General features: G+C 41.0%; 52 protein-coding genes and 3 pseudogenes. 22 read left to right on the top strand and 33 right to left on the bottom strand.

From position 1 onward, the window contains the following. Positions 1-578 precede the first annotated feature (578 nt). The 4 genes from V7K46_RS18990 to V7K46_RS18975 all read left to right on the top strand — a co-directional run bounded on the left by V7K46_RS18990 (position 579) and on the right by V7K46_RS18975 (position 6,361). Positions 579-2,597 carry a DICT sensory domain-containing protein gene (locus V7K46_RS18990; protein WP_335115763.1) on the top strand — a complete coding sequence of 673 codons (2,019 nt, stop codon included), beginning with the start codon at positions 579-581 and terminating at the stop codon, positions 2,595-2,597. A gap of 136 nt (positions 2,598-2,733) precedes the next feature. Next, positions 2,734-3,159, top strand: a complete 426-nt coding sequence (locus tag V7K46_RS18985) for a photosystem I reaction center subunit II PsaD (RefSeq protein ID WP_335115761.1) — start codon at positions 2,734-2,736, stop codon at positions 3,157-3,159. Positions 3,160-3,258: 99 nt separating this feature from the next. Next, positions 3,259-4,788: an anthranilate synthase component I gene (gene trpE / locus V7K46_RS18980; protein WP_335115759.1), complete on the top strand. Its 1,530-nt coding sequence runs from the start codon at positions 3,259-3,261 to the stop codon at positions 4,786-4,788. Positions 4,789-5,596: 808 nt separating this feature from the next. Continuing rightward, positions 5,597-6,361, top strand: a complete 765-nt coding sequence (locus tag V7K46_RS18975; protein WP_335115757.1) for an ABC transporter ATP-binding protein — start codon at positions 5,597-5,599, stop codon at positions 6,359-6,361. Between the two features lie 242 nt (positions 6,362-6,603). Here the strand turns inward: V7K46_RS18975 and V7K46_RS18970 are convergent, their stop codons facing one another. Further along, positions 6,604-7,134 (bottom strand): orange carotenoid protein N-terminal domain-containing protein, encoded by a 531-nt coding sequence (locus V7K46_RS18970; protein ID WP_298914922.1) that lies wholly within the window; start codon positions 7,132-7,134, stop codon positions 6,604-6,606. Positions 7,135-7,308: 174 nt separating this feature from the next. On the opposite strand from V7K46_RS18970, the gene V7K46_RS18965 reads away from it, so the two are divergent. Further along, on the top strand, positions 7,309-7,728 hold the full coding sequence (locus tag V7K46_RS18965; protein WP_335115755.1) for a hypothetical protein: 420 nt from the start codon (positions 7,309-7,311) through the stop codon (positions 7,726-7,728). 151 nt (positions 7,729-7,879) lie between these two features. Here V7K46_RS18965 and V7K46_RS18960 read toward each other — a convergent pair whose 3' ends face one another. Together V7K46_RS18960 and queG are read right to left on the bottom strand one after the other, a co-directional pair. Continuing rightward, on the bottom strand, positions 7,880-8,515 hold the full coding sequence (locus V7K46_RS18960) for an HAD-IA family hydrolase (protein WP_335115753.1): 636 nt from the start codon (positions 8,513-8,515) through the stop codon (positions 7,880-7,882). Beyond that, positions 8,490-9,464: a tRNA epoxyqueuosine(34) reductase QueG gene (gene queG / locus V7K46_RS18955; RefSeq protein ID WP_335115752.1), complete on the bottom strand. Its 975-nt coding sequence runs from the start codon at positions 9,462-9,464 to the stop codon at positions 8,490-8,492. The genes V7K46_RS18960 and queG overlap by 26 nt, the downstream gene beginning before the upstream one ends. 446 nt (positions 9,465-9,910) lie before the next feature. Here queG and V7K46_RS18950 point away from each other — a divergent pair, with 446 nt between their 5' ends. After that, positions 9,911-10,342 carry a ketosteroid isomerase family protein gene (locus tag V7K46_RS18950; protein WP_335115750.1) on the top strand — a complete coding sequence of 144 codons (432 nt, stop codon included), beginning with the start codon at positions 9,911-9,913 and terminating at the stop codon, positions 10,340-10,342. 102 nt (positions 10,343-10,444) lie between these two features. Here V7K46_RS18950 and V7K46_RS18945 read toward each other — a convergent pair whose 3' ends face one another. From V7K46_RS18945 to V7K46_RS18935, 3 genes are all read right to left on the bottom strand, one after another. Beyond that, positions 10,445-10,870, bottom strand: coding sequence for an ATP-binding protein (locus tag V7K46_RS18945; RefSeq protein WP_273763103.1), 426 nt, complete (start codon positions 10,868-10,870; stop codon positions 10,445-10,447). Between the two features lie 3 nt (positions 10,871-10,873). Beyond that, on the bottom strand, positions 10,874-12,547 hold the full coding sequence (locus tag V7K46_RS18940) for a SpoIIE family protein phosphatase (RefSeq protein ID WP_335115748.1): 1,674 nt from the start codon (positions 12,545-12,547) through the stop codon (positions 10,874-10,876). Between the two features lie 161 nt (positions 12,548-12,708). Further along, positions 12,709-13,428, bottom strand: a complete 720-nt coding sequence (locus tag V7K46_RS18935; RefSeq protein ID WP_335115746.1) for a response regulator transcription factor — start codon at positions 13,426-13,428, stop codon at positions 12,709-12,711. A 262-nt stretch (positions 13,429-13,690) separates the two neighbouring features. Between V7K46_RS18935 and V7K46_RS18930 the strand changes: the two genes are divergently transcribed. Next, positions 13,691-14,446 carry a WecB/TagA/CpsF family glycosyltransferase gene (locus V7K46_RS18930; protein WP_335115744.1) on the top strand — a complete coding sequence of 252 codons (756 nt, stop codon included), beginning with the start codon at positions 13,691-13,693 and terminating at the stop codon, positions 14,444-14,446. Between the two features lie 193 nt (positions 14,447-14,639). Further along, positions 14,640-15,386: a cell division ATP-binding protein FtsE gene (gene ftsE / locus V7K46_RS18925; RefSeq protein WP_335115742.1), complete on the top strand. Its 747-nt coding sequence runs from the start codon at positions 14,640-14,642 to the stop codon at positions 15,384-15,386. Positions 15,387-15,408: 22 nt separating this feature from the next. Here the strand turns inward: ftsE and V7K46_RS18920 are convergent, their stop codons facing one another. After that, the gene (locus tag V7K46_RS18920; RefSeq protein ID WP_335115740.1) at positions 15,409-16,206 is read right to left on the bottom strand and encodes an armadillo-type fold-containing protein; all 798 of its coding nucleotides are present in this window, start codon (positions 16,204-16,206) and stop codon (positions 15,409-15,411) included. Between the two features lie 208 nt (positions 16,207-16,414). Beyond that, a pseudogene (locus V7K46_RS18915) lies at positions 16,415-16,642 on the bottom strand (hypothetical protein); the annotation flags it as partial. 22 nt (positions 16,643-16,664) lie between these two features. Here V7K46_RS18915 and V7K46_RS18910 point away from each other — a divergent pair. Further along, positions 16,665-17,564, top strand: coding sequence for an alpha/beta fold hydrolase (locus tag V7K46_RS18910; RefSeq protein ID WP_335115738.1), 900 nt, complete (start codon positions 16,665-16,667; stop codon positions 17,562-17,564). Positions 17,565-18,312: 748 nt separating this feature from the next. Further along, positions 18,313-20,247, top strand: coding sequence for a hypothetical protein (locus V7K46_RS18905; RefSeq protein WP_335115736.1), 1,935 nt, complete (start codon positions 18,313-18,315; stop codon positions 20,245-20,247). Positions 20,248-20,249: 2 nt separating this feature from the next. Here V7K46_RS18905 and V7K46_RS18900 read toward each other — a convergent pair whose 3' ends face one another. The 3 genes from V7K46_RS18900 to V7K46_RS18890 all read right to left on the bottom strand — a co-directional run bounded on the left by V7K46_RS18900 (position 20,250) and on the right by V7K46_RS18890 (position 22,717). Next, positions 20,250-20,837: a Uma2 family endonuclease gene (locus V7K46_RS18900; RefSeq protein ID WP_335115734.1), complete on the bottom strand. Its 588-nt coding sequence runs from the start codon at positions 20,835-20,837 to the stop codon at positions 20,250-20,252. Between the two features lie 79 nt (positions 20,838-20,916). Then, positions 20,917-21,468: an ImmA/IrrE family metallo-endopeptidase gene (locus V7K46_RS18895; RefSeq protein ID WP_335115732.1), complete on the bottom strand. Its 552-nt coding sequence runs from the start codon at positions 21,466-21,468 to the stop codon at positions 20,917-20,919. Between the two features lie 163 nt (positions 21,469-21,631). Beyond that, complete coding sequence (locus V7K46_RS18890) at positions 21,632-22,717, bottom strand: helix-turn-helix domain-containing protein (RefSeq protein WP_335115730.1); 1,086 nt, start codon at positions 22,715-22,717, stop codon at positions 21,632-21,634. A 355-nt stretch (positions 22,718-23,072) separates the two neighbouring features. Here V7K46_RS18890 and V7K46_RS18885 point away from each other — a divergent pair, with 355 nt between their 5' ends. The 6 genes from V7K46_RS18885 (at position 23,073) to V7K46_RS18860 (ending at position 30,409) form a co-directional block, all read left to right on the top strand. Beyond that, positions 23,073-23,276, top strand: coding sequence for a hypothetical protein (locus V7K46_RS18885; RefSeq protein WP_335115728.1), 204 nt, complete (start codon positions 23,073-23,075; stop codon positions 23,274-23,276). A gap of 37 nt (positions 23,277-23,313) precedes the next feature. Then, positions 23,314-24,135, top strand: coding sequence for a PD-(D/E)XK nuclease family protein (locus V7K46_RS18880; RefSeq protein WP_335115726.1), 822 nt, complete (start codon positions 23,314-23,316; stop codon positions 24,133-24,135). Next, complete coding sequence (locus V7K46_RS18875; RefSeq protein WP_335115724.1) at positions 24,132-26,402, top strand: Piwi domain-containing protein; 2,271 nt, start codon at positions 24,132-24,134, stop codon at positions 26,400-26,402. The genes V7K46_RS18880 and V7K46_RS18875 overlap by 4 nt, the downstream gene beginning before the upstream one ends. A gap of 370 nt (positions 26,403-26,772) precedes the next feature. Beyond that, a complete protein-coding gene (locus tag V7K46_RS18870) occupies positions 26,773-27,066 on the top strand; it encodes a hypothetical protein (protein WP_335115722.1) in 294 nt (97 codons plus the stop codon). 558 nt (positions 27,067-27,624) lie between these two features. After that, positions 27,625-29,088 (top strand): efflux RND transporter periplasmic adaptor subunit, encoded by a 1,464-nt coding sequence (locus V7K46_RS18865; RefSeq protein ID WP_335115720.1) that lies wholly within the window; start codon positions 27,625-27,627, stop codon positions 29,086-29,088. A 103-nt stretch (positions 29,089-29,191) separates the two neighbouring features. Beyond that, positions 29,192-30,409 carry an ABC transporter permease gene (locus tag V7K46_RS18860; RefSeq protein WP_298913573.1) on the top strand — a complete coding sequence of 406 codons (1,218 nt, stop codon included), beginning with the start codon at positions 29,192-29,194 and terminating at the stop codon, positions 30,407-30,409. Between the two features lie 54 nt (positions 30,410-30,463). Here the strand turns inward: V7K46_RS18860 and V7K46_RS18855 are convergent, their stop codons facing one another. The 10 genes and pseudogenes from V7K46_RS18855 to V7K46_RS18815 form a co-directional block, all read right to left on the bottom strand. Then, a complete protein-coding gene (locus V7K46_RS18855) occupies positions 30,464-30,901 on the bottom strand; it encodes an RrF2 family transcriptional regulator (protein WP_335115717.1) in 438 nt (145 codons plus the stop codon). Between the two features lie 428 nt (positions 30,902-31,329). Continuing rightward, the gene (locus V7K46_RS32105; RefSeq protein WP_442939852.1) at positions 31,330-31,470 is read right to left on the bottom strand and encodes an NACHT C-terminal helical domain 2-containing protein; all 141 of its coding nucleotides are present in this window, start codon (positions 31,468-31,470) and stop codon (positions 31,330-31,332) included. A gap of 6 nt (positions 31,471-31,476) precedes the next feature. Then, positions 31,477-31,899 (bottom strand): hypothetical protein, encoded by a 423-nt coding sequence (locus V7K46_RS18850; RefSeq protein ID WP_335115715.1) that lies wholly within the window; start codon positions 31,897-31,899, stop codon positions 31,477-31,479. A gap of 95 nt (positions 31,900-31,994) precedes the next feature. Then, positions 31,995-32,243, bottom strand: a complete 249-nt coding sequence (locus tag V7K46_RS18845; protein WP_335115713.1) for a DUF1816 domain-containing protein — start codon at positions 32,241-32,243, stop codon at positions 31,995-31,997. 760 nt (positions 32,244-33,003) lie between these two features. Next, a pseudogene (locus V7K46_RS18840) lies at positions 33,004-33,371 on the bottom strand (fasciclin domain-containing protein). Positions 33,372-33,819: 448 nt separating this feature from the next. Then, the gene (locus tag V7K46_RS18835) at positions 33,820-33,996 is read right to left on the bottom strand and encodes a hypothetical protein (RefSeq protein WP_335115711.1); all 177 of its coding nucleotides are present in this window, start codon (positions 33,994-33,996) and stop codon (positions 33,820-33,822) included. Between the two features lie 9 nt (positions 33,997-34,005). Continuing rightward, positions 34,006-34,233 carry an acyl-CoA dehydrogenase family protein gene (locus V7K46_RS18830; protein ID WP_335115709.1) on the bottom strand — a complete coding sequence of 76 codons (228 nt, stop codon included), beginning with the start codon at positions 34,231-34,233 and terminating at the stop codon, positions 34,006-34,008. Positions 34,234-34,246: 13 nt separating this feature from the next. Next, positions 34,247-35,584, bottom strand: a complete 1,338-nt coding sequence (locus V7K46_RS18825; RefSeq protein WP_335115707.1) for an LLM class flavin-dependent oxidoreductase — start codon at positions 35,582-35,584, stop codon at positions 34,247-34,249. After that, positions 35,584-35,757, bottom strand: coding sequence for a hypothetical protein (locus V7K46_RS18820; protein ID WP_335115705.1), 174 nt, complete (start codon positions 35,755-35,757; stop codon positions 35,584-35,586). Before V7K46_RS18820 ends, V7K46_RS18825 begins: the two co-directional genes overlap by 1 nt. 252 nt (positions 35,758-36,009) lie before the next feature. Then, complete coding sequence (locus V7K46_RS18815) at positions 36,010-36,162, bottom strand: hypothetical protein (RefSeq protein ID WP_335115703.1); 153 nt, start codon at positions 36,160-36,162, stop codon at positions 36,010-36,012. An 88-nt stretch (positions 36,163-36,250) separates the two neighbouring features. Here V7K46_RS18815 and V7K46_RS18810 point away from each other — a divergent pair, with 88 nt between their 5' ends. Continuing rightward, the gene (locus V7K46_RS18810; RefSeq protein WP_335115701.1) at positions 36,251-37,309 is read left to right on the top strand and encodes a glycosyl hydrolase; all 1,059 of its coding nucleotides are present in this window, start codon (positions 36,251-36,253) and stop codon (positions 37,307-37,309) included. Positions 37,310-37,545: 236 nt separating this feature from the next. Here the strand turns inward: V7K46_RS18810 and V7K46_RS18805 are convergent, their stop codons facing one another. The 7 genes from V7K46_RS18805 to V7K46_RS18775 all read right to left on the bottom strand — a co-directional run bounded on the left by V7K46_RS18805 (position 37,546) and on the right by V7K46_RS18775 (position 43,044). Further along, a complete protein-coding gene (locus tag V7K46_RS18805; protein ID WP_335115699.1) occupies positions 37,546-38,148 on the bottom strand; it encodes a hypothetical protein in 603 nt (200 codons plus the stop codon). 45 nt (positions 38,149-38,193) lie between these two features. After that, positions 38,194-39,216, bottom strand: a complete 1,023-nt coding sequence (locus V7K46_RS18800) for a glucokinase (RefSeq protein WP_335115697.1) — start codon at positions 39,214-39,216, stop codon at positions 38,194-38,196. Between the two features lie 84 nt (positions 39,217-39,300). Further along, entirely contained in the window at positions 39,301-39,948 is a 648-nt protein-coding gene (locus V7K46_RS18795) for a histidine phosphatase family protein (protein WP_335115695.1), read from the bottom strand. A 154-nt stretch (positions 39,949-40,102) separates the two neighbouring features. Continuing rightward, positions 40,103-41,233 (bottom strand): endonuclease NucS domain-containing protein, encoded by a 1,131-nt coding sequence (locus V7K46_RS18790; RefSeq protein ID WP_335115693.1) that lies wholly within the window; start codon positions 41,231-41,233, stop codon positions 40,103-40,105. An 80-nt stretch (positions 41,234-41,313) separates the two neighbouring features. Then, positions 41,314-41,877, bottom strand: a complete 564-nt coding sequence (locus V7K46_RS18785) for a Uma2 family endonuclease (protein WP_335115691.1) — start codon at positions 41,875-41,877, stop codon at positions 41,314-41,316. Between the two features lie 33 nt (positions 41,878-41,910). Then, complete coding sequence (locus V7K46_RS18780) at positions 41,911-42,642, bottom strand: ABC transporter ATP-binding protein (protein ID WP_335115689.1); 732 nt, start codon at positions 42,640-42,642, stop codon at positions 41,911-41,913. Between the two features lie 162 nt (positions 42,643-42,804). Further along, on the bottom strand, positions 42,805-43,044 hold the full coding sequence (locus V7K46_RS18775; protein WP_335115687.1) for a hypothetical protein: 240 nt from the start codon (positions 43,042-43,044) through the stop codon (positions 42,805-42,807). Between the two features lie 105 nt (positions 43,045-43,149). Here V7K46_RS18775 and V7K46_RS18770 point away from each other — a divergent pair, with 105 nt between their 5' ends. Continuing rightward, positions 43,150-43,989, top strand: a complete 840-nt coding sequence (locus V7K46_RS18770) for a DUF4351 domain-containing protein (protein WP_335115685.1) — start codon at positions 43,150-43,152, stop codon at positions 43,987-43,989. A 307-nt stretch (positions 43,990-44,296) separates the two neighbouring features. After that, positions 44,297-44,476, top strand: coding sequence for a high light inducible protein (locus V7K46_RS18765; RefSeq protein ID WP_273763134.1), 180 nt, complete (start codon positions 44,297-44,299; stop codon positions 44,474-44,476). Positions 44,477-44,561: 85 nt separating this feature from the next. Here the strand turns inward: V7K46_RS18765 and V7K46_RS18760 are convergent, their stop codons facing one another. From V7K46_RS18760 to V7K46_RS18740, 5 genes and pseudogenes are all read right to left on the bottom strand, one after another. After that, on the bottom strand, positions 44,562-45,629 hold the full coding sequence (locus V7K46_RS18760) for a hypothetical protein (protein ID WP_335115683.1): 1,068 nt from the start codon (positions 45,627-45,629) through the stop codon (positions 44,562-44,564). A gap of 335 nt (positions 45,630-45,964) precedes the next feature. Then, positions 45,965-48,940, bottom strand: coding sequence for a molecular chaperone (locus V7K46_RS18755; RefSeq protein ID WP_335115681.1), 2,976 nt, complete (start codon positions 48,938-48,940; stop codon positions 45,965-45,967). 10 nt (positions 48,941-48,950) lie between these two features. Beyond that, positions 48,951-49,082 carry a hypothetical protein gene (locus V7K46_RS18750; protein WP_335115781.1) on the bottom strand — a complete coding sequence of 44 codons (132 nt, stop codon included), beginning with the start codon at positions 49,080-49,082 and terminating at the stop codon, positions 48,951-48,953. 22 nt (positions 49,083-49,104) lie between these two features. After that, positions 49,105-49,257, bottom strand: a pseudogene (locus V7K46_RS18745) (DUF2887 domain-containing protein); the annotation flags it as partial. Positions 49,258-49,310: 53 nt separating this feature from the next. Further along, a complete protein-coding gene (locus V7K46_RS18740; protein WP_335115679.1) occupies positions 49,311-51,863 on the bottom strand; it encodes a proteasome protein in 2,553 nt (850 codons plus the stop codon). A gap of 1,217 nt (positions 51,864-53,080) precedes the next feature. Between V7K46_RS18740 and V7K46_RS18735 the strand changes: the two genes are divergently transcribed. The 3 genes from V7K46_RS18735 (at position 53,081) to V7K46_RS18725 (ending at position 57,495) form a co-directional block, all read left to right on the top strand. Continuing rightward, positions 53,081-56,419 (top strand): PAS domain S-box protein, encoded by a 3,339-nt coding sequence (locus V7K46_RS18735; protein WP_335115677.1) that lies wholly within the window; start codon positions 53,081-53,083, stop codon positions 56,417-56,419. 176 nt (positions 56,420-56,595) lie between these two features. Next, entirely contained in the window at positions 56,596-56,748 is a 153-nt protein-coding gene (locus V7K46_RS18730) for a hypothetical protein (RefSeq protein ID WP_335115675.1), read from the top strand. 24 nt (positions 56,749-56,772) lie between these two features. Then, complete coding sequence (locus V7K46_RS18725) at positions 56,773-57,495, top strand: cyclase family protein (RefSeq protein WP_335115673.1); 723 nt, start codon at positions 56,773-56,775, stop codon at positions 57,493-57,495. Positions 57,496-57,671: the final 176 nt, after the last annotated feature.

Below are 57,671 nucleotides of genomic sequence, written 5' to 3'. Positions count from 1 at the left end.
TAAATAATTAATTGATTAGATTTAATCAATAATTATGGATTAAATTATGTGAATGTAGCAGTAATGATTTTTGGGTAAGAAAATTTCTTTAGTGAGCATAAATACAATGTAGGTAAAGTCGCATGGACCATCAATCAATGATCAGTGGTTAGTAGTAATTAATTATTTGGTACTTAGTGCTGAAAGATTTTACCTGTATAAGCATATGCAAAGCTAGTCGAGAATGTATATTGGGCGTAGTAGCCGATGATTTGAAACATCTTTTTAACCTGATCCTACTGCCTGAAGGCGTGGGATTTCAAGGTCATTGGATGATTGGACATTGGAAAAAACCATGCTCCAAGTCGAGCGGTTGATTCCACCCCTAGAAGAGATGGACTACAAGCCGACTTTCTGTAAATGAAACTGTACGCGCTCCTGCTATTTAGTAACAAAGTGTTGCGTTTACGTTGGTGAAAAGTGCTTTTTAGCGTTCTTTACATATTGCAACTAGTCTATTTAACTTGAAAGCCCCTTGTAATTTGTACAATGCAGCTGTGACGTGGATCTTGTTGAGATTGGGCGTTAAACGATAATTCATGAGCATTTCAACTTCTGTGCTGAGTGATCTGCTAAAGTCCCTACCCTACTTGCGGTCCCAGCTATATTTCAAGGCTTCACTAACGGCGCTCTCCCATGCGATGGAAGATCAAGTTTTGGCTGGGACTTTAGCCCAACCCCTTGTAATTGCTAGTTTCCAGCGAGAGCGATTCTACCGCCAAGAAGCTCATCGCTACCAGCGACTAGCTTTACGAAGTAATCAAGTATACGTATTATCTGCTCCAGAAACTGATTTTACCAATTTTATCAATAGTTCAGAACACTACGAAAGGGTAGCTTTTGAGCCAAATGATGGCTTAAGTCAAGAGTGGCATTTGATAGTGATTGCCGACAATTACGCGACTTGTCTGGTTTGCCGGGAAAGCCTTGGTTCTATTGCCAAAAATAGGCAACTACCGGAACTAAGCCCGAATCTGGATATAGACGCAGCGCGAAGATTTGAGGGAATTTGGACATCAGAAAGGGGAGTTAGCCTCAAAGCAGCCGAATTGCTCTTAGACAGGATTTTGGTTTACAGACCAGAATTAGCAAGCAAAATTGAGGAGGGATGCCAAAGGTTTGGCATCAAAGAGCCGCGAAGCTACTCTGGAGCAGAACAGATCAACGAATATGCTTGTGACATCGATACTGATCCCTTTGTGCAGCGCTTACTAACTTATTTGCAAGCTAGCCAGTACAAATTGCACAAAGCCTACCGTTCAATTGCTGCCCAAGCACGTAAAGAACGATTAGTCAATACGATTAGCACTGCCATTCGGCGATCGCTCGATCCTCACGAAGTTCTCCAGGTGGCGGCACAAGAATTAGGACAACACTTAGAAGCTTGTCGCTGTCTAATTTACCGCGCTCAAGCCACAGATAGCCAAGCCATAATGGAACACGAGTTTTTGACTCCTGGTATTTTATCTGTTCGTGGGCAAACCTGGGAGTTAGAGAAAAATTCTCTCTTTCAGGACATAGTGGAACAAGGCGAAGGTGTTTGTGTAAGCGATACGCTGATTGACCCTCGCGTTACCGATTCGCCGGGACTTTCCTTGATTGCCAAAAAGTTTGCCATTCGTTCTTGGCTGATGGAACCAGTATTTTATCAAGGGCGATTATTGGGCATCGTGGAGTTGCACTACTGCCGAATGCCACCGCACGAGTGCCAACCTGGGGAATTGGATTTGGTAAAAGCGATCGCTACCCAAGTGGGAGCAGCTCTCATCCAAGCGGAAGCTTACGCCAACCTAGAAGAACTTAACCAGCAGCTAGAAGCCCTAGACCGCACCCGCAGCAATCTCATAGCCATTACCGGGCACGAACTGCGTACCCCCCTATCCACAATTCAAGTGTGCCTGGAAAGTCTCGCTAGTGAGCCGGATATGCCCTTGGAGTTGCAGCAGGTCATGCTCAACACTGCTCTTTCTGACTCAGAGCGGATGCGAAAACTGGTACAAGATTTCCTGACACTTTCCAACTTAGAAAGCGGTCGCGTGGAATGGCATCCAGAATCCCTCAGTTTACAAGAGTGTGTGGATTTATCACTTAGCCGCAATCGCACGCGTTCCTCAACGGAAAAGCCGCCCAAAATCAAAACTCAAATTGCCCAAAACTTACCTTTGGTTAGAGCTGATGGTGATTGGCTGGTAGAGGTACTGGCAAAACTCATAGACAATGCTTGTAAATTTACACCACCCCAAGGAGAAATCACTATTAAAGCAGTTCAGAACAGCCATCAAATGGTCGAGGTGACTGTAGCTGACACTGGACGCGGCATTGAACCGAATCGTTTAAAAGTAGTTTTTGACCGCTTCTATCAAGAAGAGGGAGCGCTACGCCGCACCACTGGCGGAACTGGACTTGGTTTAGCAATTTGCCGTCAAATTGTTAATGGCTGGGGTGGGGAAATTTGGGCAGAGTCAACTGGCAAAGACCAGGGTAGTCAGTTTCACTTCACCATACCGATTGTTCAGAGTAGCCATGAGGAAAAGCGGACAAAAGTCAAGAGTAAATAATATTGGGCATTGGGCATTGGTTTTTGACTAATGACAAATGACTAAAAGACTAAAAACTGTTACAGTCTATGACGCGATCGCAATATGATCCTGGTTGCGGTGTTAGGATTCCCTAAAAACGTTGAGAGAATACTTTATGGCAGAAACACTCTCTGGACAAACCCCACTATTCGGTGGCAGCACCGGTGGCTTGCTCAGTAAAGCAGCAGTGGAAGAAAAGTACGCTATCACTTGGACTAGCCCGAAAGAGCAAGTTTTTGAATTGCCTACAGGTGGTGCTGCTATTATGCGGAAAGGTGAAAACCTGCTGTATATAGCTCGTAAAGAATATGGCATCTTTTTGGGCGGTCAACAACTCCGGAAACTCAAAATTACAGATTATAAAGTTTACCGGATTTTACCCAACGGAGAAACCACTTTACTTCACCCAGCTGATGGTGTCTTCCCCGAAAAGGTTAACCCAGGTCGTGACAAAGTGCGTTATGTAGACCGCCGTATCGGACAAAACCCCAGTCCAGCTAAAGTTAAGTTCAGCGGTGTTTATACCTACGACGCTCCGTAACTAGCTGTTAGTAGCTAATGGGTAATTAGTAATGGGTAATTGGTAAGAAAAATAATTACCCATTACCCATTACCAATTACCAATTACCTTTAAAAAATAATGATGTTTCCGGATTTCTCCCAGTTTTGCACCCTAGCGCAACAAGGCAACTTTGTCCCGGTATATCAAGAATGGGTAGCAGACCTAGATACGCCCGTATCTGCTTGGTATAAAGTATGTGCAGGTCAGCCCTATAGCTTTTTGTTGGAATCGATAGAAGGTGGAGAAAAACTAGGACGCTATAGTTTAGTGGGCTGTGATCCGGTTTGGGTTTTGGAAGCAAGGGGCGATCGCACGACACAGACAAACCGCGATGGTTCGCAGGTCGTTTTTGCAGGCGACCCTTTTACAGCTTTAGCCGAATGTTTAGCACCTTATAACCCAGTTAAGTTACCACAGCTACCGCCAGGAATTGGCGGGTTATTTGGGTTTTGGGGCTATGAATTAATTCGCTGGATTGAGCCGCGCGTGCCAATTTATCCACCAGATGAGCGAAATATCCCTGATGGGTTGTGGATGCAGGTAGACCACCTATTGATTTTTGACCAGGTAAAGCGGAAAATTTGGGCGCTTGCTTATGCTGATTTACGTGACCCCAAAGTAGATTTAAAAGCAGCATATCAACAAGCTGGCGATCGCGTCACCCAAATGCTCGAAAAGCTATCTTTACCCTTATCGCCGCAAAAAACCAGATTGGAATGGAAACCGCCTGGAAGCAGGGGAGTAGAGGAGCAGGGGAGCAGGGGAGCAGAGGAATACACCAGCAACTTCACCCGCCCAGATTTTTGTGCTAGTGTCCAAAAAGCAAAAGAACATATTAAAGCAGGCGATATCTTCCAAGTAGTAATTTCCCAGCGACTATCAACACCATACACAGGCGACCCCTTTGCCCTTTACCGCTCCCTACGTCAGATAAATCCTTCGCCTTACATGGCTTACTTTAACTTCCAAGATTGGCAAATCATCGGTTCCAGTCCCGAAGTGATGGTGAAAGCTGAAACTGATCCACATGGTGGAGTGATAGCAACGGTACGTCCGATTGCAGGGACGCGTCCACGGGGTAAAACCATCAATGAAGATGCAGCCTTCGCTAAGGATTTACTAGAAGATCCTAAAGAAATTGCCGAACATGTAATGCTTGTTGATTTAGGGCGGAATGATTTGGGGCGTGTTTGTGAAAGTGGTAGCGTCAAAGTTGACGAATTAATGGTAGTTGAGCGCTACTCCCATGTGATGCACATTGTTAGCAATGTTGTGGGTAAATTAGGACTTGATAAAACAGCATGGGATTTACTAAAAGCTTCCTTCCCAGCAGGTACGGTAAGCGGCGCACCCAAGATTAGGGCGATGGAAATTATCCACGAGTTAGAGTCTAGCCGTCGGGGTGTTTATTCCGGTGTGTATGGATATTACGATTTTGAAGGACAATTAAATACTGCGATCGCAATTCGCACAATGGTAGTGCATGATAATACGGTGAGTGTACAAGCCGGTGCAGGTTTGGTGGCTGATTCTGAGCCAGAGAAAGAATACGAAGAGACGCTGAATAAAGCTAGAGGTCTATTAGAGGCGATTCGTTGTTTGCGTTGAACTTGGGGACTTGGGACTGGGAAATTTGTTCCAAAATATGTTTGGGGTCAAAGCAAATTAGATAATTTTTCCGTTCTTTACGCAATCTCCAGTCCCTTTTACTTTCGCCTATAATTAATTGCACACTGGTTTTTGTTGGTTAATTGTAAAACCAGACTTGATATAAGTACAGTAATAGTTCTATTTGCTGTATGAGAATCCAGACTAGACTTTAAAAGTTGATATAACAATATTCTTCTATTTTGAATTACATAGGTTTTACTTTGAAGTGCAAGATGTTTGGAAACAATTTGTGCTACTTCTGGTTTTGCAGACTCAGCCCAACAATAAAGAATCTGCGATCGCTACTGCGCCGTGTAGCCGCCGTCCATCAGGTGGAAACTGCGTGACTATGGCTACTTTGTCTACAAACTCGGACACTGATTTATCCTCTTTGTCTTTCGGTCATCCCCTCAAGCATGAGCGGCCTAACTCTTATCTATGCAGATATTCTTTGTTTAAGATCCCTTCTTAGGATTTAGACTATAAAGTATTTTGACATACTCCCCTAATTAAATTGGGGGGATTGGTAGAATTGAGAGAAGTTATTGCTAACCTCCCCGTCCCATCCGAAACCGTGCGTGCGAGATGAGAGAAAAGTATCTGCATCGTCGTCAATACCTGATTCTCTCCAGCAACTTTCATGATCAATTTCTCTGGTAGGGTAGTCGTCAGAAAATGGTAAGCGTTTATATTCAGAGCGACAGTGGTTACTATAGTGACAACTGGTAAGCTACTCTCTTCCCAGTTTAAGATTACCTATTTCCTTATGACAAACACTATTTCAATTACCGATTCCCTGGTTCCTAATCCTGTACCGAAACCAGCAATCATTCGACTAGAAAACATTTTCAAGATTTATGGTAGTGGCGAAACAGAAGTACGAGCGCTGAATGATGTCAACCTAATTGTGGAACAGGGCGAATATTGTGCAATCATGGGGCCTTCAGGTTCTGGTAAATCTACAGCCATGAATATTATCGGTTGTTTAGACCGTCCCACAGGCGGACATTATTACTTAGATAACCTCGATGTAGCTCAAATGGACGATCACTCATTGGCACACATCCGTAATAAAAAACTGGGGTTTGTGTTCCAACAATTCCACCTATTGCCCCAACTAACAGCATTAGAAAATGTGATGTTGCCGATGGTGTATGCTAATATCAACCCAAAAGAAAGAAGCGATCGCGCAACAGTTGCACTGACAAGAGTCGGTTTAGCAAATCGCCTCAATAACAAACCAACTCAGCTATCTGGTGGACAACAACAACGAGTAGCGATCGCTCGGGCCATTGTCAATCGTCCTGTGGTACTCTTAGCCGATGAACCCACTGGCGCTCTTGATACGCGCACAACCGAAGAAGTATTGGATATCTTTCGCGAACTCAATGTCAGTGGAATCACCGTTGTGATGGTAACTCATGAACCAGAAGTTGCTCGTCAAACCCAGCGCATCGTTTGGTTCCGTGATGGTCAAGTGGTACACTCCAATCTCACACCTTCTGACTTGAATCAGCTTGCTGTGTCATAAATTCTTAATTTGTTGACTGCTTGTTTACAGATGATTCTATCCAATTTTACAAAAAACTTGGCTTTACCGAAAGAGAAACTTGTATGGAGCAGATAATCGGTAAATGGTTGGTGAACACATCATTAACAGATAGCTAAATAGCAAGCCTATTTGATTTTTAAGAATTTAAAACCCCAGATTCCCGACTTCTTTAATAAGTCGGGGATCTTGTTTTCACGGTTATGGATATGGATTTAGTCTAATTACAAACTTGACGTTTTGCCAGTTTCTGCTTGCGTTGCGATCGGCTTAACATCCGTGTAACCCACTTCACCAGCTATTGTCCGAAACACCGACATTTGTTCTTCAAATTCTAATCCTTCAATTTGCGAAACCAAATCATTAATTTCTTTAGCTGGCTGGTAGCTACTTGGCAAATCAACTACCGTATCCCCCATAGCTACCGCCCAAGCATACCAAACTAACAGTTGGTTGTTTTCTTTGATCGCCCCATAAGCACGAGAATATTCTGTATCTTTGCGGTTAACTATATCCCGCATGATATCTAGTTGCTGCTCATCTGATAACTCAAAATAGTCTCCTAGCAGAAGTGGTGCTAAGTCTGGTTCAGCAGCAGCAGGAGCAGCTGGGGTGATCGAGTCACCCATTTTTTTATAAACCAAATAGAACCAGGCTAATTTTGCATCGGTATCTAAGGCGTTAAACGCATCCACCAAGTTTTGGGTTTCATTGCTCTGAGCTTGAGAAATATTTTTATCGTAACTTGCAGTCATAAATTTGTTTCCAAAGAAATTTTACCCGCCAAACTAAGGCTTACCAAAGTTTGAACATCAAATTCTACTACCTATAGAAAGATTTAAAATAATTTAAAATTGCAGCTTTAATCTACCTTTTAATAGAGGTAAAAGTCTCCCGCAAGAAGCAAGAAAGCAGCAGATTACTTTGTTATGATCGCCACAGCAATAAAAAATTTACCTAAGGTTTTAATTATGCCTGATGAAGAAGTGAAGCCGAATTTAAATGAAGCTTCCACCCAGGATGCACAATTAGCTGCCGAAAGTATAGCTAGTGGTGAAGAAAAAGCGCCAACGGTGGATTTTGATAAAGATTATGCAACTGCACAACAATTCAGCGTCAGTGATGTAGATCGCACAGGTAAAGGTGCAGCAGCAGCCGAAGCAGCGACTGCACCTGAATATCAAACCTCTAAACCACAAGAGACAACAACTAAAGCGCAGTCAACTGGTAATCCTGATGATTTTCTAGAGTTAGCAAAGGAAGTTGGAAATTCTCCGACTGAGAGTGTAAGCAATGTCAGTGACGATCTAGTAAAACAAGCTTTGGAAAAGGGTGAACGGAAAAATTAAGTTTTCCTGATATCTTGCTATTTTGTTGGGTGGGCAATGTCACAAATATTAAAGTTTAAGTTTTCGGCATTGGTAGATATTGCCCTTTTTACTGTTTTGGTCAATCGCTAATAGTTAGGATTTTTACTATCGACTTTTGATTATTGATCAATTAGCGACTATTCATCACTTCGAGTAGTTCGCTAGGTCGCTGAATTAAATAATCTGGATTTTGCTTTGCTAGTATTTCCGGTGAATTAAAGCCCCAAGTCACTGCAATCACTTGGATATTTGCTTTTCTTGATGCTTCTATATCTCTGGTTTCATCTCCGACATAAATAACTTCTTCAGGTTTGAGTTGATTTTGCCTCAATACATTATTGATTATGGTTGTTTTGCCAAAAATTGTAATTCCTGAGTAAATAAAATCAAAGAGGTGATTTAAATCATTAATTGTCAGGAATTGCGTAACATTCTCTTTAGAATTAGAAGTGATAATGCCCAGTTTATATCCTTGATTTTGGAGTTCCATTAATGCTTCTTTAATTCCCGGAATGGGCTTTAATTCGGGAATTTTGTTTTTTAATTCCCCTTTAACTTTTTTAACTAGAAAAGGGATCTTAAATAGAGAAACTCCTGAATACTTAATAATTTCCCTAGATGTTAAGTTTTTAAGGAGGGCTAATTGCTCTGGACTTATGTGTCTATAACCAAAGTCTATAGCTAGACGATTAGCAATACTAACAAGGGCATCTACTGTATCAGCAATAGTGCCATCAAAGTCAAAAATAATTACTTTCGGGGTCATTCTTTCGCCTGGATGCGTCAAGATTAGCTAGGGCATTGCGTCGTAACATTTCAGGCTTAATCCGCCGCAAGGCAGATACTGGAAATCGTTTATCCCACTCCTGATCTGAGATTTGGGCTAATTCTAGCAGTTGGGGAGCAATATTCCCAGGATAAGGCTGAAAGTCTTCAATATCTGTTGTGCTGGCAAAACGTTGATTCCAAGGACAAACATCTTGACAAATATCACAACCAGCAACCCAGCCTTGCAAATGAGGTGTGAGTGTCTGTGGCAATTCCTCTGCCCGATTTTCAATTGTATGATAAGCAATGCAGCGATTAGCATCCACGACAAAAGGCTGAGTAATTGCACCCGTAGGACAAGCCTGAAGACAACGAGTACAGCTACCGCAGTGTTCTGTATGCGGACGATCGCTCTCTAATTCCAAATTTGTCAACACTTCTCCCAAAAATACCCAAGAGCCATATTCCGGTGTAATCACATTACCATTTTTGGCAATCCAACCAATTCCGGCAAGTTGAGCCAACACTTTATCTTGCACCGGGCCAGTGTCTGCATAATAACGAGATCGTACACCTTGATCAAGTGATTCTAGCCATGTAGATAGCTGCTTGAGTTTTTTATGCATCACCTTGTGATAATCCCTTCCCCAACCATAACGGGAAATTTTGGCGTATTCCTCGCCTTCGGGACGTTGATGTGGTGTATAGTAATTCAGCGCCACACACACTAGCGATCGCGCTTCTGGCATCACTAAGCGGATATCCTGACGTTTTGGATTAGCCATCCATTCCATATCGGCGTGATAACCCAGTTCAATCCATGCTTGTAACCTCTGCGTTTCTGTGGCATCTACCCTATCTACATCAGCAATTCCAACTTTGTGAAAGCCCAACTCGCTGGCTTTTTCTTTCACTACACTGCTGCTTGTTACGGAATACTGATTCATTTTTTTTATCTAGATTTTGCCTAACTAAAGGCATGTTAATTTTACGTTACGTAGTCAATATCCTTGATTAAGATTTGTTACTTACCTAGATAGAAATTTTATTTATAGCCTAGAAACTACTTCTTTAGAAGATGTTAATTCAGGTTTGTCTAATTACAGCGGATTTTAATTTAGTGAAGTATACAACCTAAGTCTCCAAGCCAGAAATCAAGGCTGTTTTACTTCTAATTCATAAATTCTGCTTTAAAACTTCCATCGTGAGGAAGATTTAGCAATATGTAGTAATCTATCTCAATAGCAGCTTTCTTTTTACCTATTTTTATATTTAAATTAATATTCAGTATGATACAGGCAATTCTATCACCGACAAAGATTCATGATACAGAGCAACTAAATTTATTTATAGGGATTATTAATTTTGAATTTTGAATTGGGAGCGAAGCGACGTGACCTCTGCTGAATTTATATCGCCAGCGCAGTTGAAAGAAGAATTCCAGATTGAGGGAATTACAGAAACAAATGTACTGCGTTATTTTGAAACCTTAAATGCAGGAGAATTTGAGGCAACTGCTGCCTTATTTGCGGTAGATGGTGTGATGCGTCCACCATTTGAATCTGATATTGTAGGGACAGATGCGATCGCAGCCTACTTAAAACAAGAAGGCCAAAACATTAAAGCTTATCCAAACGCAGGAATAGCTGAGACTTTAGAAAATGGTGATATCCAAGTTCAAATAACAGGCAAAGCACAAACCTCATGGTGTAGTGTGAATGTCTTGTGGCTATTTATCCTCAATCAACAAGGGCAAATTTTCTATACTAGAATCAAACTTTTAGCTTCTCCCCAAGAATTACTTTCTTTACGTCGTGAAAATTAAAAATAAGTATAATTACTTTAGAGAATGTGCTTATACCTAAAACAAAATCTCGGCATTGAAAATTCGTATAAATCAGATTACTTGAAAAATAGTAAGTTTTGTCTATTGGACTAATTCGGGTAAAGTAGCTTCTAACTTGAGACAGTTGGCACCATTAATCTGCAACTGATAATCTACTTTATCCATAAGACGATTCATAATTAGCCAACCATAACCACCTTCTTGTTTTTCCATAGGATTTGGAGCGTAGTAGGTAGACATATCAAAGCCTTCGCCGTAGTCCCAAATTTCTAGGGCAAGATCCCGATCTTTGACTTCCAAGCGCAATAAAATTGGTAAATTTGGTTTGTCCTTGTGGGCATGACGGACTGCATTTGAGTAGGCTTCCACCAAAGCTAGTCTCAAACGACTTGATTGCCGTGACCAATCCACAGAATCTCCTAACTGGATTTTCAAACATCCCAGCAACCAGTTTTCGACAATATTCAGAAAATTCAAGTCACTTGGTACATGAAGCTCACTTTTCATTACTTACAAAATCTCCAGCGAAAGTATAGTTTGATCGTCTTCTTGAACGTGGTTATCTGCCTGGATGCGAGCTAGTAAATGGTTAAGAGAAAGTGGTTGTTGTTCTTCTTGTAACAGTTGCCAAAGACCATCTTGATTCAGCATAGAACGATTAACTGACTCAATGCCAGACCCAGTTTCTACTGCTAAATCAAAATTATTTGATACCATTGCTTCTGTAATTCCATCGCTGGCCAGTAACAATGTGTCTCCAGCAGCGAGAACCAAGCGACCAGACTGTGCCTGCCACTTGGGCAAGATCCCTAAAGGAACGCTGCGGACTTTGAGGTAATTAGGATTGTCAGCTAAAGCGCCTTGGCGTGACCATAACAGTGGATAGATATGACCGGCATTAGTGTAGACGAGTTCCTTAGTGGTAGGGGTATAACAGGCTAACACAAGAGTGATGAAATAATTGTTGCTAATTAAATCTTCACTGAGAGCGTGGTTGAGGTTTTGCATAACCACATTCGGCTCGGCTGGTGCTTCTTGAGATAATTCCCGGCGCAAAACTGAAATAATACTAGCCATAAATAAAGCAGCTGGGACGCCCTTGCCAGAGACATCACCCACTGCTAACCACAAATCACCTTTGGGATGAACAAAAACTTCAAAAAAATCGCCTCCTACTTCTCGCGCCGGGTAACAGCAGGCTTGCACCTTCACACCTTTGATGTCAGGTAAACTTTGGCGTAGCAAGTTGTATTGAATTTGGCGAGCTACTTCCAATTCATTATGAATCTGCTGTTGCTTTTCTTGGAGACGCTGGTAGAGTTTTGCTTGAGAGAGGGCTAAGGCTGCTTGTTCGGCAACACCTGCAATCAGTTGGATGTCTTCGTCTTGCCAGAAGCGATCGCCTCCACATTGGTGGAGGGCCAGCACAGCCAACAAATGCTGCTGGTAGCTAAGTGGCACAACCAGGTGGTGACAGGGGTTGCCGTCATATATTTCTTGAGCAAGTTGATAATGACGGGTTTCCAGTACTTTTTCAATTAAAGGACTGGGATCGAAGAAGGAATCTGATACACGGGATTGAGGATCGCGGTATGAGAACTGGTCTTGTGTCAGGCGATCGCCCTCTACTGGTCTGAGCAAACAACTGGTAGCTTCAAATCTTTGTCCAATAGTTGCTACAATCTTTTGCAGCATACTGTCGTAGTCTAAAGATTCCCGAATTGCTGTTGTTACCGCATTAAACAAAGATTCTCGCCGTAGGGACCGACGCAACTCTTGCGTGCGCTTCTTAACTAGGCGATATGTATCAGCGGCTTGCTCAACTAATGCCCTGAGTTTATCTGGATTCCAGGGTTTGGTAATGTACTTGAATACCTGACCAGAGTTAATCGCATCCACCAAATCTTCGACATCAGTAAAACCAGTTAACAAAATCCGAATCGTGTCTGGAAAGCGCTCTACAGTGCGACTAAAAAATTCCGTACCACTCATTTCTGGCATTCTTTGGTCAGAAATAATCACCGCCATTTCGCCAAATTGATCCAAGACTTCCAGAGCACCAAAGGCATGATTGGCTTTATATACTTGATAATCTCGCCTAAAAGTGCGGTAGAGTAAATCTAAGTTATCTGGCTCATCATCTACCACCATGAGTTTAAGTTTTTCCAACCCGATCTCAGCCATATTTGACTTTAGTTTTCACATATTTGAATAGCGAGATAGTGTGATGTTTATCCCACCTGATAAATAATAGAAAATCAGAGAAGCCATACACTTTGAAATAACTTTCTCAAAGTCGTGAGTTTCCCTTGATCATCCTCAATTGCTCCACACCAAAATTAACTTTATCCAACTAACCCAGAACGCAAGGCGCGGACTGCTGCTTGGGTACGGTCATCGGCACATAGCTTATTCAAAATATTGCGAACGTGAGTTTTAACAGTCCCAACAGTGATGTAAAGTCTTTCCGCAATTAGTGCATTACTACAACCTTCGACAATCAACTGTAACACTTCTAACTCCCTTTCTGTCAGGCTGTAAGGTTGAATTCCTTCCAGATTCTCGACATCATCAGGGTTAGAGGCAATAGTTTTGATATCGACAAAAGCCGATTCCAACTTCTGAGGATTTTGTTGCGCTTGTTGTAATACAATCCGAGCGATCGCTGGATCGATCCAGGCGTTGCCATTGTAAGTTACTCGTATTGCTTCCAGCAAATTATCAAATTTGATATCTTTCATACAGTAAGAGTCTGCACCAGCTGCAAAAGCTGCCAACACAGCTTCTTTGTTATCCCGCAGTGTCAAAATTAACACCTTTGTGACTAGCTGCTGCCCATTAACAGTAGATTTAACCTCCCGTGTCAGCTCAATGCCATCCTTATCTGGTAAACCAATATCTACAATGGCAATATCTGGTTGTACCATTTTTAACATTCTTAATCCTTCAGCAGCATTGGCAGCTTCACCTACAACTTCAATTTCATCCTTTTGCAGTAATGCTGTCCGAATACCCACACGAGTTAGATCATGATCTTCAATCAGAGCGATACGAATTTTACTCATAGCCAACTTCAGCCCGTTACACTACCTTAACCGTAAAGTCGAGTTTCGTGACATACTCCCACACTAATTGCAAGCAGTATAGTGGGGGCTTCTGTTCCCGGAACCAGAGTTGCGAGTTGAGCGCGCCCAAGACTAATTAGTTTAATTATGCTTTCTATTGTTGCAGGGCAAGGGGGAATCTCTCCTGCCTAAGTTCTAATATAAGAAAATTTGATAAACTTAACATTCAAGGAAATCTGGTGTGATTACTCAAGAATAGGCTATGTCTAACGGCAATCAAGTATTTTCAGTATTGGGAATACCAGTTCATGTAATGGCTAACTATCCAGGCTGGTTGTTAGAATGCCTGCACGCAGGTAGAGGAACTCATGTAGTAACGCTCAATGCAGAAATGATTATGCAGGCAGAGCGAAATCATTTCTTAGCTCAGGTGATTAAAAATGCTGAATTAGTGATTCCAGATGGAGCCGGGGTTGTTCTGTATTTGCGGTGGCTGTTATGGCAAAAAGTGCAGCGTTTTCCAGGGATTGAACTAGCAGAAAAACTTTTGCAAGAACTTGGGCAACAGAAGACAGGAGCAAAGGTATTTTTCTATGGAGCAGCGCCTGGAGTGGCCTCAATTGCGGCAGATTTTTGGCAGCAGCAAATTCCAGATTTGAGTATAGTAGGCACTCACTCAGGCTACCATTCCCTAGAAGAAGAAGCACAATTGCAACAAACTCTTGCTCAATTGCAGCCACAAGTGATTTTTGTCGGTTTGGGAGTGCCACGTCAAGAGTTATGGATTGCCGAAAACCGCCATTTGTGTCCTCAAGCAATTTGGATTGGCGTTGGTGGCAGTTTTGATATTTGGTCGGGAACTAAAACTCGTGCTCCCGCCTGGTTAGGAAATAATCATTTGGAATGGTTGTATCGGCTTTATCAAGAACCTTGGCGCTGGCGGCGGATGTTGGCTTTGCCAGCATTTGCTGTGAAAGCGTTTGTTTATCGTTTGACAGCAAGGGGTGCAATTAGTTAGGAGGGGAGAGACGCGATTAATCGCGTCTGTACTGGGTGTTATTACTTAGTTAGTATTAAAGTCTTTAAAAAATTTAAAATTTTCTTTGTTGAATTTTAAATTCCCAGGCGAAACCTGGGAATCCTTATTTTGAGAGGAATGTCACATCTAAGCCGGCAAACTGTTTGGTTGTGGGTATGAGGAAAATTTAACAATGCCAGTATTAACAACTCAAGTTAAAACACACAAATCCGTTCATAGAGAAAACAGTGAAACTCAACAGCACGGTAGTAATACTACTGCAAAGGTGCAATTGCAATCTGTAACCAAGACTTATACTAACGGCACTCACGCCTTGTTGAATGCGAACCTTGAGGTAAAAAAGGGAGAATTTCTGTTTATCACTGGGCCAAGTGGTTCAGGTAAATCAACGCTCTTGAAACTGCTGTATGGCCAGGAATTACCCACACAGGGAGAAGTAATTGTTGACGAATGTAATGTAGCAGGTTTACGGGGCGATCGCTTGTCATTATTGCGGCGACGGATTGGCATTGTGTTTCAAGACTACAAATTGATTAGCCAACGAACAGTAGCGGAAAATGTAACTTTTGTGCTGCAAGCTCAAGGGTATACCCGTAAAGAAATTCAACGACGCCTAGAACCAACCTTGAAGCTGGTGGGTTTGCTGAGTAAAGCTGATTGCTTTCCAGATCAACTCTCTGGGGGAGAGCAACAGCGGGTGAGTATTGCGCGAGCGATCGTTGGTACACCACCGCTGCTGTTGGCGGATGAGCCTACTGGAAATCTCGATCCAGATAATTCCTGGCAAGTGATCCAGATTCTCCAGAAGTTAAATTCCTTTGGGGCTACAGTAATTGTTACCACCCACGATGAACAGTTGGTGCGGCGATGCAATCATCGGGTAGTGCAAGTTCGCAATGGACGGCTGTCTAGAAAATAAGCATTGGGTATGGGGCAAATAACTAATGAACGTGGTGCTTGACTTTTGCTGATACGGGTATGAAAGTTGTTGCTGTTTTGGGTGCTAGGACTTGTAGGCGATGGTCTCCGACCGACCGGAGGTCATCGCAGGCTTGTAAACTCTTAAAAGCTGCCTCTCGGATCACAACTTCCTCCTCTCGACTGAGTAGGAGTTGCAAGCATTCGACAACATCTTGCTGCACTGAAGAATCAACTCGCTTACGGCTGATGATTTTAGTTAGTTGACGTAGGGCAATCAACCGCTTCAATGGATCTTTTTCTGTTAAATTGACCAACAACTGATCGAGGTGGTCTTCTTCTCGATTTTCATAGAAGTTGACAATTTGCCATACCAATAAAATTAAAGTTAATAGGGTTCCCAGACCTTGCACAATAGCACCAGCAGCAATCCAGGGACTGTGAGAGTCAACCCAAATTGCAGCTGCCATGTAAGTGCTGACAGTAGCAAGACCACCACTGACGACTGCTAAAGCTAACCGACGATTTGAACTGTTTAAGAACTTACGGATCTTAGACCAGTGCAATTGCCAGTCCCAATCCTGCATTGAGTAAACCAATACCATTATCCCAACGCCGATTAACAGAGCCAATAGCAGTTTCCAGTTCCACAACAACATGGCAACGACAATTGTCAGAAACCCAAGAAAGCCCCCAGGCCCAGAGAAGCGCTTAAATGTTTGTTGCTTTGTAGCTCCTTTTGTCTTGAACTTTGTCAGCGACCAGTTCCATCTGGGGATCTGGTTGATCAATTGCTGCCAAGAAGACGAAGCCTGTGCCACAGTGTTTACCTACTTGATTACAAAATTACCTATTGTATAAGTTTTACTAGGGATGAAGAAAGGGTGAAGCCCCAAACCACAAGATGCCCGGTTTTCATGGACGGATAGTAGACTAGTACAGGACGGCGGAAATCAAGATAACATTTTAAATGCCTTAGAGCAAGGGCGTAAAGGCTTTTTAAATTCTGAATGCGTGAATTTTGCGAATTTAAAGACAAAAGCGAAAGTTATCAAGGGTGAATTGACCATCAAAAGCACAGAAGGTAACGCTGTAAATGTTATTCACAGTTATGGATAATCAGGTATTGGGGGAAATTGCCGAGTCTGAATTGGCAAGATTAGCGCTTGGTAGTGGAGTTTGATCGAGGAGTTGGCGATCGCGATCATCGGCAAAAAGCACTAGCCGTTGCGAACTAGTGACAGCATTAACCGAGTTAAGGGACTGACAAAAAATACTTATGTTTCAACCACTAGGATTTGAACAACGCTCCATAAATACCTCACTAGGTAGAATGGTATATTATACTGCCGCTGGGTCACCTTGGCAGGACAATGTAACTGCCAAAGATGATCGGGAAACTTTGGTGTTCCTGCACGGCTTTGGTGGTGGATCTTCTGCTTATGAGTGGTCGAAAGTTTATCCGGCTTTTGCCACTGAATATCGGATCATTGCGCCAGATTTGATCGGTTGGGGTAGGTCTGAGCATCCGGCACGGAGTTATAAAATTGAGGATTATTTGACCACAATTCGGGAGTTTTTCGAGCAGACTTGTACTGGACCAGTAACAGCGATCGCTTCTTCTTTGACCGCAGGATTTACAATTCGAGTAGCAGCAGCTCATCCGGATTTATTCAAGTCTTTAATTCTCACTACCCCCTCAGGACTTTCCGACTTTGGCGAAAACTACTCCAATAGTTTTTTTGCTCAGTTAGTCAGCGTTCCCCTTGTTGACCGTTTACTTTACAGCACTGGAATAGCCACCAGTGGGGGTATTCGCAGCTTCTTAGAGCAACGGCAATTTGCTCAGTCTAATCGAGTGTACCAAGAAATTGTAGATGCTTATTTACAATCCGCCCAACAGCCTAATGCTGAGTATGCAGCACTGTCCTTTGTCCGTGGCGATTTATGCTTTGATTTATCCCTTTATATTCAACAGTTAATCACTCCCACCGCCATTATTTGGGGACAAAGGTCGGAATTTACAGGCCCCTCAATTGGTCGCCGCCTTGCCGAAATTAATCCCCAAACGATCCGATTTTTTCAACAGTTGGAAGATGTGGGGTTAACACCGCAGTTAGAATTGCCAGCAGTGACAATTGGGTTAATTCGCAAATTTTTGCCTTTACTTAATTTGTGATTTGTTCAGAAATCAAAAGCCCATCTAACTTCCTACCTTTTAGCTTGTTTACTGATATAATCTCAGCCATAATTGTGTAGCTAGACTTTGGATTGTAGAGGCTTAATAAATTAAGGGCGTTACTGAATCATATTTTGATTTTGTACCGCCCTTAATTTAAACTTTAACTTCCTTAAAGTATACTTATGTATACTGCAAAATATCTCACTAAAAATATGAATAATTCAGTTACTATTAGTGCTAATAAACCAAGTCGTGGGTTATTAATTATCGGGTTATCCTAATTAGGCGATCGCACACAATAAAATTTTGGTTATCTACAATGCAACCGCGCCTGGAGGATAATCAAGTACTTAGTTAATCAGATATATTTTGGATTAAAAAAATACTACTTAAAAAGGCTTCTTGATTTTGTTGTTTAATTGGCCAGCTGCGATCGCTATAGCCAAGCCAGTGCGTTGGGTAGCCAACACTGAACACGAGTGCGTCTCCCTTAGAAGAAGACGGGTTTCCCTTATCTGATGACTGGCGTTCAGTGCCGACTTAAAGCAACTGGCGGATGAATTCTATTCGCCAGGGCTGGGCATATTTTTACACTCATTGAGATGCTACCAGGTCAAGTTCAAGACGAATGGTTTCATTATAGTATTCAAAATCACTATACTATCCAACCTGACTTGATAAATTGCTAATTACACAAATAAATAAAATAAGGCATAGCAAACTTATCTAGTAGGTAGATTATCTGATGACTATTCCAGAGTCAATTAAAAAATTTATCACATGGATACAAGGTTTTGACCATCGGATTTTACGAAATGAAGATGATGTAAAAGAAAAGTTAATTTTGCCAATGTTTCACTATCTCTGCTATCCAGATAAATGTCATCGTGAATACCCTTTAAAAACATCTAAGTCAAGAAAGTACGGCAAAAATCCAGAAATTGCTCATATTTATTATACAACAGATAATATTGAGCAACAAAATACAGATACCTCACTGATTTTTATTGAAGCAATAGAACCGTATAAAAGTAAATTCCATGACGTTATTGAGCAAGCTAAATTTTATAGTACTCATTTTAATCCACTATTTTTTATAGTTACTAACGGATATCAAATAAAGGTTTTTAAACGCCTACGTTACCACAAAGAAGAGTCGATACTTGATATAAATATAGATATGCTTAGAAATATTGATATTGCCTCAAAGTTTTATAATAAACTCAATTTTGATTCAGTTAAAAATATCGATAAAAATACACCCAATATTTTAACTTATACTAATTATAACTTAATAGAAAGATTTATCAGACGCTATCCAGATTTACAGGATGTTTTAGAACAATGTGATTTTGAGCCTTCCACTACGAGAGAAGGCTATCGCTTAATTGTTGTGAAAACAAAAGTAGCGATCGCATGTAATTTACCCAAAGCTTTTGGAGAAGGTAATTGTGAAATAGAGTTCAGCAGCATCATTTTAAGAGGTCTGAAAATTTACTTAAATCATCAAGATATTTTAGGTCAATTAATGACTGGATTGCACACCCAGCCAGATTGGGGATGTCGTCGGTTTTTTAAACAGTTAGATAAAAATGCTTTTGAGGTATATTTAGGTCAAACAACTCTAATTTTATCAGAGTTAGAAACAGTAGATTTGTGTTTGTGTATTGATGGAGTTTGCCAAGAATATAAAAATTTAATAATTGAATTTGAAAATACTTTAGAAACATGGAATTTTAAATTCGTAAAATTTTCCGAAAGTCGCGGGTTTATCCTTCTTTCTGTAAAACAAGAATTATGGGAGTTAATGCAGCAGTTTGCTAATGAATTTGATTATACTAAAGGCAAGTCAGAATGGCATCTATTCCATAGAGAATATATATCAATTCGAGTCAGTCGAGGAATTCGCGATCATACATTTATCTTACCTAAAATCGATAGTAATTTATATTTATTACCTGATAATCAAATCAACATAATCTATGAACTAAATGATGTTACTTTACAATCTATTGAGACAGATAAATTAACCTTATTGCAGCAAGATATTGGAGTTCGGGGAACCTGGACAGCTAGATATACCAAACAGTGGTTATTAGAGAAATATATTCCAAAAGTTATTAATTATTACTCAGGAAAATCTCAACTATCTGAAGCTGAATTGTTAGCTAAAATAACAAACTACATAAGTGACCGGGCGCTTATTAAAGAAATTGATCATCTCAGAGATTTAGTACCTTATCTTCGCGACATCCAATCTTGGCTACATATATATGTAGAAAATATTCCTGCTTCGTTCTTGAAACCATATTACCAAGCCTATACAAATTTGGTGCGTAATACTGATTCGTCTATAACAGGTATAGACTATATTATCGGAAATTTGCATAGGGTTGAGTGGAAAAATACGCAAGAAGAAATTCCTCACAATTCCCCAGACTGGAAAAACTTAACTTTTAAACATGCTATAGATTGCTTAGATCAGCAAGTAGCAAGAATAAATAATTGTAAATACGAGAATAGTTTAAAAGCAGATTTAATAACTCGGACATTTATTTGGATTATACAAAATGGGAAAATCTCTTTCTCACAAGCTCAATTAAATGCTGCTAAACAGGCTTTGCTACCACTTTGGGAACAAAGTCGCTTTGAAATGCGCCATGTATATCCTAATCGATAAAGCTACATAATCTGCTGTAAATGCAACACAAATCCAGGTAGGATATTTTCTCCTGATAAACTAGTAGGATTGTCTAATATCTCTACATCTTTACCTGGACGATAAATTTCTACTCGCTTGTTTTTCCGGTCAATTAACCAGCCTAATTGAGCGCCATTTTCGATATACTCCTGCATTTTATCCTGCAATTCTTTCAAGGAATCAGTACGAGAACGCAACTCTACTACAAAATCAGGACAAATTGGAGCAAATTTTTCTTGTTGTTCTGGGGTTAAAGTATTCCACCGCTCAATTTTTACCCAAGAAGCATCGGGAGAACGTTCTGCACCATTGGGTAAGGTGAAGCCAGTTGAAGAGTCAAAACCTTTGCCTAATTTAGTCTGTTTATTCCAAATTCCTAACTCAACAACCATATCAAAGTTACGGTTGCCAGTATCACTACCTGTAGGTGGCATAATTAATAATTCCCCTGATGCTGTACGCTCAAATCGATAATCGCGGTTTTGCTGACACATCTGGAAAAATTGATCATCAGTTAAGTCGATTTTCAATTTGAGTGTAGAAGGTAAAGTGGTTGTCGTGGCGTTCATAGGCTATTGTGAGCATCTTACTTTCTAGTTTAGTAGTGTGTGGCGTGCGATCGCATGATGAGATGATAGCGATCGCTCTTTACCTATTAAATAAATTTATCTGCCCATTCGGTGCAGCTTTACCCAGATAGATTTGCTTAGAACCCTTGGGAATAGAAATCCAGCCAAGGTCTTGTAGGCGGTTTTTTAAATTAGAAATTGTCACGCCAAGCTCATCTTTCATTGCATAAAGATGTTTCCAATTAGTTAAATTACGTCCTCTTTGTTTAGCTTCCAAAATTTCTCTAGGCATTAACAGGCAGCTAGCAAAATACTGAGCTTGCCATTCAATTTTATCCAAATTGCTTTTAATTATATTTGGATTAGTTTTAGCTCCTGTAGTGCGACACAAATAAAGCTTTGTAGCATCTTTCATTCCTAGATTTAATTCTAGTTGCTCTGTCAATCCCTCAGCTTCATTTTGATTGACATGAAGTATCCAGTGTCCAATTTCATGAGCAATTGTAGATTGCTCAAATCCTCCAGTTAGCTCTGAAATACATTCATTGAGTACAATCTTTCTTTGCAATGGCAGAATCTTAGCTACTATCGATCCCTGCTCATCAGGAGGAATTCTTTCCCAACTCACCATAATTCCCAAAGCGTCAGCAGCACAACTAGCCTCAAAAGGCCACTTTGGGGGGAAATTTTCTAACTCCATAATTTTGAAAACTTCATAAGCTTTCTGCTCTATTTCTTCTTTAGAATAGAATTTATACCTGAAAAGGTTCATTGTAACTCCTCACTTTCTTTACTCATAACCACCACCTTCTTTCCTGACATTCTGGTTCTAAGTTGCCTTGATAGATTTGCTTAGAACCTTTAGGAATATAAATCCAGCCAATATCTTGCAACCGATTGATGAGATTAGAAATTGTGACACCAAGCTCATCTTTCATTGCATAAAGATGTTTCCAATTAGTTAAATCACGCCCTTTGGTTATTTTTTGCAGTACATGACGAGGCATTAGCAGACAGCTGGCAAAATACTGTGCTTGCCATTCAATTTTATCAAGCTGACTACTGGCAGTATACTTATCAAGTGGCTCACTAGCACTACGACATAAGAATGAATGATTCGTTTCTTTAATGCCAGCATTGATATCTATTTGTTCAGATAAAACTTCACTTTTATTGTGGTTCATATGAAGTAACCAATGTCCTATTTCGTGAGCAATTGTCGATTCTGTAAAAGCTCCTAGAACTTCTGGAATATCATCATTTATCAAAATTGTACGTTCTAAAGGTAAAATCATAGCTATGATCAATCCCCGTTCATCAGGAGATATTTGTGTATAACAAACACTCAGATTCAAAAAGTCACATACTCTAGTAGTATCCATAGGTAATTTAGGGGCATATTGAAATGAAATTTGCATACGACTTAGAAGATCATTCGCTATGTTTTCAATCTCATATTTAGAATAGAAGCGATTTTGAAGCTTTGCTACCTTATCTCTGAGTTCAGCATTTTCTTTTTGTAGTCTTGCAATTTGCTCATCTCGTGCCTTTACCAATGAATCAATACCCGGACTTTCGCGCACTCGACGGAATAAAGCTGGCATTTCCTTGTAGTTCGCCTTAACCAATTCTTCAAAAGCATCCGAGTCACGTTGAGTCATACGTCCAGCTAGGTAGATCAGCTCCTCTGCATTCAAACTGAGATGTTCTGCTATGGAGCGGATCACCTTCTCGCTTGGCTCAACATGGTCGTTTTCTAGTTTGGACAAATAGGTGTAGTCCACACCTACCTTTACCGCAAGCTCACGCTGACTCAATCCCTTTTTTCTACGAGCTTGCCAAATACACCTGCCAAAACTCTGACTCTCTTGTTTATCCATAATCACATTCAACTGCCAAACGCATTTCCTGAAGCATAAATAATAATAAGCCTTCTATCGGTTTGAGTGATAGTAGGCTAAAAGCCTTATTTTACAAAGCTTTTCAGGAGTCGCTGGGCTATAAGTTACCCAAAATTTTTAGCCTTTGAATCACTCATAGATAGATAATACCAATGTTGAAAATAAAATTCAACATTTATTTGGCATGAATAAAATAGTTGATAAAAATTATACAGGTTGAATAATATGGTTCAATACTGAACAACTGATATCTTGCCTTGTTGAAATTATATGGCAATTCAGGCGGCTGTACTGATGTTCGTTGAGTTATATTTCGTTACACAAGAGCAAAAGCATGAATAAACAATCGTTGAACCCTGAACAACTGAGTTTCTCTGTTGGTAGACCTCTACCAGTTTTGCTTGAAGAAATTCAAAAATCAAGCCGCAATCCACAACTCATAAAGGCTGCGGAACAGATGCTAGAAGGCTTGCGTACCTTGGAAATGGCAACCGAGATTGGTGTATACACAGCAATCTACGAAATCCTAATCAAGTAAAACTTTTTTCTCTGCTAAATTCTGGGACTTGACATCAATGAGCCAAAATTGGCTACCATTTGCCAGCTACAACCTATGGTTGCAGTATTCTCCACCCATAGGGAAAGAACACTTACACTGCGACATGAAACGAGGTTTTACAAAAGCGCGATCGCATGAGCCTGCGGTTGCAGCAATCTTGGCAAGTGATAGCACTCCTGTGCGAATTGGATTACTAGCACAAAAGGGAGTTTATGAGTTTCATGAAAACTCCCCAATGTTACATCAAGAAGACGCTGTAGAACAAATGATAGAGATTCTGGAATTGCGGAAAGAGTCAGATTTGGTTCAGCAGCGAGTCCTTCAGATACTGACAAACTACCAGCAAAATCCAATTCTTGCTGAGAATAAAATTATTCAACTTAGCCGAGGTGATGAGGGTTTTCCAGAACCAATTCTGATTAAGCAGGGTAATCAATCTTTTAACTTCTTTGCTGCGATTGACTGCATTTTTGCCGAAGAAGATGATACTTTGCACATTTTAGATTTCAAAACTGGCCACTCTGATTTTGATCGGCGACAAGGGTATATTTATTTACTAGCTGCTAGTTACCGATACCCCCAGCAGAAAGCAGTAGCGTCTTTTTATAACTTAGAAAATGGTAACTGGTCAGAACCTATCAGCGCAACACCTAACACTCTTAAGGCTTTTCAAATAGAACTCGCTTTAATAGCTCAACGATATCAAGAAGATTTGAGACGCTACCGTAAAAATTCTGCTGATTTCAGTCAAATATTTCCCCAAAATCCGGGTATAAGTTGTCGCTACTGTTCGTTTAACTCAATTTGTGAATTTACTGTATCAGAGGTTTCTACATGACTGCTGGTGTGCTTCAATCTCACTTAAAAACTAATATATCCCCAATATTTTTGGCAGAAATATTTTTACTAAATATTCCTCAACCTAACTTAATCTGCTTTCGACTGACTCCCAGAGTAGATACTGAAATAGGAAATCGCTTAGGTTGGCGGTTCAGTCAGCAATTTGATGATATTATGACCATTTTTGTAGATGGAAATTTTTGGGTTTTAGCTAAACCCGATCAAGCAATGCCAAGTTTAGATGAATGGCGAAAACGTTTAACAAGAATTCAAGAGGAATTGAAAAAAGATATTGGCGATCGCTACTATTCAATCCAATGGGTAAGCCAACCACAGATATCTGCTGATATTCTTTCTGAACTAGCTATAAGAATATTAAAAATTAGACGACCATTTTCATATTTCAGTATTCCATTTAACAAAATTGAAGTTAGACGAGAAGCAAAATTTTGGGCAGAAGCAATTGAAATTAAAAAAAATTCACACTCAGCTATTGCTATAACAGTTCGTAGTTCTTTTGTCTTTAAAGAAAAACTGTCTGAATTTTACGAGAACCATCCTTATAGACAAAATCCAAGAGATTTATTAATTGGTTTAAATGTTCGAGATATTGAAAAGAATAGTTCAGCTACTATTGTAGATATTGAAGGAACTATTGGTGAGCGTGAAGAAGAATTACTCAACTATAAGCCTGCATCAACCAGTGAAATCGCTATTCGTGAAGCACCTAGAGATCAACCTGTTGTACTTGTGCAATTTGGTAAGAATAAAAAACGGTATCCTTATGCAATGGCTGCTCTTTTTCCTTGTATCACAGAGGACACTGCCAAACGATTTGATGTAAACTATGGGGATTTACTCAAAGAAGCTAAGATTCCTTATCAAGAGCGGCAAAATAGTTTGGCTTCATACAAAAAAGAAGCTGCACTAGCTCTAAGTATTTATGGATTTGTGTTATCGGAAACCTGTATTAATAGTAGAAAGATCGGTAATTGCTCTGAATTATTCTTGCCACTAAAATTTAAGCTTGAAGATACTCAACTTCTATTTGGAAAAGATAAATCTGGTCACAATTTTATAAGTAGGAGAGGAGATGTCCTTAAAGGACTATCACAAGGAGGCGTTTATCGTCGTCAATCTCAATATGAAGATAAAGCAACACCGATTCGCATTACAGCTTTGAAACTTTGTGATTTTAAGGCAGATCCTTTTATTAGGGAAGTTCAGCAACGTCTAAAACGCTATGGGTTTGAAAGCATAATTGTTCATCGAGTAGGTGTATCAGTAAGTAGTTCAAGCGTCTCTGATGATAGAGAAAAAGTTGAGCAAGCTATTAATGAATTAATGGCAATTCCTACTGACATTGTTTTGACATTTTTACCTCAGAGCGATCGCCATGCTGATAATAGTGATGATGGTAGCTTTTATTCTTTTATTTCTTCACGTTTACTTCGGCGAGAAATTGCTAGTCAAGTAATTTATGAAGATACATTAAAAAATACCAGTAATTATGGTAATATCCTTCATCAGGTAATTCCAGGAATTCTTGCAAAGTTAGGAAATTTACCTTTTGTTTTAGCTGAACCTTTAGAAATTGCTGATTATTTTATCGGCTTTGATGTTTCCCGAATTTCTAAAAAGAAAGGATTTGGAAGTAGAAATGTTTGTGCGAGTGTACGTCTCTATGATAAGCGAGGGGAGTTTATTCGTTACCGACTGGAAGATGCTTTAACCGAGGGTGAAACAATTGATAAACGAACACTAGAGAGGTTTCTACCATCTGCTGAATTAAGACAAAAAACTGTACTAATTTACCGTGATGGACGTTTTTGTGGTGATGAAATAAAGAATTTAAGAGAAAGAGCAAAAGTTATTGGTTCAAAGTTTATTTTGGTAGAGTGTGTAAAATCTCAGATTCCACGACTATATAAATTTCAGCAGTCTGTAGTGACAGCACCAACTAAAGGGTTAGCTCTTCAATTATCCCCGTATGAAGTAATTTTAGTCACTACTGAAGTTAAGTCTGAGAAAATGGGTTTACCTTATCCTCTGCGTTTAAAGATTATTCCCGATCCTGAACATGAACAGCAAGTATCAATTGAAAGTTTAATAGAAGCTACACTTAAACTGACATTGCTACATCACGGAGCGTTGAAAGAACCTCGCTTACCCGTCCCATTATATGGTTCTGACAAAATAGCTTATCGGCGGTTACAAGGAATTGCTCCAGGTACAGTGGAAGGCGATCGCCAGTTTTGGCTGTAGAAGCAACCTAAATATTACAGGCATTTTGCGATCGCCCTTTCCCAAAATCTCAAGTTGTGCTTCTACCCACACTTGTAAGAATTCTTCTTCCAGCTAAAAGCGCTCAAAGATAGCTTCTAGACGACTCAGTTCAATATCTTGGCATGTATCTGCAATGGTAACTTTCAACAATGATCGCAGGACAAAGATACTAAAGAAGCCGTTATAAGTTTCTTTTGCTTAAGCGTGGCGCGTATGGCAACTAAAACAAAAACTACAAGCCGAACATCCTAAGTATTATGGCTTCATTGGTTCAACAATGGTGCAAGGGCAAACAGAACTTTCCAAGACAGATTTGAGATTGAACAGTTTCAAATTTGAAATTACTGATATGAGTCAGCAAACAGGTGAATTAAGAAAGCAATATGCCTTTTTGCTTGCCCAAAACATCAACATGAGTGCGCGATCTACCGAAATGAGAAAGCAATATGCCTTTTTGCTTGCTAAATCTACCGAAATCAGAAAGCAATTAGGCATTTTGAGAAAGCAATATGTCTTTTTGCTTGCTGAATCTACCGAAATCAGAAAGCAATCAGACATTTTAAGAAAGCAATATGCCTTTTTGCTTGCTAAATCTACCGAAATCAGAAAGCAATCAGGCATTTTGAGAAAGCATTTAGTTTAAATGCTTTCTCATTTAAGTATTTTGCTTATTGAATTCGACTTTATTTATTTTTTCGATGAAGTAACTAGTTATGGTGATCGGTTTGACGACAAGTCAGGAGTTTGGGAGTCTCCCGCTTTGCGTCTACGTCAAGCATTATGCTTCAATACTGCAAGCTAGCATCCTAAGTATTGTGGCTTCTTTAGTGCAATAGTGGCGATCGCCAAAAATGTGGCAATTAAAAGCAAGCTACGGGTTGGCAACGAAGCCAGAGATTAAAAAGATATGGGTAAGGACAAAGGCTGAAGCCTGGGTGGAAATTAAGTGCAACCTCACTTATAGTCCGTCTGCTAGCATTTGACCTGACAATGTGGCTAAAGTCACCCATTTAGGTGAAGACATACAGACATTTAATACCTATTATGAAGTAAGATTAAGCAACTATGAATCTAATTATGCGTCTAGTTGTTAGTTCACTAATTAAAGATTTAATCCAAAAATTTTAACAACTCCACCTTCCTGCACTTGTCCTTTAATTACAGGCTACTCCCATAAAGCAAGATTTATAGGCTTCTAGATATGGCTACGCACATAGAAATTCCTGATTTTGGCAAAGTTAAGTATCCATTCCGTTGGCTGATGGGGCTGATAGCAGGGAGTGCCTTGGTTATTGGTATCACAACCTACACCCTGGTAAATCAAGGGACAAAAGAAAACATTGCTCAATTAACTGTACCAGTGGCAGCGAAAAACGTCACCTTGAGGATTACAGCTAGTGGTAAAATCGTGCCAGTTCAGAGCGTAAATATTAGTCCGAAGAACCCTGGAGTGCTATCGCAATTATATGTACAACAAGGCGATCGCATTCAACAAGGGCAAATTCTCGCTCGCATGGATAGTGCCAGCATTGAAGCCCAAAGGAGCCAGTACCGGGCTAACTTAGCCCAAAGTCAAGCACAACTAGCCGAAGCCGTTGCTGGTAGTCGTCCTCAAGAAATCGCTCAAGCAAAGGCGCGGTTAGCACAAGCTCAAGCCCAGCTAGCACAAGCTCGCTCTGGTAATCGTCCCCAAGAGATTGCTCAATCTCAATCTCAAGTGGATGCGGCTCAAGCAAAGGCGAATTACACCAGTGGACAGGTAAAGCGTTATCAATACCTATACGAACAGGGAGCAGAGAATAAACAATTACTCGATCAAGCCATCAGTGAAGACAAAACTGCTAAAGCCAGTCTAGAAGAAGCTAAAAAACGATTCTCCTTAGTCCAAACTGGCACTAGAACTGAGGAAATTGACCAACGCCAAGCAGCTGTTACTGAAACACGGGCAGCATTAGTACTGTTGCAAGATGGCACCCGTCCTGAGGAAGTTGTCCAGCGCCAAGCAGCTGTTGCAGCTGCTGAGGCTCAATTGAAAGGTGTGCAAGTGCAGTTGGAAGATACAATTATTCGCGCTCCTCTTTCGGGAATTGTGACGCAAAAGTATTCCGATCCAGGTGCGTTTGTCACACCTACAACTTCTGCTTCTACTAGTGCGTCGGCAACTTCCAGTTCAATTGTCGCTGTAGCACGCGGTTTAGAAGTATTAGCTCAAGTTCCCGAAGCCGATCTTGGCAGAATTAAACAGGGACAGCAGGTGGAAATTGTCGCCGATGCTTATCCCGATCAAGTTTTTAAAGGTCATGTGCGCCTGATTGCTCCAGAAGCAGTGATAGAACAAGGTGTGACATCCTTCCAGGTGCGGGTTGCTCTTGATACTGGCATAGATAAACTGCGTTCTGGCTTAAATGTGGATCTGACTTTTGTGGGCGATCGCGTTAATAATGCCTTGGTGTTACCAACGGTGTCAATCGTCACCGAAAAGGGTAAAACTGGTGTACTTGTACCAGATGCAAAGAATAAACCCCAGTTCCGCGAAATTACAGTTGGGGCACAAATCCAAGACCAAACTCAGATTTTAGAGGGAGTTAAACAAGGCGATCGCATTTTTGTCAACCCACCCAAAGACTACAAAATCGAAAAGGCCAAGGAACAGAATAATAAATAATTCCTTTAGCAAGAATATATTGTTTCAACAGGTTAACGCATAGAAAACCTCTGATTACAAGATTTTTGAAATTTTAATTACGAATTACGAATTACAAATTAGTATGAACCCCTTAGAAAGCCTTAAGATGGCAGGTAAAACCCTGCTGTCAAATAAGCTGCGTAGCGCCCTCACCATGCTGGGTATAGTTATTGGCAACGCCTCAGTGATTGCCATGATTGGCATTGGCGAAGGTGGGCAAAAGTACGTGAATAAACAGCTGGAGTCATTAGGGCCAAATGTGCTGTTTATCCTGCCAGGTAATCGAGAAACTCAGCGGATCTCCTTTGAAGTGCCAAAAACTCTGGTGTTGCAAGATGCCGAAGCGATCGCCTCTCAAGTACCAACAGTAGTAGGAGTTGCTCCCGAATTGAACACAAGACAGGTAATTACATACCGCAACAGAAACACCGATGTCAACATCATTGGCACAACTCCCAGTTTTCTATCAGTGCGGGATTTTGAAACTGCTAAAGGTAGGTTTTTTAGCGAGGTAGACATCAAGCGAAGTAACCAAGTCGTTGTGCTAGGTGGAGACTTGGCAGAAAAACTATTCGGTAATAGTAACGCTATCGGTCAGCAATTGCGAGTTGGAAATACCAGCTTTCAAGTGATTGGGACGTTAATAGCCAAAGGTTCCAGCGTCGGAGCAGATTATGATAATGCTGCGGTAATACCGATTACAACCTCAGCAAACCGACTTGTGGGAAAGAATTCTCCCTATGGTATTGCTTTAGATTACCTCGTCGCTGCCGCTCGTGATTCAGATAGCGTGGATGCAGCAGAATTTCAAATTACTAATTTGTTGCGTCTACGACACAAAATTAATGGTGAAGATGACTTTACTCTCCGCTCTCAAAAAGATGCTTTGCAAACTGTCGGTCAAATCACAGGTGCATTAACAATTATGTTAGCAGCGATCGCAAGTATATCGCTGTTTGTCGGCGGCATTGGCATCATGAATATTATGCTTGTCTCCGTCACCGAACGCACCCAAGAAATCGGATTGAGAAAAGCGATCGGCGCAACTGAGCAAGATATTTTGCTACAGTTTATCATTGAGGCAGTAATAGTTTCAGCAGCTGGCGGTTTAGTTGGGACTGCGGTTGGCGTCAGTGGCATTCTATTAGTGGGAGCCTTAACTCCCTTAGAAGCGGCACTTTCTCCAACAGCGATTATTATGGCAGTTGGTGTTTCTGGTGGTATTGGTTTATTCTTTGGCGTTGTTCCTGCACGTCGCGCTGCTAAACTCGACCCGATTGTGGCTTTGAGAAGCGCTTAGTATATTAGTGTAAACTAATACATATATGATGAGTTTTGTTGACAAAAAGAATAGCTAAATGTGATATATGGAATCGGAGTGTTGCATCTGTTGTTGTTGATAGCATATATCTCGTAACGTATAGCCCTCAAAAACTGTCATTGCAGAGGACATTGCTTCCTGCCAAATTTGCTGGATGAGAATATTTCCTATAGTTTGAGAGGCATCTACACACTGTTGTTGACTATTAATTCCTTCCAGACAATTCAGAATTTCCAACAGTGTGATTTGTTCTGGTGGGTTGTTCAGTAAATAACCCCCCTTAACTCCCCGCCGACTATGGACTAAACCAGAACGCCGTAGGCTCATGAAAATTTGCTCTAAATAATGCTCTGGTATTTGCTGAACAGATGCAATCTGTTCAATTGGCAATAATTCTCCCTGTTCGTGGTGTTTAGCTAGTTCTAGCAAAGCCAGCAAGGTATATCTAAATTTAGAAGAAATTTCCATCATTTTAGAGCAAACATTAGTTGGTCAAATACTGCACATTTCTGATATCCAAAAATCAAGTCTTTTCAGCCCTATTTCCGTTTTCACTCTTATCTCGGCTCAATGCCAATCTCGCTCAGAAACTTAAGCTGTATATTAACTTCTCTGCCGCATTTCATCCTTACCCTCACCTGCTCGAAGCTATAAGAATATATTTCGGTAATTAATAGCAAGCCCAAATCTCTGTGGAGTACTAGGGAGCCAGAAAGGTGGTGGTTGAGAGCGGTCAATATGTCCATATATACTACCTGAAATACAGGAGAGAAGTACCTGATTTCTGTACCATAAGTTGGTGTTGTTTGATTTAGCGAATGAGTTGATTAACTATGACACAAAACGTAGTCAAGACCATTTTGGCAACACAACCCGATTTGAGGAATTAACCAAGTGACCTATTGCCATTCCCTGTCTTCAAGTTCCTTTATCGGCAACAATAAAGTGTCTTCAATTTCCTGTCTGATAGCAGGCGTCACTTCACAATTGCTATGCAAGCAATCGAGTAGTAACTGATTGGCATCGTAGTAGTGTTGCAGTACTTGCTACTGAATGGCAAGATGTTGCAAAAAGGTGGTTTGACCTACCCCAGGTTTGCCTAATACCCTGAGCTTCGGATAGGTTTCCACTGCCCGTATACCAAGTATTTGTTTTAGGTCAACCTCACCTAAGCCAAAGCGGTCAAATTTTTCTGAATTAAACTTTTGTAGTTCCAAGATATCTAGCCACTGAAGGCTTTCAATTTCCTCCAAAATATTCACATCAATATATATGTCATCGATCGCAACGGGATCGCTGATATCCAATAACTGCAAAATACCACACTGGTCTTGAATTTTATCGAAGCGTTGCGCTCGCACTTGTTGCACTAATGTATCAATATCCAGGACAGACAACTGGGTGTATTCTTCTAGTTCCAAGAATTCTGCCGGCGGATTAATAGCAATCTCCCGCCAATTCAGTTCCAATACCAAAGAAATTTCAATAAAAGTATGACGCTCAACCGGACAACCACTAAAAAACCTCCAAATTGGTTGAATATCTGCGAGACGGGCTTCAAAAACTAAATATTTTTCTTTCGGCTTCTGCTTCTATCCTGAAAAACTGTGAGGAGATCGGGCTGACATTGCTTGACCACTGCAACAATGCCTCTGGCTTCTTCCTGATATAAGTCTTCCACGTAGCTAGCTCTAGAAAGTTGTGCCTCTTTTTTACTATTAAAAGGGCCAAAGTAATAAGTACAACAAGGAACAGCAGTGTTAATTTCTACCCACCAAAATAACTCAGATTGATTAGATGAAAATAAATTCATGAAGATACCTACAGTTTATTAAACTTGATTAAAGATAGTCTTTGCTTCTAGATTACTATCGTTTATTTTTGAGTATTAGATGATTAAATTTGCTAATATACACAGATGCGATCGCAAGCAAGTTTAACTAACCTTCTCCTAATAAATCTAAATGTTTCTTTACATCTATCACGAACGATTTTTATTTGATGAGAATAATACAAAAGGGCTAAAGTAGCTAGCATCATCAGATCAATCTCTAGCTGTTCCGGTTGCGTTTTCTAATTTAAACTGGCATTTCCTCATTACAGTGGCTACAACGCCAGTAAAGTGTTTTTAAACGCATATGACGGAGTAAAGTGTTAGAACAGCAAAGGCAAGTATGCCTGCATAACTGGATTGATTTCTGTAGATATAAAACCTTCACTACAATCAATACTCGGATTAGTTAGATTTTTTAATAAAGCTTCCATCTGAAAACCTTGAATTTTTAAAGCAATTTAACTGATGTTGTGTTGACTCCTCAGACCCATTTTCAGAATAATCATATCGCTGTCTAAAGTATTTACTAATATATACCTAGACAAACGTAAGGTAGTGACTAGACCTGTTGCAAAAGTCAAAAAATCAGTAATGTCATTTTGAGCAGAACGCAGTGGAGAAAAGAATCTCACTACTCTGTTTCGCTCCGCTCAACATGACAATTGAAATTTATACAAAAGGTCTACTAGAAATAGTTTCTAATCCACACACCTTATTAGCTATCTATACGTTTGTTGACTCAGGAATCAATAATGATGTAGATGACACCGTTATCATCAGCAGCATCGGGTTTTGAGGCTGTAGGTCATAATCAACATTAACATTATAGAAAGGGTCAATTTTTAAACTTGAACCTTCAATCGACTTTATGGGCATCACCTTGCCGGAAACAATGTGATACGTCAGGAGTTGCTGAAGCTTATCAATATTCTTAAGCAATGTCTCTACAGTATCTGCTGGAAGCTTTGCAAAAGCTTCATTTGTGGATGCAGAGGCAATAAACGAGTCAACACCTTTGAGAGTATCTATCAGATTGGCAGCCTTGATTGCATCAACTAGGGTGCTAAAAGAACCAGCGGGAACGGCGGTATCAGTAGTATTAACCATTTATTTCACTTGGTTTTATAATAGGTAATGGTTTTTAACATGACATCCTAGTGTTAGAAATCATGTTTGAGTAAGCGGTTGAATAGCGTATAAGTTGTATGATATGAGCTAAAAAATTGAAATAATTAAAATACAGCAGAATTTAGGAGTCAATGGAAAAATCTTGTTAGCGACAATCCAAAATTCTTTATCCGGTTTACAATGCATTGCGGAACCCGTAACACAAGGTGAGTTCGATAAACCTCTCCCAGACTTGAATTAAAGTTCAAGTCTATCCCTCTCGGACGGGTGAGAGGGAAAGTTTTGCATAGTAAAATCTCTTAGAGGTCTTTTGATTAAGTTATTTCACTTTTTCAAAACTACATGGAAGGAATTTAAATACTCTTTTCCACCCTTTCTTCGTTCAATACCCACACCCATATTCAGCTTGCGATCGCTGTTCTGCACACTACCGGGAAATGGTGTTAGTTATGGGATTGGGTTGGAAAAATGACCCACCTTGATGAAGATACAATGCGATCGCGCTTTTGCTGGCTCTTCTACCAGCATTGATCGCAGTCAAGAACAATTGCGGGACAATGTTGTAGGGTAGATTATCTTTATCTGTATATGTATTAATAATCACTTTTTCAGCTTATACACGCACATTCGTGAACGTAGTCGTTCCCGTGCCAGTCAGCCGTTGCCCGAAGCCGTCCCAGTCGTCCACCAGCTCAATCCCCTGGCGTTTGGTCGGGAGCAGTGCCGTAACTACGGTGTCATCAGGTGACAACAGACGCACGAAGATCAAGTCTGCATAAAGGCTGCCAGTGCTGTAATATTTCTTCCCGTTGAGACGATAACCGCCGTCATCCGGTATCAATTTTGTATGAATATCACACTATTGCGGGCTGGAAGAAGCGGTTAGCAGGGCGGGCAAGTCCCAGATTTTCGCGCAAGGTGTTGCCCTCATACTCCCGGCGAAAGATCCCACGTCGTTGGAGTTCTGGGATAACCTTGTCTACGAAATCGTTCAGCCCTTCAGGCAGGAAAGAGAACATGACATTGAAGCCGTCAGACCCTTGCTCAATCAGCCATTGCTCCATGTCATCGGCGATGGTTTGGGGTGTGCCGACAAACGCAAGACCCCCGTAACTGCCGATGTGTTGAGCCAGCTGTCGAATGGTCAGGTGATCGCGTTGCGCCAGCGCTATCACTTGTTCTCGCGAACTTTGGCCGGCGTTAGTCTGCGGGATTTCAGGCAATAGTCCATCCGGATCGAACCCCGAAACGTCGTAGGCAAGTGCGCTATTCAGGGTGGCGATCCCGCTCTCATAATGCACTAGGCTGTCCAAATGTTCACGCTTGGCGATCGCCTCTGTAACAGTTTCACCCACGATCACCAAGACACCTGGAAGAATTTTGATGCTTTCTGGGTCACGTCCGATCGCCCGGGCGCGACCTTTAATGTCAGCAAAGAGGATCTTGCCTGCCTCCAGATTATCAGCAGGTGCAAACACGACCTCGGCGGTTTCGGCGGCCAGTTGACGACCCGCAACGGAAGCTCCCGCCTGAACGATCACCGGCCAACCCTGCACAGGTCTGGCGATATTCAATGGCCCCCGCACCGAAAGATGTTTTCCCTGATGACCCAGAACGTGAATTTTTGCGGGATCGAAATAAATCCCTGATTCCACGTCCCGGATGAACGCATCGTCAGCAAAGGAATCCCAAAGACCTGTTACAACATCATAGAATTCCCTAGCCCGCGCGTAGCGTTCGTCATGCTCTACCTCCTCTGACAAGCCAAAGTTGAGTGATGCGTCTGGATTGGATGTGGTGACGATGTTCCAGCCGGCGCGGCCGCCACTGATATGGTCGAGAGACGCGAAGCGGCGAGCGATGTGGTAAGGCTCGTCATAGGTTGTGGAAGCGGTGGCTACCAGCCCGATGTGTTCGGTGACGCTGGCGAGGGCAGAGAGCAGGGTCAAAGGCTCAAATGAGGTGACAGTGTGGCTGCGCTTCAGCGCGTTAAGCGGCATATTCAGCACCGCTAAGTGATCCGCCATGAAGAATGCGTCAAACTTGCCCTGCTCTAGTTTCTGGATGAATCGTTTCAGCGCCGGGAAGTTGAAATTGGCATCAGGTAAAGCCCCTGGATAGCGCCAAGCACCAGTATGTATACTTACAGGGCGCATGAAAGCACCCAATTTCAATTGCTTTGATCCGCTCATTAGTCCTCCGTAACAATCATAAAATCATTACCCGCCTCTTGTAAGAAACCTAAATCAGTCTGGGGATGTCGCCACATAGAGCTAGAGTGAACCACCTGGAAAGCAATCATAAACTCAGCTTCCCCAGAAGAACGTGACCAATCCGATCGCCTGTATCCCGTAGTGTGGCTCAAACATAGCTTTAAAGAACCTTTTAACTACGATGTTTGAGTTTGTTTAGATAATTTACGTGTTTTGTTTGAAATACGGTAAATCAATCGTATTAGTGTTGTATTATCTTGATAAGATTTGCATAAATTGAGTTAAAAAACAAGTATTAATTCATAATACCTTCTCTAAAAGCCTATGCCCTATAAGGAGAAAGGGTTTTGCTAATTAGCAAAGATAGTGGTGTATGTACATATTTATTTAGATAATCTAAAAACTTAAGTGTCCTGGATGCAGAATTTCTCACATGATCGCGCCTCCTCCGGCTTCAGGTAATCTTGATGCTGCCTACTGGTGTAAGTTCTTCTGTCGATATCTTTGGCAGCGAGCGATCGCTTTTTTTGAGAAGTGGTTTTATAGTTACAATTCATCTGTAGCAGCTTCAAAAGTTAGGCGATAGCTGTAAAACTAATTTCTAGTCAGGAAAGTGTCAATATTCAAGTTAATTAGATTCTAGATATGAGTGACTCAAAAACCTTAAACCATCAACCAGGATTAATTTTCATGCCAGGCTCTGAAGGTTGGTGGGATTCCGAACGAGTATCTTCGCCACAGGTTTTGTGTTGTGCCGATGGAACTTGGAGGATGTGGTATTACGGTCGGGATGCGTCCTTTGATCGGCAAATAAATTTGCCCACAGGTCGATGTGGTTTAGCGATTTCTACTGATGGAATTGATTGGCAACGCGTCCAGGGATTATTAACTAGGGGGGCTGTCTTTGAGCCTCATCCTGATCCAAATCGGTTCGACTCAGCTCATGTTGGTGTGAGCAATGTATACGAACAGGATGGTCTTTATTGGATGTGGTATTTTGGTGGCGATAACACAGTTGTTGATCGGGGAGGGTTTAAAGCCAAAGGGTTAAATATGCGCCCTGGCTGTGCTATATCGCGTGATGGGATAAATTGGGTACGGTTGGAAAGTACTTACCAAGGAGCCTTTCTAGATTTAGGCAAGGCAGGGGAGTTTGATGCCTTGTTTTGTGCCTGGCCACAAGTTTTACCTGATGATGGAATGTGGAAATTGTACTACCATACCTTAAATTCTGAGAAAGGATTCTTAGTGGGTTTAGCTGTGTCTAAAGATGGTTTTCATTGGCAAAAAGTCGGTCAGATTTTAGAACCAGGTAAATCTGGAAGTTTTGATGAGAGAGGCATTGGTACTCGCAATGTTATAAAAATAAACGGAGAGTACGTAATGTTCTACGAAGGTGTTAACAGCAGCGGTTATCACTCCATCGGTCTAGCTGTTTCTGAGGACGGGATTCATTGGCAAAAAGTTGAGGGAGAGCAACTTGGAGGTTCTGTCTTTTCCCATGCTCAAAAGGGTTCTGGTCGTTGGGATGCACGAGCAGTAGGCACACCTTGTGTAGTCGCAATGGATGATGGCAGTTTCCGTATGTACTATATTGGCGCAAACGAAGGTGGCTATGATGAACTATCCTCACAGCACCAAATTGGTTTAGCTGTGAGTGCCGGAACTAATTTTCGCCAGTGGGATCGCTGGGGTGAACATTAAAACAATATTTTGACGACAAGCTCAGGGGTCACGTCAGTTTCGTAGCGACGAAGACAATTCAGGCTTGCGCTGCTGTTGTCGTTCCGTTTTCGTTTTCGCACGCTTATCTCGCAGCTTTTTGAGTTCGATGAACCTCTCCCAGACTTGAACTTTAGTTCAAGTCTATCCCTCTTTGACGGGCGAGAGGGACAGTTTTGCGTAGTCAAACCTCTTAAAGGTCTTTTGATTAAGTTATTTCACTTTTTCAAAACTACATGGAAGGAATTTAAATATCCCGTAATGGTTTTAGCTAATGTCTTCTGCTGTTTTTTTGTAGTTATTGCCATTACTTGATATAGTCTTCCTTCGGCAACATACATTCTACTTTTAGTTATTTTCCCTCCAGAATTGATGTACTCAATTTCTTTGCCAGGATGATTATTGGAACTACGAATGTTTCGTTGACTAATTAAATTACTTTTCGTAGTCTTTAAAGCCATATCCCGTACATTATTAAGTACAGCTTGGGGGTCAGCCATTTGACCGTAACTATAAGGAAAATCATTACAAGTAACTACATATGCTACTTGCTGTTTTGGTGGTTGAGCGACAAATATTTCTAAGGTAATTTTCCCCATGTAAGTTTTTTGGTATTCGGTATTTCTGTTGGGGCTTCCCGGCATCAGAATAGAAAAGCGCCCATCTGGAGCGGTGAATAATTTCCATTGTGGCTGTGTGGGTTGAGAAACGGTTGGTTTGACAACAGCCGTTGGAGGTTTGAGTTGACGTGCTTCCACCAGAATAGATCCACCACAGACAAAGGTGGCGGCGATTAATGGCAACAGACTTTTAACTGTCATATTTTTTGCCTTTCGAGATGCTGATATCACTGATGATGCTAGCTGTTATAACCCAGCAGCACGTAAAGCAGCACCAATTAGTCCCACTTGCGGGTTGAGGATAATATACACGGGTATCTCTTCAAGGAGACGGCGCATCCTGCCTTTTTGGGTGAAATTTAATAAGAAACTGCTGTCTTGCATTAAGGGCAGAATTTTGGGCGCAATTCCACCAGCGACGTATAAGCCACCGTAAGGTAAGAGTTTAAGGGCAAGATTTCCGGCTTCTGCGCCATAAGCCTCTATAAATAATTGCAAAGTTTGTTCACAGAGGCGATCGCGTTTTTCTAGTGCAGCTGTACCAATGACAGCACCAGCATCGATTTTCTCTTCCTGCCCAGCTTGTTGTTCCCAAGTTCTGACGATTTGGGCGATGTCTGGTGATTCGTGGGCAATTTTGCGATCGCGCAAAAATTGGTAAATTGAGACAATTCCCATTCCAGAAACTACGCGTTCTACAGAAATGCGTTGGATATCATGTTTATTCAGCAGGTATTTTAACAATTGAAACTCCATCTCGTTTCGGGGAGCAAAATCAGTGTGTCCACCCTCTGAGGAAAAGACTTGATAGTTGTTTCCCTGCTTAATTAAAAATCCTTGCCCTAAGCCGGTACCAGCACCAATAATGGCAATGGGGGCTTCGGGTTGAGATTTGCCAACCTGCAACGTCAGCAAGTCTTGTTTTTGTAAACCTAAAATGCCATAGCCAACGGCGGCGAAGTCGTTAATCAAAGAAATTTGTGGGATACCTAATTCTTGTTCTAGACGCTCGGTATCCAAAAACCAAGCTAAATTGGTCAGCTTGGCAGTATTTTTGACAATCGGGCCTGCGATCGCAAAACAAGCCTTTTGTGGTATACGTGTGTTAGCTTTGACCAAAAACTGCTGCACTATCGGTACTAAATCGGGAAAATCGCCACTGTGGAAACTTTCTTGATAAATAGGATCTGAACTTGGTGAGTCTGATGTTTCAACCAATCGCAGAATAGTTTTCGTCCCGCCGATGTCTCCTGCTAGTAACAAAGTCATAGAATTTATTCGTGAATTAATTACTTTTTTTGTAGGATATACCCAACCTCGCAGAAGCCATGAACGCAAATCCCGATCAGAGATTTAAGCAAATCGAATAACTTCTTCTATGTGGGTTAAATGGGAAGTATCTCCCTTTAGTTCTAATAACCATTCTGGATCTTCGCGTACCACTTTTACCAGGGAACATAAAGAAGCTTTAACTTCTGTTATGGCAATTTCCCCTACTAGTCCCATTGCTCCCCCCAACACAGATGCACCATGTGCTACTAGCAGGATATTATCTGGGAGGAATTCAGTAGCTAAACATCTAGCAGTTTGTCCAGAACGTTCTCGCACTTTTTCGCGAGTTTCAGGATAATTGGCGGCGATGCGCGAAGTATAGCTGGTGTCAATCCTGGGAAATAACTCTGCTAATGCTGGAGTTGAGAGTCTTTCGGGTTCTTCTGTCATCCAAACTGGATTTAGCCATTCACTTAAACCTGTCTCCAATTTGATGGGTAAGTTAAGCACTTCTGCAACTGCGTTTGCCGTTTGTACGGTTCGCAGGAAAGGAGAAGCGAAAATATGGGTAATATTTTCTCCTTTAAATCGTTTGGCTAACTGCTGTGCCTGCACCATACCATCATCAGACAAAGGTGGATCGTAGCGTCGTTCGGCGGTGAGAAACCAATCAGGGTTTACGAAGTCGAGGCGGTTAGCGTGTCTTGCTATCCAGACTATTTGACTCATGGGTTTAATTATTCCGGTGAATAGAATTCGCCGCTAAACAAATATAGATATCTGCAAGGAGGGCTACAAATATTAATATATGACAAAAATCGTAATAATATTTAATAATACTAATGATCAGGAAAAGTTATAAATGCCCTCAATGTAGCTTTTATTAAAGCCTTTTTAGCCATTTTTTTAAAGCTACATCAACAAATCCATTTAGAGGTTCATAGTCACCAAAATCAAATACAACATATCCTTTCATTCCTACAGCATATCTTTCAATATCCACTTCCAGTAACTTATATTCTTCATAAATTATAGGCTCATTATTATTAAGCTTTCTCCTCACTCTATTACTATCTTTACAATATTGCCGAATATATTTAAAATCGGTACAATACAACATTTTTGGCTCTCTATTGATAATTGTATGTAGTTTTTCTATTCTGTTGTAAATTAACTTTTTATATGAAGTTATCTTTTCACCAATTCCACTTGGTACATATCCCTCTAACAAAGCATTGCCTTGCCAATCTGTCCAAATCCTTGCTCTACTTATACGGTCACTACTATTATTTTTTAAACCTAACCATAAAAATATAATTGGTATTCCTTTACTATCAAAATAAAATTCAGCGCAGAATTTACTTGTTTTACTATTACCATTTCCATATCTAAAACTAACAGCAGAAGATATTTCTTCCATCCGTTTGTCAAAGCTAAGAACCTTTTGACGAATTTCTAATATTCCTTCTTGTTGTTCAGAAGAGCATTTAGCTAGACGGTTCATCAGCCCTCTAGAAGGTGGAGATATATCTTCATTTCTCTCTCTGTCCTGATGAGGAATTTCTATTTTTGCAACTTTCTCATTATCTAAATTTCTTATCTGTAAATAATAGTTAAACTCATCTGCTAAAATGGCAAACTCAAAAAAATCAATAGATAAATGATGATATTTTTTATCTATAAAATTATCTTTATGGAAATTAGGTTTAATTGCTATTAAGCTAATAGATTGTTGATAGTCTATTTCGTCTTCTAAAGGTTTCACTTCCTGTAAAGCGTCATAATATCGAGTTAGCTGCTGAACAATATATCTATCTTCAGCATTTTTCAATTCCAATACAACTAACTGTTTATTTTCCCTCAATGCTAAAATATCGCAAATTTGACCTTTAACATAATATTGTCGCTTTAGCGGAATTAATCCGAAAAGTTCTTTTAAATTTGTCCAGACAAAATCTTCTAAATCAGTCTCAGTCGCAAATTTCCAACTATTACCTGTCTTTATTAAATTCACGAAATCCATTATCTCGCTCTGACTTCAGTAAATTACTACCTTTAGTATTCCCAAAGCTAGATATGAATTTATACAATTGCTTATAACTTCAGCCATCCAAATAGTTGCCCTACAGTTAACTGAAATCCGCTAACTAAATCGGGAACTGGTAATATTTCCTGTTCTTCTTGTAAAAGTTCTGGTTGCTGCTTTGGTGGATAGACTAAAACAGAACGCTCATCTGGATCAATCAGCCAACCGAAGCGACTACCATGCTTTAGGCAATGCAAAATATTTCCGGTTACTTTAGTCTGGCTTTGATCTGGCGAAAGAATCTCAATTGTCCAGTCTGGATGTGTTTTGAAGACATTAGCAACATCCCCACGTTCATCTATGGGAATCCGTTCCCAAGCAAACACCGCTACATCAGGGACAATTGAACGTCCGCCAAAAGTACACCGCAATTCTGGAAATGCAAGGGCAATTTTTCGGCTTTCAACTACTTCATTTATACCTGTGACTAACTTACCCTGTAATTTGCTATGTTTTCCTTGAGGCATTGGCTTTTGAATAATTTGACCGTTGATGTATTCTGAGCTAGGCTTTGTTTCAGGTAGTTTCAAAAATTCTTCTAAAGTTAGGGGTTTAATTAGTGATTTTACCATACGCTTGTACCTTCCTAGTTTTCATTTAATTAATCACCCTAAATAAGCTTTTTTAACTCGCTCATCACTAATCAATTCTGATGCTGCACCTGTTAAGGTAATAGAACCAGCTTCCAAAACATAACCGCGATCGGCAATTTGTAGGGCAAGATTAGCGTTTTGTTCAACTAACAGAATAGTCACGCCTGTAGCCCGGAGATTTTCAATAATAGAGAAGATTTCCCGGACGATCGCAGGTGCTAAACCTAAGCTAGGCTCGTCTAAAAGTAAGAGTTGTGGTTTACTCATTACAGCCCGAGCGATCGCTAACATTTGTTGTTCACCACCGCTGAGGGTTCCTGCTAGTTGATCACGTCTTTGTGACAATCGCGGAAATAGCTCAAACTGGTGCTGAATATCTGCTTTTATCTCTCTTTGATTAGAGCGAATATAAGCACCCAAAAGTAAGTTATCAAACACTGTTTGCCGTGCTAATACTCTGCGTCCTTCTGGACAGTGAGCAATACCAAGTTGTACAACTTCGTGAGTTTGTCTGCGGGTAATATTATGTCCATTATAGATAATTACACCACTCTTAGGATTAACTATTTTCGATATGGTGCGGAGTGTAGTAGTTTTACCAGCACCATTAGCACCAATTAGAGTCACTACCTCACCTCTTTTAATAATTAAATTAATCTTTTTTAAAGCTTGAATACCGCCATAATTAACATCAAGTTCTTGAAGTTCTAAAATTGTATAATTAGGTCTAATATCGGCGTTCATTGACAATTTATATCCAGAAATGTTGATTCAAAACCTAACATACATCAATCATACATTTCCTAAAACAGTGCGACGCCGAATAGCCTGTTGTAGTCGGGAGCATCTCACCTTTGCAAATATACCTAGCGATTAGAAATCGCAGCTACACAAACTTTCGTCCGCCTACGCAAACTCAATAAATTTGAAACCCACAGAGGTACGTAAAGTCTCGTATAGCCAAACCAGTGCGCCTTTCTCCCTTGGCGTTAGCCTCTCCCTTTGGGAGAAGGGGAGACGCCAAGGGCGATGCGGTTCTCCGACTTGTACCCCTACTCTTAAGGAAGCTAGCAAGAGCGTCTGCTTTAAGAGAAGCAACTGGTGTGCGAATTCCATTCGCCAGGACAAGCGTGTTTTTACACTCATTGAAATGCTTCCGTTATAGTCATTGCTTCAACTTAAAAAATAACGCCAGAATACTGCAATCATTGTGATATACCATTAATTACTGATAAGCATATCAAGCGTCCTGTGACAAAAGCAGCAGATATTGGTAGTAAGCGACTAATTAATTTAGATCCTGATGCATGGGTACAGTGGGTGACACAACGTCCTGAAGTTGTGGCAAAAGAAATTCTCGGCTCTGAATTTCACTGGATTAGCCGCGAAACAGATGTGTTGGTGAAGGCATACAGTGCCACTCACGGAGATTTTTTAGTACTAAATGAACTACAACTGCGTTACACAACACAGATGCCTCAACGGATGAGAGCCTATGCAGCGCTAGCACAAGAACGCTATCGACTGCCAACTTACCCAGTACTGATCAACATTTTGCCGCCTCCATCCACCTTAACTATTGTCAATAGCTACGAGCAGGAATTTTTGGGATTACGTGCCATCCAAGATTATCGCGTGATTAATTTGTGGGAAATCGATGCTGAAATAGTGTTTGAGCAACCACTACCATCGTTGTTACCCTTTGTGCCAATCCTGCGAGGGGGAGGAGAGGTATCAGTTGTACAACGCGCACTACAGGCGCTACGAGCAGATGCACAGTTGAACCAATTAGAATCATTGCTGGCGTTTTTTGCTAGCTTTGTGTTAGACACGCCTTTAGTGGAACAACTCATGAGGTGGGATATGGTAGAATTGCGAGAATCGCCTTGGTATCATGAAATTGAGCAAAGAGGTATTCAAGAGGGCGCACGACGGCAGTTAATCCGAGTATTGGAACAACGCTTTGGCGAAATTTCCCATGAGGTAGAAGTAAGGCTTGAGGGCAAGAATGTGGAACAATTAGAAACTTTAATGGATAGCGCGATCGCTGTGAGTTCTTTAGAAGAATTTCTCACAATTATATCTGCCTAAATTATTCTAAATCTTCAAGGGAATTGGACATGCCATCGCTCAATTCAAACACTGATTACCCTTTAGCGGGACTTAAAACTGCACTGAAACTGTTCCCAAAATTGTAAATGGTGCGGCTGTAACTGGGCAAACAACTGGACTTCACGTTTACGCGATCGCAAACCTGTTATCAGAAAATTACGTACCCGTAATATACACTTGTTAACTGAAGTTTTTACTGAGTTTATGTTGCAATTATGTAAAATTATGTTACATTACTTTACATGCAGTTATGACTGTTACAACATAAAAGCTCAGAGTGTTATTTATGGCAAACGTTAAGAAGACTACGCCTTCGGTTTCAGAAGATCCTAATGCTTTGCGTTGGGGCTTCACTCCTCAAAGCGAAAACTGGAACGGTCGTTTTGCAATGATTGGTTTTTTATCTGCCGTTTTACTTGAAGTGTTTTCTGGTCAAGGGATTTTACACTTCTGGGGCATTTTATAGATTTAAACGTTTTTACCTTCATTAAATAATCAGGCAAGGCAGCGATTCGTAAAATTGTCTGCCTTTGCTTTATGAGAGAATTCTGTTAGCGTGATGAGCGAAATATTACACGACCTGGGGATTCTTCCTGATTAATTCGCGCATATACTCGAAGACAAGTTAATACTTCGCCAGGAATACCGCCACAGTCTAGTTGTAAGTCATCCTTGGATGAAGCACAGATATCCGCATAAAGTCCCGATAATTGGCGAATCCGCACTTCATAACCTGCTTTAATTGTTTCATCAACGACTTTCTTTAGGATGCGTCGTGATTCATGTTGTAGCTTTCCCCACCAAGAATAGCGTTCAGCCGGAGGTACAAATACTAGGGAATGTATCGCCTCGTCCATGTCAATCCAAGTACGGAGAATTGACAGGGGATCAGTGTTTTCCTCTGCTTTTTGGGTGCGTTGCAAGCGATCGCTTAAAGCATCAATATATTGATGGCGCTGTTCTGGTTTGGAGTGTAAGGAAATGACATCGAAGCTAAAAACGCTCTTTAAAGCATGATGTAAATCGGGGTCAATTTCGATAAAATTCATATATAAAAATAGGAATGCCGCTGGTAAATCAGATGTATTACCTTGGGTAATTTTAGAGTTTAAAAGTATTTGTTGAGATAAACCCAATCCCTGAGTCTGAACAGTACCACTAAGCCCGGGGTAGATAATTTCATCACGGATAAAGGGAAGTTGATAGAGATTAGAATTATCTGCGATCGCACCAACTTTTTGAGCTAAATCTAAGGTGCGCTGTCGCCAAGTTGCAGCCAAATCCTCTGGGACTCGCAGCAGCTTGCGTTGAATTTCATTCCACAAATTAGAGTCCGTTGTGCTTTGCAGTTGGGAATTACCCAGATAATAACTAAGTTCTGAGTCAGAATCGAAAGCTTCGCGGAGGTGACTTAATTTTAAATCATCTGATTTTGGGGGTGTAGGTTGCAAGAGGCGATGAAGTTCTTGCAGCACTTCATCGCATATTTTAGATCCAGGATCTAGCGGAAATTCTGTGCGGGCTTGATTTAAACTAGCCTCTAGTCCATACAAACTAAACCGCAGTAACTGGGCTAATTCTGAGTTTTCTATCTCTAATAATTGACGCAAGTGCTGCATGAATATCACCTCCAAATATTTTTGTAGCGAATTAAATTTGGCAAAACTCTGCGTTCCTTTACGTTTAAAAACATTAATTTTTCAACGCAGAGGAGCATAGAATTTTAATGCATTTGCATGAGGCTATCATTACTAGCCCTTTCAAGGTGACTCCAAAAATCTCTTTTTTCTCTCTGCGCTACGGGCAGTTTGCTCAAGTCGGGAAACCCGCCCACGCAACTGCCCTCCTCTGTGCCTCTGTGGTTAAAAAGTAATTTATTTAACCACAGAGTCCGCAGATAACACAGAGAGGATTTTTGCCCTAGTTCTGGAATATTTGTATTATTTTGAAGTCCCTAATGTATACCGCAAAATGGATCGCGTTCTTTATCAACTTCATTGGGCTGCAATTCTAATTCAGCAAGATAAACACATCCTTCTTCCTTTAGACATTCCTGACTTTTTGATGTCCAGTAAGGTACTTCACCAGCGTGCATCCGCAGAATGCCTTGATCATCGAGAGTTACACGATATTGGCAAGGATAATCTGTTGTCACATCTGGTTTGCTGAGTGCGCCAATTCGTATCCATTTTTTGCTGTTAGTTTCTACGTCTGTTTGATAAACATAGAAAGTGTGCTGGCCAGTTTGTGGGAAGGGAGGTAAGGGATTACTAATTAACCCAATTCCTGGTTCTGTCACACCATCGCGCAAATAGTGGAATTTTTGGAACAATTTACTACCATCATTTCCTACTTCAAATACAAGATGATAGGCATCTGGTTGATCAACAGTTGCTGACTCAATAACATTGACGGCAATATCACCATCATTTAAATCTTTATTGAAGCCTTGGACAGCAATATTCCAGTTCAATTTGCCATCAGCAAATAGTGGCGAAGTTTCTGAAACTACCGATTCCAAATCAATGCCAGGAATATCAATTAAATAATGGGGATTTCCCTGACAAAGTAATACCCTAAATTCAAGGGTTTGGTCAATTTCAAACTGGATTTTAATTTTTTTCAGAAACTCTGCTTCTTGTATTCCCAGTTTATTCATGAGGTTTTTGCCGTCGAAGCTACCCCATAGTCGTAAATCTCCATCCTCATAGTCTTGACGGTAAATGATGTTAGTTAATTGAATTCCTTGCCATGCAGTACGAACCTTGGCGACAGTTTCCCAAGGTGCAAGTTGATAGAGTTCTTGTCCAGCCTTGAATATGGTGAGCAAATCGTTACTTTGGGTTTTGCGTTTGAAGTTGCAGGGCAAATAATAAAACAGGTTTTTTACGTCGATTTCTAATTGGTTGGCTCCCTTACACAGCAAGCTTTTGGACTCTTCTGGATCGAACCTTAATCTTCGCAGTTTCTCAGCATAGCAAGCACCAGCGGAGGTGGCTAATTTGGTAAATTCCAGCACAAAAGTAATTCGCTCTGGATTCCACACAAAATATGGAGACTTACTAAATTCTTGGTAGATTTGGCGCTGCACTATGTCTAAATTACAAGTTTTTCCAGACAGAATTAACCAATCAACTTTTTGGGAATTCCAAGAATCTTTGGTGATATCATCGGGACGCAAGCGACTTTCCATTAATCCTTTGGCAATACCGATCGCTTCTTTAATTCCGGAAGCAGCAGCTCGTTCAAATTGTTGGTTATCTAGGGTAATGCAGATGTTATTTGGATCATTGACTTGCAATTTAACGGCGCTTTGGGTAAGCAGTTCGGAAATTTGTTGCTCAGAAAGGGTGAAGGTTAATAGAGAATTATCTGTTAGTGGTTTTTGCCCAAGTTTAAGTTTAGCTGCTTCTGCATGATCCCAGAGAATATAAAAGGATTGTAGACGTTGGGGTGCTTGTTGCCAACGGGTGGGTAATACTTTCTCGGCAGTATCTAGGGCATCTTTGTAAGCAAGATCACCTTCTGGATTCTCTTTATCTAGACATTTTAAAATACTGCCAGTTTTAAATTTGCCTTGTTCTAAGAAGCGCTCGTTTAACTCAGAATTAATTAAATCTTCTAGCTTTTCGCTTTCAATATCGCCTGTTGTTACTGCTGTCAATAAAAAATCCGCGATCGCAACTTTTAATAATCTAAAAATTCGCAGTGTAATTAATTCACCACCTAACTGTAAATGACCGGATGAACCTAATAGTTTGGGGGTGAGTTTATAGTAACGTCCTCCTAAACCTCGGTCTTCATAATTGGCAAAAGTGGGAGTTTTATCTTCTAAAGTCAGTTCAATTAAAGCTAAGTCTGTGGTTCCCCCACCAATATCCAAGACGAGAACATTTTGTGACCATTTGTTTCTTACTTGATGACAACGAGTTTTAAATGATTCAATCCCAATGTTGAGATTACCGCCAAATTCTCGCCACAAAAAGAATATTGCCACAGAAACAGCTTCATCATAAGCAGTTTGGACATCATCGATCCCCAACTGCTCAACTAATTCCTTAACTTCCTTGCGAACAACTGGTGGGGCGACAGTGGGGTAAGTGACAACTGCTGTCAAAAAAGTCCCTTCTGAAAATCTGCGTTGTGTGCGTTGGCGGTAATCTTCAGTTAACTCGATTAAATGCGCCCAAGCAGATTGGATCAGTTGGTTAGCGGTAATTATTTCTTCTTCACCATCCAAAATAACTGAAAACGATCGCTCCTGACCAAAATAGCGTTTGGGTGAATGGTGAAACCTGCTGATAATTTCCTTTAAAGAACCGCTTGTACCTTGGGCGATCGCTTTTTTGCGGTTATCTCTAGCTTCCCTACCCATCTGCAATTTTAAGTCCATTAACTGCGAAATTTCCAACTCACTGGGAATTTCCGTGTCACGGCGATCGATATCCAGCACAACTGGGATCAGATTTTGCGACTCTAGGGTAGGAACGCGGAACACCTCATGATAGATTTGGTAAAGTTTTTTGCTGACAGCCCGACGGAACCTCTCGCTGTTTCCTAAAGAAAGTTCAATTTGGCGAATCGCTTCCAAAAATCGCTCTTTATTATCAGTTTCAAATACCTCACTCAACTTTCTTTGATCTATCTCCAGGTTTTTGCTAATTTCTGTGATAAACTTTGCCCAATCATCATCGCTGACATCTGGTAAAGCCACTGAGGCGGGAGAACTTAGCCATTGTGATAAGCGATCGCGCAACCGCACTTCTTGTTCTTTTGGTAGAATTTCTGCGATCGGCACTTCAATGGGATCGAAAAGTGTGACTGTAGAGTTCGACGTGCCAAAATCTAAGGCAAACCATCCTGGAAATCTTTTTTGTTGTTTCTCGCTTGGTTGTTGATCAGTATAGTTGTTCAATTGGAAAGGGTTCATTGGAGTATCACTATCTGTTGTTTGTTTTATAGCTGGCTAAAAACGGTGGTGTCGTATCATCTATCTGTTCTTGTTGCACCCGCTCAATTAAACGTTTCGCTTCTTGCACCATTTGACTCTCTGAGGTAATAGTCAACTGCATCAAGCTGATACTTACTTTTACGTAAAAATACCCCATCAATCCGAAATGTTGGTTCTTTAACTTCAACTGATTCAAAACGATAGTTAGCAGCTTCGGCTGGTGGCTATTTTACTAACTCGAAAAGCAACCCTGGGACACGCTTGAAAATTGGATAAAGAATAGCATCACGTCTCACAAATACATGCTCAGATCCGTAACTGATCGCAATCAGTCATTTTCTGAGTTAGCTCATCTCAAATCATCTAAGTGAGAAACAGCGGCGAGTTCTGAAATAATCTCCAACCAAGTAGGAATTTTTATCTCAGATGGCAATTCCCCGGCTGCCAAATATCTCAGCAAAGTTTCTTTTTTGGAAAGGTTTTGCAGACTAGGAATAATTTGATCCAAAATGCCTTCTAGTTCGGAATTAATTTGCTGATTAACTTCGCTAACATACTGCACAAGATGAAGGCTGGCACTAGCAGTGATTTCATCTCGCAGCCGCAGTACTAAAAGTTGGTGATTGCTCGATCTGGGTAAACCTTGGCTTTTCTCTGGTGCCCAATCAAAGATTTGACCAACGTTATGTTTGTCGTCTTGACGCGCTAGAGGAAAAATGATTTCGGGTGCAACGGTTTTGTCTTTGCTACTGATTTCAGAGATGATTGCTTCTTTCCATTCGTTAGGATCGCATCCTAGTAATAATTTGTAAAAGAGATCAGCATCTTCAAAACCAAATTGTTCTTCGATTTCTTGCTCCATTTGTGCATGGAAAATTGCCTGCAATTGTTCGCGTTCTGGGGCTACATAATTTGACAATTGGTTCAACAAATCTACCACTGCTTGATGAATGCGATCGCGGGCAAAATCTTCTACTTCCTTAACGGTTTTTTCAAATACTGGATAAAAATCATCGCTCTTGGTTGGAAGGGAACTATTTACACGGTTTCCTCGGTCAAATAATTTCCCGGCTGCACCTTTAGATTCTGCCAGAGCGATCGCTCCATTGTTGGCTTTGTTGAAGAGTAAAGTCCACTGGTTCCAATTGAGGACTCTAAAGGTGAGTTCGTCTTTCACTACATCGCTGACGACAAAACCGCGCCGGTCTTTGAGTGGTTCTTTCCCTAAATCTTTTTGAAAATTCCTGTAGATTTTATCCAAGCTTTCGACTACAAAGCGCAACTCGATAAAAGCGGGACTGTCTCCTGTAGGAATACCTTGCTCGTGAATTTCATCTATGATGTCCTTCAAGTGATCTTGTTGCTGACTCACCACATTAGCAGCTCTTTGAGTATCTTCATACAGTTGCTTCAGACCATGAGTCGCTACGTGGGTTTGAATCAATTCCCGCAGCTTACCAAGTCCCCCATCTTGACTAAAGTAACCTAGCTGTTTGCCTAAATAACTGCGGGGATCAGAGTCTAACAGCCGTTCACTTAAATGCTCCCATTTGTCTTGTAGCCGTTTAGACCTATCTAAGTAATCAGGATAGTCCAAGTTAGCCAAAAAGTCTGTTGAGCCTGCTTTGACTGTACTAGAACGTTTTGCTAATTCAGCTAGTCCCAACAGTGGCGATAGTAAAACGATCCGCTCTTTTTGGGTAGTAAACGCTTCTGCACCGTCAATGGTAGTTTGCAGAACTTTGAGTTTTTGGAAAACAGTTTCCTCTTGTAAATGGCTATTGGCTGGGCTATCTTCAATCAGTTGGTCAAGTTCTCTTTCGCCACCCTCACTGTCTAAAGGCAGTTGATCGAAGCGACCCACACCTACGAGAATTAAATCTTTCAGGTCTTGTCCCGGTCGCTGCTGCTGCATCATCGTAAAGATTTTATTGGCGCGATCACTACCGGGAGATTTACCATTTAGCAGTACTAAAATTGTCTGTACTTCTGCCAATTCCCGCAGTGACAAAAAGGTATCCCTAGCCCCCGAATTAGCAGCCCCCAATCCCGGAAAGTCGATGAGAATAAATTTGGCTGCGTCTGCAAAATCCCAAATTTCCCGTGAGATTTTTACATCGATATTTACGCGGCGGATGAGTGGGAAACTGTTTTGCAATAACTTTGTTGGTAGCCTTTGAGGTGGACTCGGTAATCGGATATGCGCTGGAGGTAAATCCTCAAAGTTCAGAGTTTGGATTGCCATTGGCTGTTCGACCAGCTGTAGCCCCTCACGGGCGGTGATAGCATCAATCTGGTAGCGGCCACCACACATAACTTCCCCATAGGCTTGATAAGCCCGCAGGAATAACACCAACTCCCGGAGTAAATAACGTAACTCCAAATTGTTACTACTATTCCATCCTTCTTCACACCAGCTAATAATATCTTTGCCAGAGTTGAGTTTCGATACTGGTATAGGAGGAAGCCCTGCTGCTGTTGTCCGTTTATTGGCTTCCCCTAACATGAAGCGTAGACACTCATGTACTCCTTCATGAGAAAGATACTCTACAGTAAAATTACTTACTTGAGTCGTCGCAAACTCGTCTTGCGGGATGATATGTATGGCAGTAACATTACCTGTAGTGGGGTTTTCACTGACTGGCAAAGCATCTGCATATCCAATCAGACTGCCTAAAAGTAAGGTTTTCCCACTACTGAATTCCCCCATCACCCCAATTTTGACAGGTGAAGTTGCAAGGTCTACAGTTTTCTGGGCAGCTGACCGCAGACGCAGGAGACAGTCATCAAGACTAGCTGGAACCCAATCTCCTTGTTTTGAAGGGTGTTGGGGCACAGAATCTATCTTTCGGACGATGAATTCGCCGTACTCCTTAAAACGGCCCAGTTTGTCTGGTTCCATAGAGTAGTTTCCGCCTAACATGAATTTCTGTGAGCTTTATAACATATAAAACGCCATCGCCAGCCATTGTTGCAATGTCTTGATATCACATTTAGCATTTCTCTCATTTAATTTGCGATTTTGGTATCAGGCGTTTTGAACGGTAAAGACAATTTTGAAAAATCGGGTTTCACTGGGAAAAATAAAAAACAATACATTTGTCAGAATGCAGGATTTTGAATAAAAAAAGTGGGTTTTTATACTAAAATTTTACTGAATACTGCTTAGGATTGACGTGGGTATTAAACCCTTTTTTAGCGGTTATTGCATGAGTAAGGTACAGAACAAACAATTAAATGTAAATGAATACAGATACAAGGTAGCACACGGCATTACTGTGTCTCTACCTATGTAAATTATTAAAATGAGAATCAGTATATACCCCTTATTTTAAGCAAGCTACATCGATTAACCGGACTCTAATTCATGCTGAATTCTTCTTGATAAAAAATCAATATTTATTTGATATGAAATTCTTGATTATTGTGAATTTATTATAAAGACGTAAAAGGATGCTTAGAAAGTCAACAAGTATACTCGAAACCTCACTTCCATTTCTCTCTCCTGCTCTTGAGAGGCTTTGAAACCCTTATTTTCACACCAATTCACAAAAACCCTGATCCAAATAAATAGATTTCTCGTAGGGGCATGGCATTGCCATGCCCCTACCAACGTATTTGTATGATGATTAAAGTGAAATGGGATCACACTTCGTGCCGCAACTCTTAGAGACGCTCTTGCGTTCGCCAACGCTAACATAAGGGGGTAGGGGGGTTAGGTTTCGAGGATTTTGATGTTAATAACGATACTTTTCAAACATTTTCTAAGTGCTTCACAGAGAATCATCTAGTTTTCATAAAGCTAAATCAGGTTTTTAAGCAATCCAATTATATAGCTAATATGAATTTATAGGTAATTTTAATAAGAAACAAAGTCAAATAACTTCCCTGACATATAGATAGCTTAATTTTCACCAAAAATGCTGAAGTTCATCTTAATGATAACTTCAGCATTTTTTTAATTTATTTACAGTAAAAGAGTAGTTTTTACAGATATAAAAATAAATAAAGTATTAAGATAAATAGCAGATTGGCATGAAGAAGATTAGATACATCTATATAACAAATCTTATTTTCAGACTATTACCTTAATAATTTAGGCAGAGCAGGCAGGCAAAAGTGTTTTCTAAAAAAGTACAAAGCTACATTAACCAAATCATTGTCGCCCCATCAGAAATACAACAGAATGAAAAAGCATTTTTCCAGCAGGCGCATACTGCTCCTCTGATGATTTGGATGGCTGGATGCAATGCACTTTACAGTTACTTCAATTCAAATTGGCTGGAATTTACTGGAACATATTTAACAACAAGCGCGTCTGCATCGGCACGAGAAGATGAGATCGGCAATATCTGGGCTTGTAGCGTTCATCCAGAAGATAGTCATAAATGTAAAAATATATACTTAAGAGCATTTACAACGCATGATTCCTTTCAGAGGCAATATCGTCTGCGTCGGGCTGATGGTGAATATCGCTGGATTTTAGATACAGCCGCGCCACGATTCGCAGTAGATGGCAACTTTGTCGGTTACATTGGTTATTGTGTGGATATAACAGAAGTGCGATCTACTATGAGAGAAAGTTGCTCGACATCTACAAATTCCTCTTATTCTCTGCATGAAATTACAGAACAAAAACAGGCGGCAGAATTAACAAAAGCACTAGAGCAACTACAAGCCGAAACTGCAAAACGCCAAGCAGCTGAAGCACAATTACGCCAAAAAACATCAGAAATTGCAGCGATTTTGCAAGTGCTTCCTGATTTGTACTTTCGTCTCGATGCTGATGGAAGTATTCTGGATTATAAGCAAGGATTGATGGAGAATCCGTATATTCCAACAGGAGATTGTCAGGGCAAGAGTTTGCGAGAATATCTACCAACTGCTGTAGGCGATCGCTTCCAGCAAGCAATAACTCAAGTACTTGAAACTCAATATGAAGTCAGTTTTGAATATACCTTACCGCTCCCACAAGGGAATAAGAATTTTGAAGCTAGGTTATTACCATTACCAGACCAGCAAATCATAGTTCTTGTCCGCGACACCAGCGACAAAGTACAAGCGGCATTCATAGAAAGTGATGCCAAGTTTCGCAGCATGGTCGAAAACGCCCATGACATTATTTTTGCAGTGACCCTTGAAGGGATATTGTCTTACGTTTCTCCTAATTTGACTGATCTTTTAGGGTATGAAGTTGCAGAGATTGAAGGTAAATCCTTTATTCCCCTTATACATCCTGACGATGTGTCTATTTGTGCCGATTATTTCCAAAGACTTTTGACAACAAGCGACAAACAAGATGCAATTGAATATCGAGTAAAACACAAAAATGGTAGTTGGCGATGGCATACAAGCAACTCATCTGTTATTAAAGACGTTAATGGTAATTTCTTAAACTTCCTTGGTATTTGCTATGACACCACTGACCGCAAACAAGCAGAGGAAGCTCTAGCAGAGCGAGCGCGTTTAGCAAATTTTCGTGCCGATGTAGACGCGGCGCTTACCCAGAGTGACAGCTTACAGAACATGATGCGCCGCTGCACTGACGCTTTAGTTGAACATATTGATGCAGCCTTTGCTCGCATCTGGACGCTGAACAAAAAAGACAACGTATTGGAGTTGCAAGTCAGTTCTGGGATATATACCCACATTAATGGGCCTCATAAATGTGTGCCAGTTGGTCAATTCAAAATTGGTTTGATTGCCGAAGAGGGTAAACCCCACCTGACTAACTCTGTGCAGACAGATCCCCGCGTGGGTAACAAAGAGTGGGCACAGCGAGAGGGGATGGTTGCCTTTGCTGGTTATCCGCTGATTGTTGAAGATGAAACTGTAGGGGTGATCGCCATGTTTACCCGCCAAACGCTGACAGAATCAACTTTCACAGCACTAGAATTTGCTGCCCAGGAAATTGCCATTGGCATCAAGCGCAAACAAGCAGAAGTTGCACTTAGAGAAAGCGCCCAACGGGAAGCCCTACTCAATCGTCTTTCTAACCAGATTCGAGCTTCCCTGGATCTCAATTACATTGTGGAAACCGCAGTGCAGGAGATTCGCAACTTATTCCAGATTGATCGCTGCGCCTTCTTTTGGTATCGGCAAGACGCTGATGTACCCTACTGGGAGAGTGTATATAAGGCGAAAAGTTCCTCTTTACCCTGTCTGATTGACGACCAAGCAACTAATGCAGAAATCGAACTAATCGCAGCTAAAACCTTGAATAGAGAAATCATTCGCATTGATGATGTTAAGACTGTGGGCGATTCCATAGCACAGCTGTTTTTTCAGGATTTCGGTTTCACTGCCTTTATGTCGCTCCCTGTACACACCCAATCTGGCGAAATAGGTGCATTTAGCTGTGGTTCTTGTAGTGGCTTTCGACCTTGGCTGGACAATGAAGTAGAATTACTACAAGCAGTTACAGTTCAATTAGCGATCGCCATTGACCAAGCCAAACTTTACACCCAAAGTCGCATCGCTGCCCAAACTGCCCAAGACAAAGCCCAGCAACTAGAAGCGGCGCTATTAGAACTTCAACAAACCCAAGCGCAACTGATTCAAACTGAAAAAATGTCCAGTTTAGGACAGTTGGTTGCAGGTATTGCCCATGAAATCAATAATCCCGTCAATTTTATTTACGGCAATATTAGCCACGCCCGTGAATATACGAAGGAATTGTTGCACTTGGTAGACCTTTATCAACAGAACAACTGCCCACCAACACCAGAGATTAAACAGAAAATCTACGCCATTGATTTAGACTTTCTCAAGCAAGATTTGCCCAAAATCCTGGATTCTATGAACATGGGAGCCGAACGCATTCGGCAGATTGTCCTATCTTTACGCAATTTCTCTCGCCTTGATGAAGACGGCACTAAACCAGTGGATATTCATGAAGGTATTGATAGCACCTTGCTGCTGTTGCAAAATCGCCTGAAAGCCAAACCAGGACATCCCGAAATCCAAGTAATCCGAGACTACGGCAACCTACCAGCGGTAGGGTGTCACGCTGGACAGATGAATCAAGTATTTATGAATCTGTTGACAAATGCGATCGATGCTTTAGAAGAGGGAGTAGGGAGTAGGGAATGGAGACTAGGGGTACAAGGGAGGCAGGGGGAGAATGCTCAATACAACTCTTGGAGAGGCTGCGCCAACGACGCCGCTCAGTACAAGTGCCCAATGCCCACAATTCGCATTCACACCCTCATCCAAGAAGACCGTCTAATCATTAGCATTGCTGACAATGGCCCAGGTATGACTGAGGAAGTACGCAAACGCCTATTTGACCCGTTCTTCACTACGAAACCCGTCGGTAAAGGTACGGGTATGGGATTATCAATTGGCTACCAAATTGTCGTCAAAAAACACTGTGGGCAAATCCAGTGTATTTCAGCACCAGGAGAAGGTGCCGAGTTTGTCATTGCAATTCCACTACAGGAGCAACCCTCAACGTAGATATTATGCAAACTTAACCTAAGCTTAATCATAAATTAACCTAGTGGTTGTTAACTAAGATTAATTCACTTTTTGCTGCAACATTTGAACCCCCCCCAATAACCTACAATTTACAGGAATTGGGGGGATTATTTATCCTAGTATAGGGAATTAAGAGTAGAAATATTGCAGTTTAATTGATTCAAAAACGTTGTAATGGTAGTGCTATCTTTGCGACGCCGAATAGCCCAACCCAGGCGATGTCTAAGACGGGCTGTGACGCTCCTGCGAACGCTCGTTCTTCGCTAACGCTGCGCTATCGGCGTCGCACCTTTGAAAAAAATCCCTAAATATAAATAAAATAGAAGGCTGGGATGATACAACCCCAAAGTCAAAATAGTATCACCTACACACACGTTATCCACCTAAGTCATGTAATTGACATAGATATTCCCCAATGGTCTGGCGACCCCACAGTAGAATTTGAAACTGTGGCTGAACTGAATAATGATGGCTATTACCTGCGGCGTTTCGCCTTGGGAGAACATAGCGCTACCCATATCAACGCCCCTAACAGTTTTCATAGCTATAGTATGGGAATTGACCAATACCCCGCCCAATCTTTGGTTGTACCTGCGGTAGTCATAGATATTCGCCAAGCCACAGCGGTTAATTCTGATTATGCCTTGACTATTGCTGATGTTGTGGCTTGGGAAGAACAATACGGGGAAATTTCTGCTGGCTGCGTAGTTATATTGAATACTGGTTGGCAAAACAAGTGGTCGGATAAAAGTGCATTCCTAAATCATGACGCTCAAGGAATTGCCCACTTTCCGGGCTTTGGCAGTGATGCAACTCAATTTTTACTGAATGAACGGCAAATTGCTGGGGTAGGAATTGATACTCATGGTGTAGATCCTGGACAAGATAACAGTTTTGCTACTAATCGCCTGGTTTTAGAACAACCGCGCATTGTGTTGGAGAATCTCACCAATTTGGATCAGTTGCCACCAAAAGGTACTACTCTAGCGATCGGGATTCTTCGGTTGCGTGGTGGTTCTGGTTCTCCTGTGGGTGTCTTGGCGTTAGTGCCTTAATTTTTATATCGATATTTCTATCTCACACCAATTTTTCAGACTAGCGGGTAACCTAGAAAGCAAGCAAACTCGGAAATGTCCAATAGACTCGTCCGAAAATTTGCAACACGCTCTGAGTCTGGTTTTGGGCAGTGTTAACTGCTAACCAGAACCAACGGAATAATCAAGGTTAGAGA

It is taken from the genome of Nostoc sp., from assembly GCF_036917395.1.
Classification (GTDB): domain Bacteria; phylum Cyanobacteriota; class Cyanobacteriia; order Cyanobacteriales; family Nostocaceae; genus Nostoc.
Note: the sequence above shows the minus strand (reverse complement) of the source record. Positions and strands in the feature narration are given on the sequence as shown.

Coding starts and splice junctions, on each gene's coding strand:
- V7K46_RS18755 (WP_335115681.1), bottom strand. CDS start 48,940: ATGAACCCTTTCCAATTGAACAACTATACTGATCAACAACCAAGCGAG.
- V7K46_RS18725 (WP_335115673.1), top strand. CDS start 56,773: ATGATACAACCCCAAAGTCAAAATAGTATCACCTACACACACGTTATC.
- V7K46_RS18930 (WP_335115744.1), top strand. CDS start 13,691: ATGTCTAACGGCAATCAAGTATTTTCAGTATTGGGAATACCAGTTCAT.
- V7K46_RS18870 (WP_335115722.1), top strand. CDS start 26,773: ATGAGTCAGCAAACAGGTGAATTAAGAAAGCAATATGCCTTTTTGCTT.
- V7K46_RS18810 (WP_335115701.1), top strand. CDS start 36,251: ATGAGTGACTCAAAAACCTTAAACCATCAACCAGGATTAATTTTCATG.
- V7K46_RS18940 (WP_335115748.1), bottom strand. CDS start 12,547: ATGGCTGAGATCGGGTTGGAAAAACTTAAACTCATGGTGGTAGATGAT.
- V7K46_RS18740 (WP_335115679.1), bottom strand. CDS start 51,863: ATGGAACCAGACAAACTGGGCCGTTTTAAGGAGTACGGCGAATTCATC.
- V7K46_RS18910 (WP_335115738.1), top strand. CDS start 16,665: ATGTTTCAACCACTAGGATTTGAACAACGCTCCATAAATACCTCACTA.
- V7K46_RS18965 (WP_335115755.1), top strand. CDS start 7,309: ATGATCGCCACAGCAATAAAAAATTTACCTAAGGTTTTAATTATGCCT.
- V7K46_RS18860 (WP_298913573.1), top strand. CDS start 29,192: ATGAACCCCTTAGAAAGCCTTAAGATGGCAGGTAAAACCCTGCTGTCA.
- V7K46_RS18905 (WP_335115736.1), top strand. CDS start 18,313: ATGACTATTCCAGAGTCAATTAAAAAATTTATCACATGGATACAAGGT.
- V7K46_RS18765 (WP_273763134.1), top strand. CDS start 44,297: ATGGCAAACGTTAAGAAGACTACGCCTTCGGTTTCAGAAGATCCTAAT.
- V7K46_RS18960 (WP_335115753.1), bottom strand. CDS start 8,515: ATGACCCCGAAAGTAATTATTTTTGACTTTGATGGCACTATTGCTGAT.
- V7K46_RS18825 (WP_335115707.1), bottom strand. CDS start 35,584: ATGAGCGGATCAAAGCAATTGAAATTGGGTGCTTTCATGCGCCCTGTA.
- V7K46_RS18875 (WP_335115724.1), top strand. CDS start 24,132: ATGACTGCTGGTGTGCTTCAATCTCACTTAAAAACTAATATATCCCCA.
- ftsE (WP_335115742.1), top strand. CDS start 14,640: ATGCCAGTATTAACAACTCAAGTTAAAACACACAAATCCGTTCATAGA.
- V7K46_RS18805 (WP_335115699.1), bottom strand. CDS start 38,148: ATGACAGTTAAAAGTCTGTTGCCATTAATCGCCGCCACCTTTGTCTGT.
- V7K46_RS18760 (WP_335115683.1), bottom strand. CDS start 45,629: ATGCAGCACTTGCGTCAATTATTAGAGATAGAAAACTCAGAATTAGCC.
- V7K46_RS18945 (WP_273763103.1), bottom strand. CDS start 10,870: ATGAAAAGTGAGCTTCATGTACCAAGTGACTTGAATTTTCTGAATATT.
- V7K46_RS18990 (WP_335115763.1), top strand. CDS start 579: ATGAGCATTTCAACTTCTGTGCTGAGTGATCTGCTAAAGTCCCTACCC.
- V7K46_RS18900 (WP_335115734.1), bottom strand. CDS start 20,837: ATGAACGCCACGACAACCACTTTACCTTCTACACTCAAATTGAAAATC.
- V7K46_RS18795 (WP_335115695.1), bottom strand. CDS start 39,948: ATGAGTCAAATAGTCTGGATAGCAAGACACGCTAACCGCCTCGACTTC.
- V7K46_RS18970 (WP_298914922.1), bottom strand. CDS start 7,134: ATGACTGCAAGTTACGATAAAAATATTTCTCAAGCTCAGAGCAATGAA.
- V7K46_RS18750 (WP_335115781.1), bottom strand. CDS start 49,082: ATGCAGTTGACTATTACCTCAGAGAGTCAAATGGTGCAAGAAGCGAAA.
- V7K46_RS18895 (WP_335115732.1), bottom strand. CDS start 21,468: ATGGTGAGTTGGGAAAGAATTCCTCCTGATGAGCAGGGATCGATAGTA.
- V7K46_RS18985 (WP_335115761.1), top strand. CDS start 2,734: ATGGCAGAAACACTCTCTGGACAAACCCCACTATTCGGTGGCAGCACC.
- trpE (WP_335115759.1), top strand. CDS start 3,259: ATGATGTTTCCGGATTTCTCCCAGTTTTGCACCCTAGCGCAACAAGGC.
- V7K46_RS18815 (WP_335115703.1), bottom strand. CDS start 36,162: ATGAATTGTAACTATAAAACCACTTCTCAAAAAAAGCGATCGCTCGCT.
- V7K46_RS18780 (WP_335115689.1), bottom strand. CDS start 42,642: ATGAACGCCGATATTAGACCTAATTATACAATTTTAGAACTTCAAGAA.
- V7K46_RS18785 (WP_335115691.1), bottom strand. CDS start 41,877: ATGGTAAAATCACTAATTAAACCCCTAACTTTAGAAGAATTTTTGAAA.
- V7K46_RS18845 (WP_335115713.1), bottom strand. CDS start 32,243: ATGAATTTATTTTCATCTAATCAATCTGAGTTATTTTGGTGGGTAGAA.
- V7K46_RS18890 (WP_335115730.1), bottom strand. CDS start 22,717: ATGGATAAACAAGAGAGTCAGAGTTTTGGCAGGTGTATTTGGCAAGCT.
- V7K46_RS18935 (WP_335115746.1), bottom strand. CDS start 13,428: ATGAGTAAAATTCGTATCGCTCTGATTGAAGATCATGATCTAACTCGT.
- V7K46_RS18800 (WP_335115697.1), bottom strand. CDS start 39,216: ATGACTTTGTTACTAGCAGGAGACATCGGCGGGACGAAAACTATTCTG.
- V7K46_RS18885 (WP_335115728.1), top strand. CDS start 23,073: ATGAATAAACAATCGTTGAACCCTGAACAACTGAGTTTCTCTGTTGGT.
- V7K46_RS18855 (WP_335115717.1), bottom strand. CDS start 30,901: ATGATGGAAATTTCTTCTAAATTTAGATATACCTTGCTGGCTTTGCTA.
- V7K46_RS18865 (WP_335115720.1), top strand. CDS start 27,625: ATGGCTACGCACATAGAAATTCCTGATTTTGGCAAAGTTAAGTATCCA.
- V7K46_RS18775 (WP_335115687.1), bottom strand. CDS start 43,044: ATGAGTGTAAAAACACGCTTGTCCTGGCGAATGGAATTCGCACACCAG.
- V7K46_RS18880 (WP_335115726.1), top strand. CDS start 23,314: ATGAGCCAAAATTGGCTACCATTTGCCAGCTACAACCTATGGTTGCAG.
- queG (WP_335115752.1), bottom strand. CDS start 9,464: ATGAATCAGTATTCCGTAACAAGCAGCAGTGTAGTGAAAGAAAAAGCC.
- V7K46_RS18975 (WP_335115757.1), top strand. CDS start 5,597: ATGACAAACACTATTTCAATTACCGATTCCCTGGTTCCTAATCCTGTA.